At 43.5% G+C, this 49,538-nt stretch carries 40 protein-coding genes; 22 read left to right on the forward strand and 18 right to left on the reverse strand.

Going from position 1 to position 49,538, the window contains the following annotated elements; all coding sequences use genetic code 11:
• Nucleotides 1-70 precede the first annotated feature (70 nt).
• Nucleotides 71-3,046 (forward strand): TonB-dependent receptor, encoded by a 2,976-nt coding sequence (locus tag HUJ21_RS10285; RefSeq protein WP_291369447.1) that lies wholly within the window; start codon nt 71-73, stop codon nt 3,044-3,046.
• A 13-nt stretch (nt 3,047-3,059) separates the two neighbouring features.
• Complete coding sequence (locus tag HUJ21_RS10290) at nt 3,060-4,475, forward strand: RagB/SusD family nutrient uptake outer membrane protein (protein WP_291369449.1); 1,416 nt, start codon at nt 3,060-3,062, stop codon at nt 4,473-4,475.
• Between the two features lie 301 nt (nt 4,476-4,776).
• On the opposite strand, the gene HUJ21_RS10295 is transcribed toward HUJ21_RS10290, so the two are convergent.
• Nucleotides 4,777-5,268, reverse strand: coding sequence for a DUF6702 family protein (locus tag HUJ21_RS10295; protein WP_291369451.1), 492 nt, complete (start codon nt 5,266-5,268; stop codon nt 4,777-4,779).
• Nucleotides 5,269-5,357: 89 nt separating this feature from the next.
• Here HUJ21_RS10295 and HUJ21_RS10300 point away from each other — a divergent pair, with 89 nt between their 5' ends.
• Both HUJ21_RS10300 and HUJ21_RS10305 read left to right on the forward strand, forming a co-directional pair.
• The gene (locus HUJ21_RS10300) at nt 5,358-5,939 is read left to right on the forward strand and encodes a HupE/UreJ family protein (protein ID WP_291369453.1); all 582 of its coding nucleotides are present in this window, start codon (nt 5,358-5,360) and stop codon (nt 5,937-5,939) included.
• 112 nt (nt 5,940-6,051) lie between these two features.
• Complete coding sequence (locus HUJ21_RS10305; RefSeq protein ID WP_291369455.1) at nt 6,052-8,373, forward strand: M1 family metallopeptidase; 2,322 nt, start codon at nt 6,052-6,054, stop codon at nt 8,371-8,373.
• Between the two features lie 213 nt (nt 8,374-8,586).
• On the opposite strand, the gene amt is transcribed toward HUJ21_RS10305, so the two are convergent.
• Entirely contained in the window at nt 8,587-9,819 is a 1,233-nt protein-coding gene (gene amt / locus HUJ21_RS10310; protein ID WP_291369457.1) for an ammonium transporter, read from the reverse strand.
• A 46-nt stretch (nt 9,820-9,865) separates the two neighbouring features.
• Nucleotides 9,866-10,204, reverse strand: coding sequence for a P-II family nitrogen regulator (locus tag HUJ21_RS10315; protein ID WP_166148821.1), 339 nt, complete (start codon nt 10,202-10,204; stop codon nt 9,866-9,868).
• 370 nt (nt 10,205-10,574) lie between these two features.
• On the opposite strand from HUJ21_RS10315, the gene HUJ21_RS10320 reads away from it, so the two are divergent.
• Both HUJ21_RS10320 and HUJ21_RS10325 read left to right on the forward strand, forming a co-directional pair.
• Nucleotides 10,575-11,477: a nucleotidyltransferase gene (locus HUJ21_RS10320; RefSeq protein ID WP_291369460.1), complete on the forward strand. Its 903-nt coding sequence runs from the start codon at nt 10,575-10,577 to the stop codon at nt 11,475-11,477.
• Nucleotides 11,478-11,782: 305 nt separating this feature from the next.
• Nucleotides 11,783-12,199 carry a DoxX family protein gene (locus tag HUJ21_RS10325; protein WP_291369462.1) on the forward strand — a complete coding sequence of 139 codons (417 nt, stop codon included), beginning with the start codon at nt 11,783-11,785 and terminating at the stop codon, nt 12,197-12,199.
• On the opposite strand, the gene HUJ21_RS10330 is transcribed toward HUJ21_RS10325, so the two are convergent.
• Nucleotides 12,196-13,308, reverse strand: a complete 1,113-nt coding sequence (locus HUJ21_RS10330; protein WP_291369464.1) for a DNA replication/repair protein RecF — start codon at nt 13,306-13,308, stop codon at nt 12,196-12,198. The genes HUJ21_RS10325 and HUJ21_RS10330 overlap by 4 nt on opposite strands.
• A gap of 104 nt (nt 13,309-13,412) precedes the next feature.
• Here HUJ21_RS10330 and pdhA point away from each other — a divergent pair, with 104 nt between their 5' ends.
• Nucleotides 13,413-14,435, forward strand: coding sequence for a pyruvate dehydrogenase (acetyl-transferring) E1 component subunit alpha (gene pdhA / locus HUJ21_RS10335; RefSeq protein WP_291369466.1), 1,023 nt, complete (start codon nt 13,413-13,415; stop codon nt 14,433-14,435).
• A 49-nt stretch (nt 14,436-14,484) separates the two neighbouring features.
• Here pdhA and HUJ21_RS10340 read toward each other — a convergent pair whose 3' ends face one another.
• Nucleotides 14,485-15,108, reverse strand: coding sequence for a sterol desaturase family protein (locus tag HUJ21_RS10340; protein ID WP_291369468.1), 624 nt, complete (start codon nt 15,106-15,108; stop codon nt 14,485-14,487).
• A 290-nt stretch (nt 15,109-15,398) separates the two neighbouring features.
• Between HUJ21_RS10340 and HUJ21_RS10345 the strand changes: the two genes are divergently transcribed.
• From HUJ21_RS10345 to HUJ21_RS10360, 4 genes are all read left to right on the forward strand, one after another.
• Nucleotides 15,399-16,487 carry a hypothetical protein gene (locus tag HUJ21_RS10345; RefSeq protein WP_291369470.1) on the forward strand — a complete coding sequence of 363 codons (1,089 nt, stop codon included), beginning with the start codon at nt 15,399-15,401 and terminating at the stop codon, nt 16,485-16,487.
• A gap of 193 nt (nt 16,488-16,680) precedes the next feature.
• On the forward strand, nt 16,681-17,259 hold the full coding sequence (locus HUJ21_RS10350; RefSeq protein WP_291369472.1) for an RNA polymerase sigma-70 factor: 579 nt from the start codon (nt 16,681-16,683) through the stop codon (nt 17,257-17,259).
• Between the two features lie 3 nt (nt 17,260-17,262).
• Nucleotides 17,263-18,237, forward strand: a complete 975-nt coding sequence (locus HUJ21_RS10355) for a FecR domain-containing protein (protein ID WP_291369474.1) — start codon at nt 17,263-17,265, stop codon at nt 18,235-18,237.
• Nucleotides 18,238-18,298: 61 nt separating this feature from the next.
• Nucleotides 18,299-20,038: a hypothetical protein gene (locus HUJ21_RS10360; protein ID WP_291369476.1), complete on the forward strand. Its 1,740-nt coding sequence runs from the start codon at nt 18,299-18,301 to the stop codon at nt 20,036-20,038.
• Between the two features lie 345 nt (nt 20,039-20,383).
• Here the strand turns inward: HUJ21_RS10360 and HUJ21_RS10365 are convergent, their stop codons facing one another.
• Nucleotides 20,384-22,735 (reverse strand): alpha-L-fucosidase, encoded by a 2,352-nt coding sequence (locus tag HUJ21_RS10365; RefSeq protein ID WP_291369478.1) that lies wholly within the window; start codon nt 22,733-22,735, stop codon nt 20,384-20,386.
• A 422-nt stretch (nt 22,736-23,157) separates the two neighbouring features.
• On the opposite strand from HUJ21_RS10365, the gene HUJ21_RS10370 reads away from it, so the two are divergent.
• Nucleotides 23,158-24,915: a metallophosphoesterase gene (locus HUJ21_RS10370; protein WP_291369480.1), complete on the forward strand. Its 1,758-nt coding sequence runs from the start codon at nt 23,158-23,160 to the stop codon at nt 24,913-24,915.
• Nucleotides 24,916-24,986: 71 nt separating this feature from the next.
• Nucleotides 24,987-25,136 carry a hypothetical protein gene (locus HUJ21_RS10375; RefSeq protein ID WP_366483685.1) on the forward strand — a complete coding sequence of 50 codons (150 nt, stop codon included), beginning with the start codon at nt 24,987-24,989 and terminating at the stop codon, nt 25,134-25,136.
• A gap of 472 nt (nt 25,137-25,608) precedes the next feature.
• Here HUJ21_RS10375 and HUJ21_RS10380 read toward each other — a convergent pair whose 3' ends face one another.
• The 8 genes from HUJ21_RS10380 to HUJ21_RS10415 all read right to left on the reverse strand — a co-directional run bounded on the left by HUJ21_RS10380 (nt 25,609) and on the right by HUJ21_RS10415 (nt 34,912).
• Nucleotides 25,609-27,438 carry a metallophosphoesterase gene (locus HUJ21_RS10380; RefSeq protein ID WP_291369482.1) on the reverse strand — a complete coding sequence of 610 codons (1,830 nt, stop codon included), beginning with the start codon at nt 27,436-27,438 and terminating at the stop codon, nt 25,609-25,611.
• A gap of 447 nt (nt 27,439-27,885) precedes the next feature.
• The gene (locus HUJ21_RS10385) at nt 27,886-28,752 is read right to left on the reverse strand and encodes an SDR family oxidoreductase (RefSeq protein ID WP_291369484.1); all 867 of its coding nucleotides are present in this window, start codon (nt 28,750-28,752) and stop codon (nt 27,886-27,888) included.
• A 33-nt stretch (nt 28,753-28,785) separates the two neighbouring features.
• Nucleotides 28,786-29,940 carry a serine hydrolase domain-containing protein gene (locus HUJ21_RS10390; protein ID WP_291369486.1) on the reverse strand — a complete coding sequence of 385 codons (1,155 nt, stop codon included), beginning with the start codon at nt 29,938-29,940 and terminating at the stop codon, nt 28,786-28,788.
• A gap of 99 nt (nt 29,941-30,039) precedes the next feature.
• Complete coding sequence (locus tag HUJ21_RS10395) at nt 30,040-30,600, reverse strand: hypothetical protein (protein ID WP_291369487.1); 561 nt, start codon at nt 30,598-30,600, stop codon at nt 30,040-30,042.
• A gap of 141 nt (nt 30,601-30,741) precedes the next feature.
• Nucleotides 30,742-30,957 carry a hypothetical protein gene (locus HUJ21_RS10400; protein WP_291369489.1) on the reverse strand — a complete coding sequence of 72 codons (216 nt, stop codon included), beginning with the start codon at nt 30,955-30,957 and terminating at the stop codon, nt 30,742-30,744.
• A gap of 222 nt (nt 30,958-31,179) precedes the next feature.
• Nucleotides 31,180-31,800: a CatB-related O-acetyltransferase gene (locus HUJ21_RS10405; protein WP_291369491.1), complete on the reverse strand. Its 621-nt coding sequence runs from the start codon at nt 31,798-31,800 to the stop codon at nt 31,180-31,182.
• A 97-nt stretch (nt 31,801-31,897) separates the two neighbouring features.
• Nucleotides 31,898-33,124, reverse strand: coding sequence for an MFS transporter (locus tag HUJ21_RS10410; protein WP_291369493.1), 1,227 nt, complete (start codon nt 33,122-33,124; stop codon nt 31,898-31,900).
• A 12-nt stretch (nt 33,125-33,136) separates the two neighbouring features.
• Nucleotides 33,137-34,912 (reverse strand): tetratricopeptide repeat protein, encoded by a 1,776-nt coding sequence (locus HUJ21_RS10415; protein ID WP_291369495.1) that lies wholly within the window; start codon nt 34,910-34,912, stop codon nt 33,137-33,139.
• Between the two features lie 525 nt (nt 34,913-35,437).
• On the opposite strand from HUJ21_RS10415, the gene HUJ21_RS10420 reads away from it, so the two are divergent.
• Entirely contained in the window at nt 35,438-36,088 is a 651-nt protein-coding gene (locus HUJ21_RS10420) for a hypothetical protein (protein WP_291369497.1), read from the forward strand.
• 350 nt (nt 36,089-36,438) lie between these two features.
• Here HUJ21_RS10420 and HUJ21_RS10425 read toward each other — a convergent pair whose 3' ends face one another.
• From HUJ21_RS10425 to HUJ21_RS10435, 3 genes are read right to left on the reverse strand one after another with little or no spacing between them, the layout of a single operon-like run.
• Nucleotides 36,439-37,044: a hypothetical protein gene (locus HUJ21_RS10425; protein ID WP_291369499.1), complete on the reverse strand. Its 606-nt coding sequence runs from the start codon at nt 37,042-37,044 to the stop codon at nt 36,439-36,441.
• Entirely contained in the window at nt 37,013-38,497 is a 1,485-nt protein-coding gene (locus HUJ21_RS10430; RefSeq protein WP_291369501.1) for a RagB/SusD family nutrient uptake outer membrane protein, read from the reverse strand. The genes HUJ21_RS10425 and HUJ21_RS10430 overlap by 32 nt, the downstream gene beginning before the upstream one ends.
• A gap of 12 nt (nt 38,498-38,509) precedes the next feature.
• On the reverse strand, nt 38,510-41,890 hold the full coding sequence (locus tag HUJ21_RS10435) for a TonB-dependent receptor (protein ID WP_291369503.1): 3,381 nt from the start codon (nt 41,888-41,890) through the stop codon (nt 38,510-38,512).
• Between the two features lie 524 nt (nt 41,891-42,414).
• Between HUJ21_RS10435 and HUJ21_RS10440 the strand changes: the two genes are divergently transcribed.
• The 4 genes from HUJ21_RS10440 to HUJ21_RS10455 all read left to right on the forward strand — a co-directional run bounded on the left by HUJ21_RS10440 (nt 42,415) and on the right by HUJ21_RS10455 (nt 45,641).
• The gene (locus tag HUJ21_RS10440) at nt 42,415-43,710 is read left to right on the forward strand and encodes a nucleoside hydrolase-like domain-containing protein (protein ID WP_291369505.1); all 1,296 of its coding nucleotides are present in this window, start codon (nt 42,415-42,417) and stop codon (nt 43,708-43,710) included.
• 44 nt (nt 43,711-43,754) lie between these two features.
• Nucleotides 43,755-44,420 carry a hypothetical protein gene (locus tag HUJ21_RS10445; protein ID WP_291369506.1) on the forward strand — a complete coding sequence of 222 codons (666 nt, stop codon included), beginning with the start codon at nt 43,755-43,757 and terminating at the stop codon, nt 44,418-44,420.
• Nucleotides 44,421-44,732: 312 nt separating this feature from the next.
• Nucleotides 44,733-45,104, forward strand: coding sequence for a hypothetical protein (locus HUJ21_RS10450; protein ID WP_291369508.1), 372 nt, complete (start codon nt 44,733-44,735; stop codon nt 45,102-45,104).
• Nucleotides 45,105-45,236: 132 nt separating this feature from the next.
• Entirely contained in the window at nt 45,237-45,641 is a 405-nt protein-coding gene (locus HUJ21_RS10455; protein ID WP_291369510.1) for a nucleoside hydrolase-like domain-containing protein, read from the forward strand.
• A 62-nt stretch (nt 45,642-45,703) separates the two neighbouring features.
• Here the strand turns inward: HUJ21_RS10455 and HUJ21_RS10460 are convergent, their stop codons facing one another.
• Nucleotides 45,704-46,282 carry a Crp/Fnr family transcriptional regulator gene (locus HUJ21_RS10460; protein WP_291369513.1) on the reverse strand — a complete coding sequence of 193 codons (579 nt, stop codon included), beginning with the start codon at nt 46,280-46,282 and terminating at the stop codon, nt 45,704-45,706.
• 101 nt (nt 46,283-46,383) lie between these two features.
• Between HUJ21_RS10460 and HUJ21_RS10465 the strand changes: the two genes are divergently transcribed.
• From HUJ21_RS10465 to HUJ21_RS10480, 4 genes are read left to right on the forward strand one after another with little or no spacing between them, the layout of a single operon-like run.
• Nucleotides 46,384-47,367: a cyclase family protein gene (locus HUJ21_RS10465; protein ID WP_291369515.1), complete on the forward strand. Its 984-nt coding sequence runs from the start codon at nt 46,384-46,386 to the stop codon at nt 47,365-47,367.
• A gap of 7 nt (nt 47,368-47,374) precedes the next feature.
• On the forward strand, nt 47,375-47,821 hold the full coding sequence (locus HUJ21_RS10470; protein ID WP_291369517.1) for a DMT family transporter: 447 nt from the start codon (nt 47,375-47,377) through the stop codon (nt 47,819-47,821).
• Between the two features lie 7 nt (nt 47,822-47,828).
• On the forward strand, nt 47,829-48,539 hold the full coding sequence (locus tag HUJ21_RS10475) for a GNAT family N-acetyltransferase (RefSeq protein WP_291369519.1): 711 nt from the start codon (nt 47,829-47,831) through the stop codon (nt 48,537-48,539).
• Nucleotides 48,540-48,553: 14 nt separating this feature from the next.
• On the forward strand, nt 48,554-49,186 hold the full coding sequence (locus HUJ21_RS10480) for an NAD(P)H-dependent oxidoreductase (RefSeq protein ID WP_291369521.1): 633 nt from the start codon (nt 48,554-48,556) through the stop codon (nt 49,184-49,186).
• Nucleotides 49,187-49,538 lie beyond the last annotated feature (352 nt).

Consider the following 49,538-nt stretch of genomic DNA (forward strand, 5'->3'; position numbering starts at 1 on the left):
TTGTTTTATAAATAATTTGATTGAAGTTTGTATTATTAAAATTTTTAAAAACCTTAATCTATTTACTACAATGAAACGAGTTTTACTTGGCTTGGCATGCACCATGCTAGGGGTAATCTCCGTTTTCGCTCAAGGCAGGACGGTGACCGGAAGGGTTACCTCCGAAGAAGAGCCAGCGGGGATACCTGGTGTAAATGTAAGCGTAAAAGGAACCATGGTAGGAACCATTACCGAAATTGATGGTTCTTATTCCTTAACGGTTCCTGAAGGATCAGATGTGTTGGTGTATAGTTTTGTTGGGTTCAATACCCAGGAAATCAATATCGGCAACAGAAGCCAGATTAATGTATTGCTAATGCCAGATGTCACTACCCTGGGAGAAGTTGTGGTGGTTGGATATGGTACCCAGTCTTCCAGGTTGTCGGTGCAGAGTATCTCTTCTCTGGACAATTCCCAAATTGAAGGCATGCCTATTTTCACCGCCCAGGAAGCTCTGCAGGGTCAGGCAGCGGGTGTGCAACTGACCGGGACTTCTGGTGTAGGTGGTGCACAACAAAATATTCGGATTCGTGGAGTCGCTTCTCTTACAGCTGGAGGCTCCCCCCTGTTTGTTGTTGATGGAGTGCCGTTGAATGATGGCAGCAGTTCGGATTATTCCAATACTTCAGGTGCTATAGCCCTGAACCCTTTAATGGAATTGAACCCCAACGAGATTGAGTCCATTTCTGTTCTTAAGGATGCTTCGGCTGTTGCAATCTATGGTTCAAGGGGTGCCAATGGGGTAATCCTTATCGAAACCAAAAAAGGAAAGTCTGGGCAATCCAGGATCAATGTGGACTATTATCAGGGAGTACAAACCCCCACCACTGTAAGACCCTATATGTCGTTGCAGCAGTACAATCAGTACCGTTCCTTAAGATCGGATACTCCTGCCAGTGACTTCCCACAGCAGGGATTTGACTGGCCGGATGCTGTCATTCAGCAAGGGTCCATATCCAATTTGAACCTGAGTGCTTCCGGAGGAAGTGAAAGTACCACCTATTTTATTTCCGGTACCTATTTCAACCAGGATACCTATGCCCTGGGAAATGAACTGGACAGGTTTAACGGACGCCTGAACATGACCCATAAGTTTTCTGAGAAGGCAAGAATTGGAGCGAATATTGGTTTGGCAAAAACCGATAATGACCGGATTTATTCCGATAACAGTACCTATGCTCCGCTGACTTCTGCCTTCCTTCATCTGCCCTATACCAGGCCTTATGATGATAATGGAAATTATTCGCGTTTGGGTTTCATTCCCAATCTGTTGGCCATAGAAGACCTGGCCATCACGGATTATATTACCCGTAGGACTACTGCCAATACGTTTTTTGAATTGGACATTTTACCTGACCTGACTTTCAAAACAGACTGGGGAATTGACCAAATTCAGACAGAGGAAACATTCAGATTTCCTGATATTGTGGAGCCTACAGGTAGTGGTTACAAGAGAATTATTCAGGATTACAAATGGTTGTCTACAAATACGCTGAATTATGAAAAATATTTCGGCCCCCATTACGTGGCGGGTTTACTTGGTTATTCCTATGAACAGGCAGATTTTGCCAGCATGACAGTGGAAGGGTCCGGGTTTGTGAGCGACAGATTGCCCAATGTGGCCTCCGCAGCTACTCCTACAATTACCAGTTCTACAGGTACCAACTGGAGGCTGGCCTCCTATTTTGCCAGGTTCAATTACCGCTTTGATGATAAGTTCCTATTTGAAGGTAGTGCCAGAAGAGATGGTTCTTCCCGATTTGGTGCTGATAACCGCTATGGTAATTTTTGGGCACTTTCTGCTGGCTGGATTCTTTCAGAGGAAGCATTTTTACAGAACAACAGCTTTTTGGACTACCTGAAAATAAACACCAGTTATGGTACCTCAGGTAATGACAGGATCAGTAATTTTGAATCCCTGGGATTATACGAGGCAGGTACCCTCGGCGATTATGCGGGTAGTCCCGGGATTTTTCCAAGTCAACCTGCCAATCCGCTACTTGGATGGGAGGAATCGGCTCAATTTGATATAACTGTAAATGCGGCCTTGTTGGATAACCGCCTGGAGATAGAAACCTCTTTTTGGAACAAGGATACCAAGGGCTTGCTACTGGATGTTCCCATTCCTTACACTACAGGTTATGCCAGCTTGACCCAAAATGCTGGTACCATGCGGAACAGGGGGGTTGATTTGATGATCAGGTCAGTGAACCTGGAGACTCCTTCTTTTGAGTGGAGCACCACCCTGAATATGGGCTTCCTGAAGAATGAAGTACTGGAATTACCCGGTGCATCTGAAGACAATGAAGGCAGAAGATTCGTTGAGGGCTCTGCCAGCCAGCGGGCCATAGAAGGCCACCCGGTAAACACCTTTTACCTGGTACGGTATAATGGAATCAATCCGGAAACCGGCGAGGCGGAGTGGTTGACCAAAGATGGAGAGCCTACCACTACTTACAGTGCCAATGACCGGGTGATTGTGGGATCAGCTATTCCCAGGATTTCAGGTGGAATAACCAATACCTTTTCTTACAAAGGGCTGCGTCTTTCTGCCTTGATTACCTTTGTGGAAGGAAACCACATCATGTACGATGACCTGCGGTTCTTATACAATCCCAACAACCTGAACAGTTTTAACCTGGATCCTCAATTGCTGAATTACTGGACGGAAGACAATAGAAATAGCTTTGCTCCCAGGTTAAATGGTGATACTCAATCCAGTTTTGGTCAGCGCTCTACGCTTCATCTCCGAAAGGGTGATCATATCCGGTTGAGAAATCTTTCTCTTAGCTACAATATCCCATCCACGCTGTTGGAAAATACGAAAATCATCCGAAGTGCCAGGGTATATGGGATGTTGCAAAACTTCCTGACCATTTCCAATCTGGAAGATGGCCTGGAACCTGAGGTCAATGACGGAGGGGACAATAACCAGCGACAGGGAGAATCCTTCTTTACTCCGGCACAGGCCAAATCAGTCACCCTGGGTGTTTCTTTAGGATTCTAAAAATAACTTTGACATGAAAAATTTAACAAAAATACTATTCATGGGATTGCTTGGCTTAAGCCTGGCTTCTTGCGAGGATTTGCAGATCGATCCCCAACAATCCTTATCTACGGAATTGGCTTTTGCCGACAGGCAGGCAGTGGAAGGATCGTTATTGGGTGTATACTCTTTGTCTCAGGAATTTGAGGTATTTGGTTCATTGCCCCACGTGATCTCTGATTTTCAGGCAGACAATGTAGATTTTATTGGATCTTTCCCCACCTTACAGGATATCCGGTTATATGCTACTCAATCGGACAATACGACCATCAGGGATCTTTGGAGAAGACATTACAGGGCCATATTGGCGGCAAATGCCGTAATTGAATTTACTCCTGATTCCCCGGATGAATCGCTCACCGCTGAGGAAAGGGATCAGTTTGTAGCAGAAGCCAAATTTATGCGTGCATTGCTAATGTTTCAAATGGTAAACTTGTTTGCCCAGCCCATTCAGCAGGGAGAATCCTCACCGGGAATCCCTATCGTATCTGATGCTTTCACTGGTGAAATAATTGGATACCCCAGAAGCACGGTTGGAGAGGTGCATGCTTTTATTTTAGAGGACCTTACCACTGCAGTTCCGGATTTACCGGCATCTTACGGTTCGGCTTCTTTTACCAGAGGCAGGGCTACTCAGGGAGCGGCCAATGCTCTGCTATCCAGGGTTCACCTGTATCGCGGCGAGTGGCAACAGGCGGCTGACAGAGCTCAGCTTGTTTTGGATGATGAAACTTTGTATGGTTTGGCCACAAATTATGCGTTCTGGGGAGAAAATAACCAGGAATATGTTTTCTCTATTCAAAATTCAGAGATAGACAACGGACGAACAGGTTCTGGTGGCTGGGCATCTTATTATAACCCGGCCGAAGATGGTGCGAGAGGAGATGCTCCATTTTCTGAATACCTGTTGGATGCCTACGATGCTGACGACCGCAGGCTGACAGAAATTTCAAAAGAAGGGGACAATGAGCGTATCTATACCACCAAGTTCCCGGATGCTATCAATAATTCCGACAATTCTCCTATTATCCGGACTACAGAAGTGGTATTAAACAGGGCAGAAGCACTTGCGCAACTTGAGGGCGTAAATGCGGAATCCCTGGACCTGATCAACCAGCTGAGAGAGAGGGCTGGATTGGCTGAGGTTGCGGCCGGAGATTTTTCCGGAACGGAGGATTTTGTGGATTTTATTCTGGAAGAAAGAAGGAAAGAATTGGCTTTTGAAGGCCATAGGAGAATGGACCTTTTGAGGTATGGAAGGGCCCTCCGTCCTGAAGAAGATGATCATTTTGCTGCTTCGCAGGCCGGACAAGACAAGACCATATTGCCCATTCCGCAAAGAGAATTGGACATCAATCCTGAATTGGTTCAGAATGATGGATACAATTAAGATTTTATAAACCTGAGTTCGACTTAATTTCGTTAAAAAGCCGTCATTCCGAGGCTTAGAGAGGGTTTTGAGGGGTGAGAGCCGTGGGAATCTCTGGCCAAACGAGACTGCCAAACCCTTTCCCAGCGCCTATACCCACGACAAAGGGTTCGCAGTGACGATTCAATTGGTTTTTATTGACGATCTTAATTCGAACTCAGTTATAAGCATAAAAAACCATCCACTTTTCCCAGTGGATGGTTTTCTTTATTGACCCTTTTTGGGTATTTATCAGATGGCTAACCTGCTGTCTGTCTAATGCTTAATCCAGTTTCAAAACACCCGAAGTTTTCTCTTTTCTGGTGATCAGGCTTTTGGGTTTCCGGTCCTTATAAAAATTCACAATATTTTGTTGTTGGGGGAAATCATCGATCAGGATATTGTTGTAAATGGTCACCTGCTCCGGAGCGGGAATTTTCTCCGATTCCATATAAAACCAGGCAGCCTCTGCTTCTATTTCATGGCCCAAATAAGTGATGGTCAGCGTGTCCCCTTTGATAACTATAGTGTTGTGGGTCAATATGTATTTTTCTATTTGGGATTCCAATACATCGGGTCTATCTGGCGATAGGAAGTTGACCTGATTTCCGCTCATATTGGTTAAGGCAACCTCCAAATCATCCCAAAAAATCTTCTGGGCGATTTCAATGGTCTGGTTTGTGTCATTGTAAACCATGTCGGTGAGGCTGATATAGAATGGATGTGCCGCTGGCCAATAGGTAAGCAGTGCTATCAATAAATGTATTGCAAGCATTTAGGAAGTGGATTTTTGTTTTATCTGTAAAATATGCATTAATATTACAACAAAATTTTCAAACCAAAAGTAAAACATTTACCAATCCTATGAGTCAATTTCAGTTGTATTTTAATCTGGGAATCCAACATATTCTTGATCTGAAAGGTTTTGACCACATTCTTTTTGTCATTTCCCTTGCCGTGATTTACATGTTGCGGGATTGGGGAAAAATCGTCGTTTTGGTCACCGCATTTACTATCGGTCACTCACTGACCCTTGCACTGGCGACCCTGGAATTGGTAAGGATAAATTCCGACCTTGTCGAATTTTTAATCCCGGTAACCATTGCGATTACTGCATTTAGCAATATCCTCAAACCCAGGCCTTCGGGAGGCGGGGGGCTGCAGCTCAATTACTTGTTTGCTTTGTTTTTCGGACTGATCCACGGCTTGGGATTTTCCAATTATCTGCGCTCGCTTTTGGGGAGAGAGCAATCTATTTTTCAGCCATTGCTTGCTTTTAACATTGGCCTGGAAGTAGGTCAATTGGTCATTGTGGTGCTGTTTTTAATTGCCTCCTCATTGATAGTAGGCATTTTTGGTGTAAGTCGAAAAGAATGGGTGCTGGTTATCTCTTCTGTTATTTTAGGAATGGCCACCATGATGATTCTTGAAAACAAATATTGGTAGAAAATCCTAAATTTTGAAAACCAAAGCCATTATTTAAAGCTTTATTTATTAAATTTCATTCCATAATGAAAGAATTGGTTAATTTAAAGTCCTATTGGATAAACTAAAACCTATGAAAAACATACGCTACCTCTTTCTGTCCATTATCCTGTTGCCAGGGACAATTCTGGCTCAGGTCGATGAACAACGACATGGCAATCGCTTTGAACAACTGGGTCCAATGCTTAGGTCTCCCAATGTATACCGGACCGCTTCAGGCGCCCCTGGTCATCAATATTGGCAGCAAAAAGCAGATTATGAGATAGAGGTAGAGTTAAATGATGACAACCAATCCATTCGGGGCAAAGAGAAAGTCACCTATTACAACCAATCGCCTGACCCACTGGACTACCTTTGGTTACAATTGGATCAAAATCAGCGGGATAGTGATTCCGAGACCCCGAAAATATCCAGCAATCGCATTCAGCCAAAAATGAGCTTGGGGCAGTTGCAGGATATCATCTGGCACGACATGGACCTGGGCCTGAAGATTTATTCTGTTCTTGATGATCAGGGTAATGAAATTCCTTCCACTGTCAATCACACCATGATGCGATTGGATTTGGCACGGCCATTAATGCCCGGTGAGAGTTTCACTTTTCATATTGAGTGGAGTTTTAACATCCATGACAGGATGAGTTTTATAGGTGGAAGACCTGGGTATGAGTATTTCGAAGCGGATGGCAACTATCTTTACACCATGTCGGAATGGTTTCCACGCATGGCAGTGTATTCTGATTTTGAAGGTTGGCAAAACAAGCAGTTTGTAGGCAGGGGTGAGTTTGCGCTTGTATTTGGAGATTATGAAGTGGCCATAACCGTACCTGCAGACCATATGGTCGGGGCCACAGGGGTATTGCAAAATCCGGAAGAGGTGCTCAGCAGCAAGGAAATGGAAAGATGGAATCAGGCCAAATCCTCCTATGATGAACCGGTGGTCATCCGCACGCAGGGAGAAGCCGAAAAACTTGAAAAAGGCAAAGCAACAACAAAAAAAACATGGGTTTATCATGCCGACAATGTCCGGGATTTTGCCTGGACATCTTCCCGTAAGTTTATATGGGATGCCATGGCAGTAAAATTGGGTGGGAAAGATGTGATGGCCATGTCTTATTATGCCAAGGAGGCCAATCCACTATGGGAGCAGTATTCCACCCGGGTAGTAGCCCACACTTTGAAATCATATTCTTCACGAACTTTTGATTACCCTTATCCGGTAGCTATCTCGGTAGAGGCCACCAATGGCATGGAGTACCCCATGATTTGTTTCAATTATGGCAGGCCGGATAGCGATGGAACCTATACGGCAGCCATAAAATATGGCATGATATCGGTAATCATTCATGAGGTAGGGCACAACTTCTTTCCAATGATCGTGAATTCCGATGAAAGGCAATGGACCTGGATGGATGAAGGATTAAATACCTTTATGCAGTTTTTGGCGGAACAGGAGTGGGAGCGGAATTATCCTTCCAGAAGGGGGCCGGCTCACAAAATTGCTCCATATATGAGCAGTGAAAAACACCTGCTGGAACCGATCATGACCAATTCTGAAAATATCATCCAATTTGGACCCAATGCTTATGCCAAACCGGCTACCGCTTTGAATATTCTTCGGGAGACAGTAATGGGCAGGGAGTTGTTTGATCATGCATTTAAGACTTACGCACAAAGGTGGATGTTCAAGCATCCTACTCCGGATGATTTATTCAGGACGCTTGAAGATGCTTCTGCCGTAGACCTGGACTGGTTTTGGAGAGGTTGGTTTTATGGTACCGATCCGGTGGATATGGCCATTCAGGATGTAAAATGGTATAAAATTGACAGTAAAAAACCAGTAGAGGTAAAAGCGGACCAGCGGGAAGCCTATGAGCGGGAGGAGTCTTACATTTCAAAAACGCGGAATGCCACAGCCATTCCAGAGACTTTTGTGGAGAAAGATCCCAAAGCAGCAGATTTTTACAACAGCTATGACCGATTTGCTGTAGGACCTGAGGATGAAAAAGCATATAACGATTTTATCAATAGTCTCAGCAGTGATGAGAGAGCCATGTTGGAAAGCGGGTTGAATTTCTATGAAATCAGTTTTGAAAACGTTGGGGGCCTGGTCATGCCCATCATCCTTGAATTTCAATACGAAGATGGTAGTTCAGAAATTGAAAGAATTCCTGCACAAATTTGGCGCCTGGATGAATATGAGGTCAGTAAAGTATTTGCCAAAGAGAAAGTAGTCACTCAGATCATTTTGGACCCTTACCGGGAAACGGCCGATATAGACGAAGGCAACAACTACTGGCCGAGACAATTCCAGCCTTCCAGATTTGAAATGTTCAAACAGCAATTGCCAGCCAGAGGCACATCCACAGGCCCGAACCCTATGAAGAAGAAAAGATAAAGTAACGAATTCCTATTGAAGCGCTTGAGCATAGGATCATTTCCTTTACCTGAATTCAGCCTGATTGAATAATAAATCATCATTCCAAGGCTTAAAATTCAGTCTAAAATAATTCGGGAAATTCTACCTGGTTTCATAAAGCATTTCCTTAAAATAAAAAAGAGGCAGTCTTAACTGCCTCTTTTTTTATAAAACGGTAATTAATGCTGAAACCTATTCTTTGGTGGCGAAATCAGGATAAGCATGCATACCATGTTCATTGATGTCCAGTCCTTCGATTTCTTCCCGTTCATCCACCCGTATACCAATGGTTTTCTTGAGAACAAAAAATACCAGGAAGCTAAATAATACACAGAATGCGCCTATGGAAAATATCCCAACAAGCTGAGATAGAATCTGAGATCCGCCTGACAAATCTCCAAAAATTCCTACCGCAAGCGTACCCCAGATCCCACAAATCAGGTGTACAGAGATCGCACCGACAGGGTCGTCAATTTTGATTTTGTCAAAAAGAACCACGCCAAACACGACCAAAATACCTCCAATAAAGCCAATAATTACGGCATCCGTCGGAGACATAAGGTCGGCACCAGCGGTAATACTCACCAAACCAGCCAGTATCCCATTAAGTACCATGGTGATGTCGTAAGCCTTGAATTTCAAATAAGAGGCCAAAAGGGCACCAAACGCCCCTGCGGCTGCTGCCAATGCAGTGGTTACAAAAACAAGAGAGACGGCACCGGGGTCTGCTGATAATACAGAACCTCCATTGAAACCAAACCATCCAAACCAAAGCAAAAACACACCAAAGGTGGCCAAGGGGAGATTGTGACCTGGTATGGCATTGGTTTTCCCATCCTTGTATTTCCCTATTCTTGGCCCCAGCAAATAAGCGCCTATCAAAGCACCCCAGCCTCCCACGGAGTGAACAATGGTAGATCCTGCGAAGTCATAAAAAGGTGTTGCCAGGGTATCCAAAAATCCACCTCCCCATTTCCACATGCCTACTATGGGATAGCATATACCTACATATAAAAGGGAAAAGAAGATAAATGGACCCAGCTTGATCCTTTCTGCAACTGCTCCTGAAACAATGGTAGCTGCCGTAGCTGCAAACATTGCCTGGAAGATAAAATCTGTAAAAAAGGTATATCCTTCATTGTAAGCCGAGGTGTTCCCCCCTTCCGGAAGACTTATTCCCAGACCAGCAATTCCAAATACTCCTCCTGAAAAGGCTTCTCCAGGGTACATGAGGTTAAAGCCAATAAATGCATAGGTAATCAATCCCAGGGCCGGGATGATGGTGTTTTTAAATAAAATATTGACAGTATTTTTTGCCCTGGTCAGTCCTGCCTCCAAAGCTGCAAATCCCAGGTGCATGATGAAAACCAAAATGGTGGCCACCATGATCCATAGGTTATTAACGGTAAATAATTCCTGGTTCATTTGTATATAATTTTATAAGTTGGAATAAAATTTGGTTGATGATAGGCTATAGGGCACTTTCTCCAGTGTCGTCATTCCTAATCCTAAAAGCTTTGCCTACCTCATAGACAAATATTTTACCGTCTCCAATTTCGCCTGTTTTACCCTCTTTGAGTATACAATTGATGACATCTTCTTCCATTTCATCGGGCACCACTATTTCAAGTTTTGTTCTTGGAATAAAGGTGGGTTCATAGGCTACCCCTCTATAGGTTTGCATTTTGGCATGTTGAAGACCCATACCTTTTACTTCGAAAAATGTAAGAAATTTAACACCCAGGCTCGATAGGCATTTATGAATTTCCTCAAATTTCGAAGTTCTAATTAAAGCTTCAATTTTTTTCATTTTACTAACAGGGTTAATGTTTTATTAATGATTCTATGATTAAAAATTTATTTTTTTCAAAAATATAAAATCAAAACTGATTTATCAATACATTTTTGGCTAAATATTGGTGTTTGGGTGGTTAAACACCCTAAAATCATAAAAAAAATGTATAGATTATTTATAATAGGTGAAAAAAATACCTCTTTTACAAATATCAATGCTTATTGATTAGAGGTGTAATGTTTTTATTGGCTATAGATTGGACTGTATGTGAAGAAATAGTGCCAAAAAAAGGCAAGGGTAAATCCCGTTGGGAAAGGTAAAAAAATTAACTTTGCAGGAATTGTTAGCTTTAAATTTTAAACTTACCAACAATTCTTTTGAAGATATGACAAAGAAGCCTACACTTTTGATATTAGCTGCAGGAATGGGCAGCAGGTATGGAGGAGACAAACAAATCGATGGATTTGGACCCAATAAAGAGACCATTTTAGAATATTCTGTTTTTGATGCCATCCGATCCGGTTTTGGGAAAGTGGTATTCATTGTGAGGAGGGAGATATTGGAAGAAGCAAAGGCCATGTTTGTTCCTAAATTTGGGGGAAAGATCGAACTGGATTTTGTAGTGCAGGCCCTGGATAGCATGGTGCCGGAAGTTTACCAAAATCCCGAAAGGAATAAACCTTATGGTACAGCGCATGCCCTATTGTGTGCCAAAGATGTAATCCATGAACCTTTTGCCGTAATCAATGCCGATGATTTCTATGGTGAGGAAGCCTTCAGGATGCTTGCTTCATTTTTGACCCGGGAAGTAAAGGCTGACCTTCATTGTATGGTTGGTTATGCGATAAAAAATGTATTGTCTGATCATGGAACAGTGAGCAGGGGAGTTTGTGAAGCTTCAAAAGAGGGTTATCTATTAGGAATGATAGAACGTACACGTATATCCAGAAACACGGATGGTATTTTTCATGAAGATGGGGCTGAAAAGGTTGAAATTTTGCCGGAAAACCCCGTTTCTATGAATTGCTGGGGTTTTCATCCTGCGGTATTTGACCAAACGGAAAAGCTATGGTTTCCATTTTTAGAAGAGAATAAAGAGAATTTAAAATCTGAATTTTATATTCCCAAAGTGGTCAATTCCTTGATCCAGGAGGATATGGCCAAAGTTAAAATTCTGGAAGGTGGGAAAATTTGGTTTGGGGTAACTTATCCCGAAGACAGGGACCATGTAATGAATGCCTTGAAAAATTTACACCAGAAAGGGGCTTATCCGGAGAAGTTATGGTAAATGGCGAATTCTTTTGGGCCAGTTGAAATTGACTTTGTCGGATAACTTTTTATTCAACTGATGTGTCTTGCCCACTGGCTAAAACTTACTGTTAATCGAAGAATCAAACCTTATTGGGTTTATTACCATGGAAAAACAGGAGTTTTGGCTTACAAGGATTTCCGACACGGCTTGGTAAGGGAAATTAAAATGTCTTACCGTAGTTTAAGCCAAAAGGCCAATCAGAGGGATAAAATTTTGTAATTCGTATTTATTTTTAATTAACTTTAAGTCAATATAACATTTCACCCTTATATATTTTAAGCATGAAAAAATTAGTTTTTTCCCATTTTCCTGTTGCAGCAGATGTGGCCTTATTACTATTAAGAGTTGGAGCCGCTGTCATGCTGCTCACCCATGGCTGGTCAAAAATCACGAATTACAGTGAACGTTTAAATAATTTTTCCGATCCCATTGGTTTGGGCCCTTCTTTATCTTTGCAATTGGTCATTTTTGCAGAGGTCTTTTGTGCTATATTTTTGATTCTTGGTTTTATGAGCCGGCTCTTTTTGATTCCCCTGATTATCAATATGGCTGTGATTGCCTTTATTTCTCATGGAGACGATTCTTTTAACAGGCAGGAATTACCATTGTTATATCTATTGGTATTTGTTGTTCTGATGCTAATGGGCCCCGGTAAAATTTCTCTGGATGGTCAAATTCTAAAGCGCCGCCGGTATTAATCTGTGCCTCCCGGATAGATTTGATTGTCTTTGATTTCAAAAAACCGGGCATCAGCACTGATGGTTTTGAGGATTTCTTTGGATCTTTCCGGTCTGGCATCTGTGATGAATAACTGCCCGAATTCCTTTTTGGCCACCCTGTCCATTAAGTGAAAAATACGCTGATCATCGAGTTTGTCAAAAATGTCATCCAGCAGCAATAGTGGTTTGGTCCCTTTGATAGCTTTGAAAACAAAAAATTGGGCCAGTTTCAAGCTTATCAAAAAGGATTTCTTTTGCCCCTGAGAGCCGAATTTTTTAATGGGGTGCTGATTCAGCCGGAAAAGATAATCGTCTTTATGAATACCGTAGTGGGTTCTTTTCAGCATAAGGTCTTTCTCAAATGAGCTTTCGAAAGCCTGTGGGAAATCTTCCTTTTGGACCTGGCTTTGGTGGGCAATGCTAACCTCTTCCTTTTCTCCGGAAATAGCCCTGTAGTGGTCTGTGAAATAAGGGGTGAATTCGGCCAGAAAGTCAGTTCTTTTTTTGAATATGGCCTGAGAAAGGGGTATCAACTGCCTGTCATAGGGAAGTAATTGTTGTTTGTCGGCACGTTTTGCTTCTGCAAACCTTTTCAGCAAGGCGTTCCTTTGTTTTAAATAGTGCTGGTAGCGGATCAGTAATTGCAGGTAATTGTTGTCGGTCTGACTGATCATGCCGTCGAAAAATTTCCTTCTTTCCTCGCTTCCTCCATTGATCATCAGGGTGTCGTCCGGTGCAATCAGTACCAGTGGCAATAGGCCAATGTGTTCGCTGAGCCGGTGATACGCTTTGCCGTTCACTTCCATCCTTTTTTTTTTGTGGCTTTCAAACACACAATTCAGGCTCAGTATTTTATCGTTCAGGCCGAAATCTCCCTTGATGGTAAAAAAATCTTTGCCATGCATGATGTGATAACTGTCCAGGGGAAGCAGGGCACTTCTGGTAAGGCACAGGTAATGGATGGCATCCAGCAGATTGGTTTTGCCTGCCCCGTTTTCACCGAAAAAGCAATTTACCTCTGTGTTGAAATCCAATTGCACCCTTTGGTAATTTTTAAATTGAATTAGTTCCAGGTTTTTTAGGTGCATGGATATTTCAGCGGTTGTTGTCTACTATTTTTGAAAAAGGCGTCGAAATTGCTTTCATTTCATTATATTTGAACCCAAAGTTAGCATATTTTATAGAATACGGTATGGCAAAGAAGAGTACTAGTACAAGTAAATCTAAAGTAAAATATTCAAAGGAAACCTACACTTATTGGTTTGAGAGCATGTTGTTGATGAGGCGTTTTGAAGAAAAAGCAGGACAGCTTTACGGGCAACAAAAAATCAGGGGTTTCTGTCACCTGTATATAGGTCAGGAGGCCTGTGCTGCTGGTGCAATTACCGCTTTGGAAAAAGATGATAAATGGATTACTGCCTATAGGTGTCACGCCACTCCATTGGGTCTTGGAACAGATCCTGGTGCTGTAATGGCGGAACTTTTTGGTAAGGAAACAGGAACTACTAAAGGCAAAGGAGGCTCCATGCATATTTTTGATAAATCCAAGAATTTTGCGGGTGGACATGCCATTGTGGGAGCTCAGATTCCCATGGGACTTGGAATTGGTTTTGCCGAAAAATACAAGGGGACCAAAAACCTATGTATCTGTTACATGGGTGACGGTGCGGTAAGGCAAGGTGCTTTCCATGAAGCGCTCAACCTGGCCATGCTTTACAAGTCTCCTGTGATCTTTGTGATTGAAAACAATGGTTATGCCATGGGTACCTCGGTCAAACGATCCTCTAATGTGGATGAGTTGTATACCCTTGGTGAATCTTATGATATTCCTTCCTTTCCTGTAGACGCCATGAATGTGGAAGAAGTTCATGAGGCAGTAAAGGAAGCGGCTGACAGGGCCAGAAAAGGTGACGGGCCAACCCTTTTGGAATTCAGGACTTACAGGTATAAGGGTCATTCCATGTCTGATCCACAGAAGTACCGCACCAAAGAAGAAGTGGAAGAATACAAGCAAAGGGATCCTGTGGAGCAGGTTAAAGCTACCATCCTTGATAATAAAATCCTCAGCGAAGAGGAAATCAAGGAAATCGAAGCTAAGGTAAAGAAGCAGGTAGCCGATGCCGTAAAATTTGCAGAAGAATCTCCCTGGCCAAAAGGAGAGGATGCATTTAAAGATGTCTACGCAGAAGATGATTATCCCTTTGTAAGGGAATAATCGGCTAAAATAAAATTTTGAGACCATCCGGAAAAACTCCGGATGGTTTTTATTTTTTAGGGCTTGTGCCAAAAACATAATCCCAAAATGGAGTACTGACACCAAATGCCACATCCGGGTCTTTGTAATGATGGATGGCATGATTGATCCAAAGGACTTTCATGGGACCCTTTGGGGGTTGAAAGGCATGTATGATGTAGTGTATGCTTAGATATGCTGCATATCCAAGTAAAAACCCTGGCAAAAAGTAATAAACATAATCAGCTATCAAAAAATAAAATAAATAATATAGCAGTATGGCATATCCTGCTGATAGAATTGGCGGCATGGCCAACCTTTTTTTGTCTTTCGGGTAATCATGGTGTATGCCATGAACCGAATATTGTATTCTTCCCTTCCATGTGTTGTTGGGATTCATATGATAGAAGTACCGGTGCATCAGGTATTCCATCAGTGTAAATAATACGTAACCTCCCAGAAAATTGGCTATTCTGATCCCGATGGAGATCTTGCTGTGGCAATATGCCTGGTAAAGAAAAAAGGCGGAAAGCAGCAAGAATAGGGAAATGGGAATTATTGCATGTGTTTTGGTGATTTTTTCTAAAATGGGTTGCTTGAAAATTTCAGCAGTCCCATGATTGTCTGGTTTGTCTAATTTTCCAATCTTTTTCATTTCATGTGTCTATAATTTGGTTTTCAAATGCCGGAACTTGTTTTGCAGCAAGGATCGGATAGCCTGTTCCATATCGGGAGAATCTCACTATGATAATCACCGTTCTGTGTGCTGTCGCTCACTTCAAGTCTACCTGCCTCAGGAAGGCTCTATTTTATGGTAGTTATTTCTTTTAAGCTAAGACAACCGGATTTCAATTTACCCTATAGAAAAAAAATAATTTTTTGAGTAAGGGTAAATGATGAAATGGTTGTCACAGGACTATACCACAAATTGAAAAGAACAAAATCATGAAGAAAAGTTATTGCTTGATCGCTATTAGTTTCGGATTTACCCTACTGTTTGGCCTGTTTGAGGCTGCGGCTCAGGAAAATCGACCCGCCCACCTGGGCTTTTTATACCCCATCAGTACAAACGGTGTTAAGGCGGCAGACTATACCAATGATGTCAGTATCCATGCACTGGCCGGCCTTTCGGGCGGGGAAAGAGGCCTGGCCATTTACGGACTTGGAGGAGTAATTCAGGGAAATGCTACCGGATTTCAAACTGCAGGATTATGGCTCTCCGTCTCCGGCGAGCTGAAGGGGGCTCAGGTAGCCGGGCTTATCAATCAGGCACAACAGGCCAATAAGGGCATTCAGGTAGCAGGATTGGTGAATAGATCCAAGGAGGGGTCCGGCTCTCAGCTGGCAGGGATTACCAACTCCACAACATCTCTCCGTGGAGCCCAGGTGTCAGGGATCGCCAATTTTTCCCAGAAGGCGGAGGGTATTCAAATTTCTGGAATCCTTAATCAGGCAGAAGTGGTGAATGGCATTCAGATTTCAGGTTTGGTAAACAAAGCCAAAACTGTAAGAGGAGTTCAACTGTCAGGTTTGATCAACATTGCTGACAGCAGTGACTACCCCATAGGCATCATCAATCTGATTGCCAATGGAGAAAAAAGAATTGGCTTTTCCGTAGATGAAAATCTCACCCAGTTGATCAGCTTCAGGTCCGGGGGAAATCGCATGTATGGGATCATTGGTTTGGGATCTAATTTCTCCAATGATGATCTTCCTTACGCCATGGAGACAGGTATAGGTTTCAAACTTACAGATAGCAAAAGATTCAGGCTGGATCTGGAAGCCAGTAATTTATGGGGGACCAATTTCAGGAAGTGGGGTGGATATTCTAAAACTGGATTAAGGGTATTGCCGGTAGTAAAGCTTTCCAGAAGTTTGCAGCTGTACGCCGGTCCAAGCTTGAATTACATGCACACCCAATACCAAAATGGATCGGAACTGGCACAATTCAGGATTTGGGAAAGGAATCGTGCTAATTCCTATAAAGCCATCCATTGGGGTGTTAATGCGGGACTTCAGTTAGCCATCCATTGACGCTCAAAATGAATTAACCTCAATGAAAATGACTGATAATTAAAGGAGGTGAAGCCCATTTCGCTCAATGGGGAAATGGACATCATGTAAAAGCCAAACAGTTGGACTGAAATTGATCAATAGTTGTTTATCTTTCCCAACAAGTGCAAAATGAAGTGGAAAGAAAGGATTGCCAATATAACCTTTGGATGGAGTGAGAAAAATTTCCGGAGAAAATGATGATTTGCCAGAGCTCCTTGATGAAGCGGTTTTTGAAGCGCAGTTTAAAAATTATTTTAAACCACTTCATGCCTATGCGCAGGCTTTATTGAAAGACGGTGAAGCAGCCAATGAAATCGTACAGACGGTTTTTCTGAAGCTTTGGGAAAAGCGCAAGACCCTGGAAATTTCCATTTCCCTGAAAGCCTATTTGTACAAGTGTGTGTATTATGACAGTCTGAATTACCTCAAACATGAGAAAGTCAAAATGAAACATTTGGAAGAAAACCGGTATGAAATGGCAAATATCAGGAGCGCGGATGCGGCGTACTCAGTGGAAGATAAAGAGATACAGTCAAAATTGAACCATGCATTGCTCCGTTTACCAGAAAAGTGCAGGACGGTTTTTCTGCTCAGCAGAATGGAAGAGCTAAAATATCAGGAGATTGCTTCGCGCCTCGGTCTCTCTGTCAAAACGGTGGAAGCACATATGGGCAAAGCCCTGAGGACCCTTAGAGTGGAACTTGCGGAGTTCCTTCCCCTCATAATCATTACCTGGACGTTTTTATTTTGACTTATGGAAGATCAACTACTGATAAAATACCTGCTTGGTGAAACGGATAGTGTTGAGGCAGAGGAAGTTGAAAAGTGGATTGCAGCTGATGTCCAAAACAGTCGCTATTTTGAACAGCTCAGATGGATTTGGGAGAATTCAGCCCGCTTACTTGAAAAGTCAGAGATAGATGAAAATGAGGCCTGGAAGCAATTCAAAGATCGTAGGGTGATAATTGAAGCGAAAAACAAGACTGCCAGGCATACGGTAAATTTACCGGTTTGGCTACGGGTTGCCGCTGCAATTTTTCTGGTGCTGATTGGAGGTTGGGCTTTAATGAGCAATTTGCCCGGACCGGTAAGGGCACTTTATACCGGAGTAGTGTTTGAGACCCTTGAAGAACCCGTAAAGGAGGTTTTAATGGACGGTTCGGTTTTGACATTGAATAAAAATTCACGTTTGACTTATTCTCAGAAGCTTTTTGGAAAACAGCGGCTGGTAAGCTTGTCTGGAGGCGAAGTTTATTTTGAAGTAGTAAAAAATAAGGCAAAACCCTTTGTGGTTATCACAGGAGATATGAGGGTTACTGTTTTGGGGACCTCTTTTCATGTTCATCAATCACCGGAAAGCATTGAAGTCATCGTAGATGCCGGATTGGTGAGGGTGGAATTCCGCGATCAGTTGATTTTGCTGAAAAAGGATGAGAAAGCAGTGATTGATGTTTCCTCCGGTTCAATAGAAAAAGATATCAACGGCAGCCAGCTTTTCCGCTACTATGTGGATGGAAAGTTTGTGGCTGAATCTACCGCCCTGCCGCTTTTGGTGGAGGCACTCAATAAAGCCTATGGAAGCAAAATAAGAATAGCCTCAGAAAGGGCTCAAAATATGTTCATTACCACCACCCTGGAATACGGCTCCTTAGAAAAAAACCTGGAGGTGCTCAGGGAGACCCTGGATTTGAGCGTAATCCGCCAAGGTGATAACATTATTGTGGAATAATTCCTTAATTTCATGGTTGGAAGATGATTTGTAAATGCGTTTTAATCGTTTTTGTGTTTTATTGCTTTTAGCGATCGGGTCTACATTTCAGGGGCTGCTTTACGCTCAGGATTACCTTTTAAGAGAAATAGATTTTTCCGGCACTGCTGAGGGGAATGTGGGATCGGCTATGGAGGAAATTGCAGGCAGGCATGGGTTTTATTTTTCTTACCAAAGCTCTTTGGTTGATTTGGAATCAAAGCTCCCTTTCTCTTCTTATCAGGGTAAGTTAGCAGGATTCCTTCAGGGAGTTTTTGGTGATTCCCACGAATTCAGGGAGCATGATGCATATGTGATCATCCGTTATGCTCCGGGCAAATTAGATGCAGATCTGGAGATGGTGGCAGATGGCAAATCACTGGTGATACAAGGCCAGATACGGGACTATCACACAGCGGAGCCCGTTTCCACTGCCAGTATTTATGAAAAAAATGGTTTGGCCTATGCCATGTCTGATGGGCAGGGTAATTTTGAGTTGAGACTGAAATCTGCATCTCCCTCATCTGTATGGCTGACTTTACGCAAGGAAGAATACAGGGATACCTCTTTTGTACTGCTTCCCCCGGTACAGGTGGATCTGGATAAGCATGCCGGAAGTAGGTTCCGCTTTTTACCGGGAAATGGATCGGCAGACAATTTAGAAGAAAGTTTTTGGGGAGGAATGTTCATTGGGTTCAGGCAAAGGATGCAAAGGCTAAACCTTGCCGGTTTTTTTGCTGAAAGTCCCGTTCAAATGTCATTGATTCCGGGCTTGAGTACCCAGGGAGTATTTAGCAGCCAGATGATCAATAATTTTTCCCTTAATTTATTGGGGGGCTACACGGCGGGGGTAGAAGGCTTGGAGGTGGCTGGTCTTTTCAATATGAATCAAAGGATGGTAAGTGGCATGCAAACAGCAGGGCTTTTCAATATGGTTGGCGGGGGAGTTTCCGGTTTTCAGGCCGCAGGGATCTTTAACAATGTATATGATAGCCTGTCTGGATTTCAGGTGGCTGGAATACTTAATAAGGTGGGAAATGATCTGAATGGAGCCCAGGTGGCCGGATTGGTCAATCAGGTAGCTGGTAAAGCCCGGATTCAGATAGCCGGTTTGGCCAATCGCTCCTACAGTACCGATGGGTTCCAGCTGGCGGGCCTGATTAACCGCACAAAAGCAGGTGCAGGCAAAGTTCAGATTGCAGGAATACTTAATCAATCCGGGGCTAATGTGGATTACCAGGTAAGTGGCTTGTTCAATAAGGCAGATACCGTTGTAGGCCTGCAGCTGAGTTTGGTGAATGTAGCAGCCTCCAGCGATTACACGCTGGGCTTGGTCAATATCGTTGGGGATGGGGAAAAAAGTATTTCTGTTGGCCTGGATGAATCTTCCTTTGTCCAGCTCAGCCTGAGAAGTGGGGGGAGAAAACTTTATGGCTTGCTGGGGACAGGGCTGAGGCTGCATCCCATTACCCTATTCGGGCTGGACCTGGGTTTAGGTTGGCACGCCATCCGCAAAAGGTCTTATTTTATGGATGTGGAGCTGGTTAACAGGTTGTCCAGCGATTTTGCCGGGATTTCAAATCATTCCAATGTATTTAGAATGCTGCAGGGCTTTCAAAGTGGCCGCATGAAATATTATGCCGGGCCTACCATTGCCTTTAGTGTGTTGGACCAGTCATGGGCCTGGCCTGTTGGCGGATGGGTAATCGCCGAAAAGCGCAACAGCAGGGGCTTATTTGCCCTGCATGCCGGGTTGACAGGGGGTGTGCAATATGTTTTTTGATTGAATTGCTGATCAAGCCTACCTGATTCCACGCAAGGATTTTATCAGAAAAGGGTCTTAGCCGTAGCGTTTGCGGGTCTGGTACCATGTATTTCCGATTTGAAAAAGATAGGGTGGAGGAAATGTAGATTATTGGGAGGCAAGATTTGGATAAGAAATTCCAGGTGTAGCATGCGTGGGAACGGCTTCGAAGATGTTCACGCTTAACACTGTTATTATTGGGTTCTATCGATAATTTATTTCGGTGTTGACTCAATTCTCTCCCTCTTATTTTGTAGATCCAAAATGCGTTTTGCCCCCTAATTTTTCGGGAGTAGTTTCCAATACCCTCAGTTCTGCCATTACTCAAAATTCCGACCGGAACACGGCAAAATTGTCAAGTTCAAAAAGGGGTCCTGCCCCGGACAGCCGCAGTCGGAGTTGCTTCGTTTCGACCGGATCAAAGTATTGGATGCGTTTTCTGCCTACCGTCTCACCGGCTGCCACAGGCTGCCATTGGCCATCCTGCCAGGCTTCGAGTACGTACTGCCGGATGTGTTGCCCCTTGCGCAATACTTCCTCCAGGAGCAGCAGGTTCACACGCTGGCTTTGGGGGAAAGTTAGTGTTATTTCTGAGGAAGGGTGGTTTTTAGAAGAGGTGATTCCTACTGGATTAGCAAAGGTGGTTTCGATCGATTTACCAAAGTTGTTCAGTAAAGTAACTTCTGCCGGCGGGATAAGGCCGCTGGTATCCGGCGTCATGTTTACCAGTAAATTGGCTCCTCGCCCGATCGTTTCCAGATAAGCATTCTTCAAAAAGGAAACATCTTTCAGGGTTTTGTCCGATTCCGGTTTCCAAAACCAGGTGGAGCGGGTGTGCAGGTTGGCCTCTGCCGGTATCCAACCTGCATTTTGAGGACCAACCCATTTGGCAAGTCCTTCCCCTGGTTTTACGACGTTTTCCAAGGGGTATTCTGCCCAGCCCTGTTCACTGCCTGACCAGCGTACATCCGGCTTGGTACCTCCCATAATGATGGCCCCGGGTTGTAACAGCCGTACCATATTTGCGATGGCATCGCCATAAGCCGTGCCCAGTGGTTGCCTGGTTTTAGGATCCATCACATCCCATCCAAAAGGATCATAGGCGCCGTCAAACCAGAGATAGGAGATTTCTCCATAGTTTGTCAGTAATTCTCGGAGCTGTTCCAGAAAAACAGGGAAGTACCTGTGTATATCACCCACAATTTTGCGCTCCCCTTGCGGGTCAGGCGTACTGGTACATCCAAAATGCTTATCCCCACCGGAAAGGTAAAGACCAATTTCCAGATCGTATTTTCTGCAGGCATCTACAAACTCCCGGACGATATCTCCTTTCCCCTTTTTCCAGGAAGCGTTTTTTACCGAATATTCCGTGGTTTCCGTTGGCCAGAGACAGAAGCCATTGTGATGTTTGGCTGTAAGTACGATGTGTTTGGCAGCAAAAGATTTCGCTGTTTTAGCCCACTGATCGGCATCCAGTCTTTTGGGATTAAAAAGTTCCGCAGCAGGTACACTCATCATGTCAGAATCAACAAAAGTGGCGGGACCAAAGTGAATAAATGCCCCGAGTTGCCGCTCCTGGTAGGCCAACTGAGCTTCTGTGGGCCTGGTTCGAAATGGCTTTGAAGGATTGATGTAGATTTCCTGATTGCTATCGGCTGCCTCAAGCACAGGCAACCAATCTCCCTGATGTGCGGGGGCAACGATTGATTGCTCCAGGTTGTCTTCAAAGAAGTGAGCGAATAACTCCTCAGGCCTTCCATCAAAAGTTGCCCATTGCAGGTCCCCGGCGGTAGTTTGATCGCTTCCTGTGAAATAGAGAATTGTCTTCCCCTCGAAATAACAGAGCTCCACATCGGAGGCATTGCTTTCGGATATAGCGGGATCAATTAAGGGGATGTTTTTATGGTCCGGATTAAAGGTGACAAACGGGCTGTCATCGGGTGCATCTTCCCAGTCGATCAGGTTCCTGGAGCGGGTAATGCGTGTTTCGTACCCCGGTTGAAGCGATTCCAGGTAGAGTGTGTAGTACCAGCCCCCTTCATAATACAGGGCTGGCCCACCTACGTATTTGTCTTTGCCATAGCTGGCTTCCGGAATTTCCTGCCAGTTTTTCAGGTCTGTGGACCTGACATAGCGAAAGGTAAAGGGAGTCCATTGGGGATCGCTGGTTTCGTAGAGGAGGATGAAGTCTTCCTTTCCCCGACAGACGGCCGTGTTGAAAAAATATTCGTCCGGATTGGCCTGAAGTATGGTTTCAGGTTTGGTCCATTCTTTTAGGTCCGCAGAGCTGGTGACAACGATTTCCGTGATTTTGCGCCAGGGTTTGTTCTTTCCGTAGTAGCCGGCAAACACATACACCCGGTCTTTCCAGGTCAGGACGGTTCCGAAGGCATGGTTTTTCAGCGGCACGGAAACGATTTGGTTGGTGGCAAGGTCCCGGATGCGCACTTCGTCTTCCTGGAAATGGTCTCCGGGTTTGGCCCCGGGGATGTCCCAAAAACGTTGGTTGTTTTCCAGCAGGTACAACTTGTCCTTAAACACGAAAGGGGAGGTTTCCACCAGTGGGGAGCCCAGCCGCCCCTGCTTTTGGATGGGGTTTTGCCAGTTGGTTTGTGCCATCAGTTGGTGGCAAAAAAGGATAAAGACGATATAGGCAATGCTTCGGAACGAGGACATGGTATGGATAATGAAATTTTAGATTAATGGTGACTGTTCACCAATATACAAAATTTGATGTTTTTAGGAATTGACGGAAGGCCAATCTCATCCTATACGCTATTTGGTTTCGATAGGTGTTTTTCGGGAATAGTCGTCGATACGCAGTCAAAAATGAATCTTGGGCTTGTACCCTGTTGTTTTTTCCTGCCTGCTCCTCCGAATTGGAAACGCGCCCTGCTTAGAGAATTTAAAATTTCTGGGCTTGACCACCCTGCCCAGGCTTTGGGCGCTCTTTGAGATGCCTCAATTACAAAAAGACAAAACCCGCGTCACAATAACATTACATGACCTAAGTATCTTGTAAGATGTCACAATTCATTCATTTTTTCTTTACCTTCAGGAAACCCGAAAAGGCGTAGCTGGTAAAAGAAATTAAGCCGATGAAAAATCTTATTTATTTAGTGTTCGTTTTGCTCATTTGTCCGAATGCTACTGCTCAGGAAAGCAAATGGGAGAGCTGGTTTTGGCCAAACAAAGGGCTACCTAGAAATGCCAATAGCCCCCTATTTCAAGATTCGCTCAGTTTAAGGCCTTTTCGGCTGTTCCAGGGACCGGAGATTTTTCCGCTGGTGAACCAGCCGGCAAGTGCCATATATAAAATTGATTTAGACGATCTGCTGGATACGGAGGAGCCTTGGATTATCGAGTTTTGGTTGATAAATCATGTCAATCAGCCCATAGGCTTCGAAGTATTTCTTGAGCAGCGACCACTCCTCTCCAACTGGAACAAAAAATGGCTTTTGCCCGGACGCGAGGAGACCCAAAGGTTTTGGGATAAGTATTTTACTCACCTCGTTCTTTCCAATGAAGAAAATGGTCTACGGATCTACGAAAATGGCGACCTACTTTTCCAAGGAGAAAAGGCCATGGGTCAGGTCTTTCTCCTGCGTTCCTACCTTCAGGAAGAGCCTTTTATGAAGTTAGACCACTGGGTGAAACACCTGTCATTTTTTTCAGGACCGATGGCTGAAAATTGGGTAAACGAGAGATTTCGACAGCATCAGCGCTGGAAAAAAGAAGGAATTCGAATTCCCGGCAAATTTCATTTCCTGGCAGAACCCTATCTCTACGTCCCTGGTTCCAATCAGATGCAAATCACCTTTGAATTGGATCGTAAAGCAGAGGTAAAATTGCTCTTTGGTGAAGATATCCGTTCATTTGAGGCCTTAGAGCTATCTCCACAACATGAAAATCGCTACCACGTACGATTGAACGATCTGAAATCCAATAGTCCGTATTTTTACGAGATTGAGGCAACGGATGAAAAGGGAAACATCCTAAAAAGCGGACCATTAACGTTTCGTACGGCTCCGGAGAAGAATTCCCCGATTCTGGTCGGTCTGGTGTCCGATACCGAATCCCGCCCCCAAATCAACGAGCAAATCGGAATGCAGCTTTGGAATGAACGGGTAGATCTGGTTTTGCACCTTGGAGACATTACAGATGGAGGAAATGAATCCGAAAAATGGCAATGGACACAGGAATTTTTTCCGGGCTCTTCAGCGCTCTATTCAAGGATACCGAATATACCTGTAGCAGGAAATGGAGAAGGTGACCTTTTCTGGTACAAAGCCTATCATCCGCAAGCCGATTCACTGGGTTGCTATAGTACCAATTATGGGCCGGCGACATTTTTTGTGCTCAACTCCAATCAACCCGGTGAACTCCAAAAAGGAGGTGCCCAATACGAATGGCTCAAAAATGAACTTTCTCAATCAAAAAGCCCCTGGAAATTTGTGATGATGCACCATGCTCCCTACTCCATGGATGAGGATGACTATGGGGATACCTGGCAAGGAAAAGGAAGCTATGGAGACAGGCGGTTTCAGCCGCTATTGAGGTTGTTGGAAGATTTTGATGTAGACATGATGTTTTTTGGGCATTTGCACACATACATGCGGAGCTTTCCATTGAACCAGGATCAAATCGATTTTGACAGAGGGATCACCTATGTGCAGGTAGGTGGAATGGGGGGCAATCTGGAAGATTTTGCACCTAACCGGGTCCCGTTTTCCGCCAAAACTTTCCGTGGGTTTCATTATGGTACGATCTCCATTACCCTCGGCAGACTCGAACTTCGGGTATATACAGGAGATGGAAAATTGATTGATATTTTTGAAGTCCGGAAGAAAAACTAGAGTGCGGCATAGATCTGGATATTCTTTTCCGGGAATCAGGCTTTGAACTGTACTGGGAAGGCCTTCGGAGGGTGTATCAAATCAGGTATGGAAGATACGAGGACAGTTGGACAGGAAAAACGGACAGCGATCCCAATAAAAGACTGTTTCCCATTCCCCAACGCGCCATAGACGGGGCATCCAATGAGGAGGGATTCCTGGTACAAAACCCAGGGTATTGATTGCATTTCGGTTTGATGCATTGTAAAAGCCGGTGGGCATTTCCTTACCGGCTTTTTTGGTAAATGTTTGCTTGTACATATTTTTACTTCCCTGGATCAAAAGATGATCATTGGCGTATTGTTGGAGTGGGCACCGGTAGTGTCACCGCATATATGCGAGATAATACGTATGGTTGATTAAATAAATTGAAGTAATTATTCTTGCGGTAAAAAATAGGAGGCAAAACAAGTAGTTTATACAATTTCTTCCAGCACCAGGATCTCGCTACTCAATAGGAAGTGTTTTATTGGTTTATCCTTTATACTATACTTTCATCTGAATTTTGGTTGTTTTGCTGGTCATTTTTGGTACAGTCCCTTAGCGTTTATTTTTGGAGCCGAATGCTTGCCTATCTTCTTTCACTTCCGTTTACATTTAGTTTAAGCCAATCCATTCCTAGGAAAACACAGCTAAAAGTTTTTAAACTCCTATTTACTCGAATCGTCTGATTTCCTCACGTTTCAGATCGATTAAAAAATGGTCTGAAGGCAGTGAATGATAAAGTTTTTCGAAAATACGGAAAAACCGGACCAGTTGGGCATCCAGTGCCTGCCCTTCCAACAATGGCTTTTGGTGCAATTTTGAGAGAAGACCTTCATAAAAACGTTGTCTATCCGAGGGAATAAGGTTTTTCCCCAGCTCATCCCCATTTTTAAGTAAATAAAAGTCCTCAATAAGCTCTCCCGGAAGACCATCAGTTCGCTTTATATCCTTTGATTCTTTTAGCTTTTCCATCAAAAATACTTCGCCTTCCTCTGAACCCATGCCTGACCAGCGTTCCAATTCCTTGCGGCTGAGAATTTGCAAGGTATAAGCAAGATTTTCCGGCCAATCGGAAGGGATAAACCGCGACCTGGTAAGTTCCGAAAGGTGCATTCGGGTGTAATCCCGGTAATTTCTTGTTTGCAAAATGGTGCTATCCCAACGTTGGGGATCCTGATGGTCAAGGAGCCATTGCTGCTCTATCCGATACATGTCAAAAAATTCATCCATCCGATTTACGATATCGAGTTGAATCGTCGAAATTTCTATGGTTTCCGGCTCCGGAAAGGTAAGGATTTTGTAGGCAGGGGGAAAGGCGGCCAGGGAAGGTACCTGGATATTGTAGAGCGTTTTACCCGTTGAAGCCTCTTTAAATATCCCGGTATCGTTGATGTGCATGTGTCCGGCAAAATGAATACCAATTCCTGCTTTGGTATATTCACTGCTAGTCTTTTGCGAAGGAACTCTTGCCAATTGAAATTTATTTTCTCCAAATAGTAATTTCATCTCATCCGAGGCGTAATCGTGAAAATCCACCAAAGGATAGTGACTAAAGGAAATCAGTGTTTTTCCCCGTTTTTCAGCCTCCCTGACGACTTTACTAATCCAGCCCAGCTGGTGTTGCTTCTCTTTCACTGCCTGATTAAATCCCACCGAGGAGCCGCTCCACTCTTCTCCGGTATGAGTGTATACATTGCCATCCAGCGCTAAAAGCCAAATACCTGCTACCGGTTCTACTACATAGCTGGCATCCGGCAAGAGACTTCCCTCGCTTCCGGAAGCATACACCCGCCGGTCCAGTGAGGAATTATCTACTGCCTGGCGAAAGTTATAACCATCCACATCCAACTCCTGGAAGGGGTGCGCCCAAAATAAATCTTGTTCGGATGGGAAAAAGCCAAAATCGGAAAGGGCATGGGTTATTTCTTCATATCCCCAATAGTCGATCTGACTAGAAATCGTCACTTCTTTTGATGGGAAAAAATCCGCATCACCTGCAATGGCTTGTTCGGAGCCATCCGCTGCCAGAAAATCTTTTTTGCCGCCGATTCCGCCGAAAGGTTTCACCGGATCGTGGTTTCCGGTAGTTAAGAAAAACCGCATTCCGCATTCTTCTGCGTATCGGTCCAAAATCCCTTGTAAAGCCAGCACATTCATCGGCTGTCCGTCATCGGTAAAGTCACCCGGAAGTACCACCAGTTGTATGCCTTTGCTTTTTAAATCCTCCATGGCCTGGATAAAGGCAAAATAGTTTTCATTGAAAAGCCGCGTGGAATTCAATTGGCTTTTCATGCTGCGGATGGTCGCGTACTTGCCCGTTTTGGGATTGAATACTCCCTTGAAATCCGGTGAATGTAGCGCAGCATAGACATCCTGCAAATGGATGTCGGAAAGAAAAGCTAATTTAATTTCCTTGGATTGGGCAAGCGAGGCTGAGTGGATTCCTGCTAGCTGCCATAGGATACTCAAAAAGAGTAGGGGGAAATATGTCTTTTTCAATTTAGCTGTAATTTATGAATTTTAGACAGGTATGCGTGCTGGCTTTAGAAAATCCCATACTTGCAACTGACAGGATAACTTGACCGGAGGTAGTATGGTTGCCGACAGTAATCCGTAGGTAGCTCCTATACAACTAGCGCCTTCAAATCGGGTATAATTTCCTGCTTCCGCTTCTCGGATATCCCAATTCACACTGGCCCTAATCGACTCCTTTTTTCGGATCAATCCCTGAATGTACGTATTTTTCTGATCGGGGCCTTGATCCTTCGAAAACAGTCAGTGGAAATTGCTTGCTTTTTGTTCACAAATAATACGCCTAATAGTCCTCAATTCCGGCATATCGAAAAACAAAAGAAAACGCTAATACAGGAAGAGATAGCTCAAAGCCAGATGGACCGGGCACCCGGTTAATTCGACGGCTCTTGATTCCAGTAGTAAACAGCAGATTTACGATTCATGGGTTTTGTCACTTTCCTTCCGAAAGAAGGCTTCCAAGCGCTGTACCCCATGACGGGGAGCCACATTGTCTTGCGCCATCATGCTGAGAAAGAACTCGTACGGTCCATAAGTCTGCGAACTTGTAAAGGTGCGCATGATTCCTAAGGCAGTTCGTCGCATCCAATCAGGAAGGTGAACGATTTTGACCTCCTTGCCCATCGCTTCAAGGGCCAATTTGCCGACTTCATTTTGCGTGAGGATATCCGGACCACCTACTTCAATTTCCTGCTGAGGGGAAACGATGCTTTCAATGACCACCCTTGCAAGGTCACTTCCGTGAATGGGGTTGAGCTTGTATTCGCCATCACCGAAAAGGTAAACCTTGCCGGACCTGGCCATGGCCAGGAAGTCCTTCATGTCAGAGAAAAAGCCATTGGGTCTGATGATACTGTATTCCAATCCGGACGCTTTAAGCGCATCTACAAAGCGTTCCTTGGCGGCAGTGATTTTTAAGTGCCGCATTTGCTCACCATTCAGCACAGACACGTAAACAAACTTTCTGGCTCGCTGCCGCATGGCAAATTCCAGCAAGTTGACATTGGCTTGATAATCTACGTCCATATAATTCAGACCATCCTTTTGGCGGGTAATTCCTACTGTGGAAATAACCGTATCGATGGGATCCTGAAATGCTGGAAAAGAGGCCGGCTTTGTGACATCAACGATCTGAATTTGATCTGATCGCAACCCCATGTTCCTGAGTTTCTCCTCGTTTCGCCCTAATGCAAAAAAATCAACGGCTTGGCTCGTGAGTTCTTTGGCAATATAGCCTCCCAAATAACCGGTGGCGCCGGCCAGAATTATTTTTCCCTGCATTGTATTAAAGATTGAATAGTTGGAATTCGAGAATCATTTTTTGGTGTTTTTCAGTTCCATCAAAACCTTGATCAAAAATTCCACGGATCCTTTTTGGAATTCAGATTGATTGAAAGTGCCACAAAGATAAGCATCCAACCCGGGACAATAGTACATGAAGGAGCCTGTAAATCCGTGATGGCCAATCAGGGTGAAATCGGATAAAAGGGGAAATAATTCTTTGAGTTTCCATTGCATCAACCCATAGCCATAGTAAGTTCCTTTGCTGGCTGGCGTCCAATCTTGCATGGCCTTCAAACTTTCTTTTTGGATCAATTTTCCATCAAATAGCGCTTTCAGGAAGGTAGAAATATCTTTGGCGGTGCTCTGTAGACCAGCACCTGCCCAATCACTCGAAAGGCTTTTCATCTTCGAAACTTCCTGCTCACCAAAGTAGATCTTAGTGAGGGGAGTGGCTGGTTTTTCCAGCGGCTCAGACCGTAGATGCATGGAAGTATGAGTCATTTCCAATGGGCTGAATATTCTTTCCCGGAAAACCTCCTGTAGCGGCTTTTGCTCCAATGCTTCAATGATCAGACCGGGTAGCAGGTATTCGGTATCCGTGTAGTGGTAGCCAGTTCCCGGTGCAAACAGGGCCCGAAAACCGTTTTTGTAGAAATCCAGCAGTTCCTGTGGAGTCCAGAATTGATCTGGATTCTCGAGGGCAACCGTCAGCATGTTTTCTCCTATTCCGGGCTGGTCCTCGAAGTAGTCGGAGAGTCCGGAGCGGTGCTGCAGAAGGTGGGCGACGGTGATTTCCTGAGTCCAATCATTTCCCTCCCAGATGTGAAGTCCCCGGGTCAATGCTTCTGGGAGGTATTGATGCATGGGATCCTCAAAGGCCAGTTTGCCCTCTTCTACCAGTTGGGTAATAGTGACAGCAGTAAAGGATTTGCCTAAACTCGCTGTATGGAATGGGCTTTCGGTTTTTACTTTTTCTCCGTTTTTGAATTCTCCGTAGGCCCAGCTTTTCTGAAAACCCAGGGCATGAAAATCCAGCCGAAAAACCCCCTGATGCAACTGTTCCTTTTTCATGACTTTTTGGAAAAGCCTGTCTAGCTTTCGTTCCAGTTTTGGGAGGCTTTGCGTGAATAGAAATTGAAGTAAAAACATAGCTGGAATAAGAAAATAAAGGGTTCGGCGTTTCATAATTGATGGCTTGTTGGGAAAAAGAATCCGGCAGGGAAAGCCGATGAAACTCACAACTCTTCCCTGCTTTTTTCTTTGAAATTTAGATACCTTTTCTAATTAGAAGAGGCTGATGCCTACTCCCAGGGAGAAGTTGGTTGCGTCTAGGTTTCCACCTTCTTTTTGGGTCACCCGAGCCATATATAACCGGCTTTGGATATCCAGGGCCCATTTTTGACGTTGTAGCACTTCATATCCTGTGGAGAGCAATACGCCTTTTCCCCACTCGCTCTTCTTGGAATCCGCCTCGGACTCGTAGAGTGCTCTCATATCCAGAGAAGCACCATATCCTGCGCTGACCCACCATTTATTGGTCGCCCAGTATTGAATAGATGGGATGATCCCCTCAAAGCTTCTGTCTACTCCGTCGGACTCATAGATTTGTCCTACGGTATTCACATAGATGGCTGTTCGGGGAGATACAAACCAACCCATTTTGAGATTGGGAAGGGAGATTCCGCCACGCGTAGTTTTTTCGCTCATCCCATCGGTGAAGTGCAATACGCCTACACCTAAGGAAGCTCCGGCTGTGAACCCTTTTCGATTGGGTTTTTCCGTTTGAGCCTGAATGTTTAACGTGGTAATCAGGCCAATAAGGATGATGAAGATTTGCTTTTTCATTGTTTGTGTTGTTTAAGTATGATTTGTGTTTGTTTTAAATTGATAGTACAAATTTGGGCTTTCGGACCCGGCCAGTCGTCTTGAATTACGATTCGGGACGTTTTGATGAAATCCAGGACTTTTTGCCCATGGCATGTGCCATTATGCTTCTTTCGAGGATTTGAGCATGAAGTTGACCAGACTGACTCCTCCGCCTACGGCCATTCCTGTACTTATCCAGAAGGTGATTTGATTGTCAAAGTTCACCCCTAATAAACCCAGGGCAATAATTCCAATGGCTGTGCCGATGGCTACTCCCAGCATTGTCCCGATGGCGACACCGATACCTGTTCCCAGTGTAATTGCTTTGTTTTTCATTCTTGTTTGATTTAAGTTTTTGACTAATGATTGGGACAAAGTTGGGGTGAAAAAAGGCGTCAGTCGTCTTGAATTATGATTCGGGACGTCTTGGTGAAATCCCGGACTTCGGAATCGAAAAGAATTAAAAAGCGGACGGTTTAAGCGCTTTAAAAAAAAGATGCCAAAAAGAGGGTGGAATTCCTTTTGGCATTTTGGTAAGGGAAATCATGGTTGCTTTATTCAACGTAGGTTCTCCAGGTGTTCCCCGGTTAGATACGGTACGTTCTGACTGATTCGCTCTATAGGCCAGTCCCACCATTTAAGGTGTAACAGCTTCCCAATTTTTTCATCCGAAAAGCGCTTTTTGATTTCCCGGGCGGGATTGCCTCCCACAATCGTGTAGGGGGCCACATTTTTGGTAACCACCGACTTGCTGGCTATAATGGCTCCATCCCCAATTTGAACTCCCGGCATAAGTGTAGCTCCATAGCCGATCCAGACGTCATTCCCGATGACGGTATCGCCTTTTTGAGGGTAGCTTTTTCCTTCCATGGCTTTTTCCCAACCATTTCCAAAAATGGCAAAAGGATAGGAGGAGAGGGATTTTGATAGGTGATTGGCTCCGTTCATGATGAAGGTCACCTCCGAAGCGATCATGCAAAACTTCCCAATGATCAATCGGTCCCCGACGAAATCGAAGTGGTATTTGACATTCTTTTCAAAATTGCGAACATCCTCGAAGTCATCATAATAGGTGTAATCACCAACTTGGATTTGAGGGCTTTTGATCACATTTTTCAGAAAGCAAAGTCGGTCATAACTTGCCAAAGGAAAGGCTTGGTTTTTGTCTGGTCCTGTCATGATTTGATTTTTTTGGTTGATTCAAAGGTGGAGGAAAAAGTATAGCCAATCGTCCGGGTTTATGATTTAGGACTTATTACTGTCTAACTTTTCCAGATTAATTTGATTCTGATTCGGGATTGGCTTTCACCTGATTGCTGACCAAAAAGACCAAACCTGCCGATAATAGCATCAAGATAGCCATCAGCCAGCCGATCTGAGGATAGTTTAGCAGAATGCCGTCCACCCCCTGAAAAATAACCCATCCGGCAATCGCCGCAGCTATGCCTCCCGCCAACTGCTGAATAGAAGTATCAATGGCTAGGAAGGCACCTCGATCAGACTTTTTTGGAACTGCGGTAGCTAAGGCTGTTGCCGAAACCATTCGTGCATTTACCCCAAAAAACAAGCCCACATGTACAAAAATAATCCATTCGAAGCGCTGAATCGCTCCAGCCGTGTACACCACTACGGTAGCTATGGAAAGCAGGGTCCCAATAGCAAATACAGTCCATTTACCGAACCGATCGGCCAACTTTCCAAAAACTGGGGCAGCTACAAGGCTAGTGACTCCAACAGCCCCGTACACAAAGGGGAGTTGGCTGTCCGTTAGCCCTAGATTATTGGTGAGAAAGGCGGCGTTGAAGGTCATGAAAATTACGTCTCCACTCACAATCAGGATATTGGCACCATAAACTGTCCAATAAGATGATCTTTTCAAGTTGGAAATAATATGATTCCAAGGAGCGGAAAATTGGGAAGCAGGATTTTCCAATGGTCGAATAAGAAAAACCACAAATAAAAGCGCTAAAACTCCAAAACTGAAAATCATCCCATAAGCCATTTTCCAAGAAAAAGAACTGGCAATATAAAGGGATAAAGGAAGACCCATTACCAAACTAGCGGCAAAAGCCATTTGAATCCATCCCATCACTCGGCCCCTTTGTGACAGCGAAAATACATCCGCCACCATAGCGAAGCAAATCGAAGCAATCACTCCTCCGAAAGCTCCTGTGATAATTCGGGATGTTAAGAGCATGGGGAATGACGGAGAAAACGCACAAAGTAAAATTCCTATCAAAAAACCAGTGTAAAATACCAGTAGGAAGGATTTTCTTTCAAACCGATCCGCATAGCCTGAAGCCAGCAGCGCGGAAATTCCAGCACTCAGTGCATAGGCAGAGGCAATCAGTCCAAATTCTTCAGTACTAAGCTGGAGTTGTTTCAAAAGTGTACCGCTCAACGCAGGAAGCAGCATGTAATCCAATACGACAGTAAAAAGAAGACCCGCAAGTCCCAGAATGACCAGTTTTTGGTAAGAAGTGAATCCTTCCTTTTCAGTCATGAAAAATCAGTTTTAATGGGCTTTGACCCAAGCTTTTGGGGTGAGGCCAGTTGATTTTTTAAAAAAGTCATTAAATACCGATTTGGATGTAAATCCACTATCGTATGCCATCCCCAATAAGGTGATGTGTGCATTGGCCTTGTCAGTCACCTTTCGTTGGAAAATCGCCAGGCGATGGGAATTGACATAGTCGTTGAAATTTTGACCCAACTTCATATTGATAAGCCATGAAAGCTTATTTGGGTGTATCTCGATCTGTTCGGCCAAAGATCGTAAAGTCAGATCGGTGTTGGTCACTACTTCTTCTAAGGCCATTTTTGCGCGTAGGCTTTGAAGAAAATGTTCGCATTCCTCCTCGGACATCTGACTGTTTTGGGCAATGACCAATTGTTGGTTGGAGGGATGTTGGCGATGCGCTTTATGGTCTTGAAAATTCATCTGACGATAGATTTCCTGAAATCGCCTGTCTTGCCGGATATTATCCCAAACCCACCAGTATTTCAGGCTGACCATCATGCTTGATTTTTCTTCCAGACCTTTCTGAAGGAAATGAATAGCCTCATCAGGTCGGTTCATCAGGCTGTACAAGGCGGCCGGATCACATGGATCGATGTAGTGACTGTTTTTCAGTTCCTCAAGCACCCCTTCGGTTTCGCCGCTGAGCACTTTTACAGTCATCTGGTCCAGCTTGACCAGGCCCTCGCCGTTCGTCAACTCGCTCGCCCGGTCAAGGGCCTGAAGGGCTTCTTCAAATTTCCCCAAATAGCCCAACACCAACCCTTTCCAGCGAAGGGCCTCACTAAAGTTGGGGTCAATACGTAGACTCTCTTCAAAAGCAGGAAGGGCATCTTCAAAACGACCTGAGAGATAATAGCATAGACCCAGCCACCAAAAGCTGATGATGTGGAGGGGGTCCCGTGACAGATTTTCCTTTGCGATGGCAATGGCCAGGTCGTAATCCTTTTGGATAAAAATGTAATAGTTGGTGATGAAATCGATCTCGTTGTTCAGTCCTGCGGCTACTGCTTGATTATAGGATTGGATAGCTGCTTCCCAATTCCAATCATGAAACAGGTGGACGTAAGCCATCACTTTGTGCGCACGCATATCTTTTGAATTGATAGCCAATGCTTTTAGCGCATATTCTCTGGATTTCTGAAATCCTTCTTTAGCTGAAATCAGATTGAAGCCTGCATGGTGAAGATAGGTTTCACCGATATAGGCATAAGCTTCAGTAAATTCGGGATCTAGCTTGGTAGCTTTCGTAAACAAAACCAAGGCTTCTTTGACATCGGCCAGGTCTTTCCGCTTGAAGTGATGGCTTGCTTTCAGGAAAAGATCGTATGCTTCCGGATTTGTCGTTTTTGCGGAAACAAGGCTGTCCTCGATTTCCAGGTGTCCAAAATTTTCCCGAATCCGGTCAGCTACCAAAAGGCTGATTTCGTCCTGCAAATCAAAAATATCCTCTAAAGTCCGATCAAAGGTCTCTGACCAAATGTAAAACCCGTTGTCTGTTCGGATTAACTGCACAGCAATCCGCACCCGGCTTCCGGCTTTTCGGATGCTCCCTTCAATGATTGAGGATACTCCCAGTTTATTTCCGATGATCCGGACGTCTGGTTTTTGATTCTTAAATACAAAGGAAGAAGTGCGTGCGATCACTTTCAGCCCCTGGATTTTACTCAGTGCATTGATAATTTCCTCAGCCATGCCATCAGAAAAATACTCGTTTTCCGGGTCTGAGCTTAGGTTGTCAAAAGGAAGTACCGCGATTGAGCGAATATTCATTTAACGATTAAAGGTACCAAAGACTGGTGTTTTTTAAATTACAATATTCCTAAAGTTAAAACCTCCTGAAATTTTTGCCAAAAGAAATTGCTTAAAAAAAGGAGAAATGTATTTTTTATATTTCTTGCTGCCTCGAGTCTGGTTTTTCAACCGAATCCGATTTGGGTTATCGGTAAAGCTAATTTGAGCATCATTTTCTCTTTTAATTTTCATGTGGTAGTAGTGGGGGCTGCAACTGCCCCCGTACTTAAAGTTTATCCGGTTTGCGATTCACCGATAGAAGGGTTTCCCACCTGAAGCTTTGCGTTCATTTACAGAATGTGGGCTGCCATCCGGTGTTACATACCATAAATGCAATCGGAAGCAGGAAAAGATGATATTTCTTTTTTGTCATCTTTTTTCCAAAAGTCCCGAATCTCACCAAAACGTCCGCCATTACATTTTGGGACGACTGACCCTCCCGGAAAGCCCACATTTGTCCCATCAATTTGAAACAAACACATGTCCTATTTAAACACGCTAAAAATGAAAACCGTATTAACATTCTTTCTGACAATTGTGACACTAAGTGCATTTTCACAAAGCAACCTTCAAACAGGTGAAAATACCGGAGTAGACTATAAATACAGAATTAGTTTGCCCGGGATAACCGTTCCCCAGTTGTTTACCAAATCTTGGGATGACCGGACAAATACGCAGCATATCGAAATCCATGTTAAGCGTATCATGGATAATAAGAATATCGTTGGTTTAAAGTTTGCTAGCTGGCGTTTATTCCAACCTATGGGAATTCTTTGGTGGGATGGGCTTCTGGACAAAGTAGAGTCCGGAACGGAATTTTATCCCGGCCACATGCGGGAAACCGGGATTGGAATAAGCTATCAACGCATGTTGTGGAAAGGATTATTTGCTACTGTTGAAGTGTTGCCACAGTATAAAACCTATTTGGATGAGGATAACAACAAATTAGGAAATGGCTTTAAACTATACAATTCTCTCCATTTGGGTTACCATTTGGCCTTTGGGAAGAAAAAACGATTTTTCGTTGAGCCACAGGTTCATTCTCAGGTTTGGCTTTTTGATACCAACACGCCGGATGAATTTAAGGCCTTGGATAATAAATGGAAGAACTACTTCCTTTTTGAACCCAATTTCTATTTCGGCGTGAACTTCTAAATGATGTGGCTACTGAAATGGCTGAAATGGCCCTACCTAATTATTTATAAAGGAAAATAAAAAAACTAATGCAAAACAGCCTATCCATCCGACAATCCCGGTAAACAATTGCACTAGGCTGCGATTAAGACTCAGATTTATTGAAGTCCCCTGCAATCGGCATAGGAGGCACGCTTGGGAAACATTTCTAGATAGGGGGCTATGGTTATTAAACCCCTTCATTTGAAATTCAGGGTATCCACTTTCAGGCTGGATATAACGCCAAAATATACGTTTTCTTTTAAAGTAATAAGCACCTAACCCCATTTAGAATTCGGGAGTTAGATGCTTATTATAGTTTAACGATATGCTCATGGGGCTACAACGGTAACCTTTCCTACATCATAGACGATTTGCTTATAATCAAAGCCCTGATAACCGTGATTGGTAGCTAACACGGTGACATCAAATTCCCCGGCCGTTTTGTACGTGTAGGCTGCATACCATCCCGTTTCACCAAGGGCAGTAGTAAGACCACGTGCTTTAACTAAGCCGTAATCCTGATAGCGGTCACTTACAATCAACACTGGGTTTCCAAACATGTCAATGGAATCCGTTTCGCTATTTTTCATTTTCATAATTCTTCTTTCTCCTCCTGGCCATACCGACGCAATATCGGCCTCTGTATCTACAACAAACTTCATCGGCATGTTGACTGTTGGTTGAGTAATAAGGGAATCATTTCCGTCTATGTCCGACATATACATCTTCACATCGTTCACTTTAGGGTAGGGAACAATATCCTCCTCCAAACAGGAAAAGAAGGTGATGGAGGTAACCAAACCTATAAGCACAGAATATTTTATTTTTTTCATATCTTTTTTTTCTAAGGGCAGATCCATTAAGGCCTGCCAATTGATTTTTGATTTCTTATCCCATATCAGATCAATACCCCGGATTTTGGACCAGGGAAGCATCTTTTTCTATCTCATTAACAGGAATTGGCAGAAGCAGTTGATACTCTTCTATCGGCTCCGTCGTATAAATCTGAGTATCATAGACAATTGGAGTCATTAAAGCGTAAGAAATCTTTTCAATGGCCTTACCTGTTCTGACCAAATCGAAAAAGCGGTGGCCTTCAAATGCCAATTCCAATCTTCGTTCATGAAGGATTCGCTCCAGATCCAACTGGTCGGCAGTGATGCCATTAAGGCCCGCTCTTTCTCGCACCATATTGATATAGGTAATCGCCTCATTCGGTTGGTTCATTCCATGCAGGGCTTCAGCATACATTAACAGGGCATCAGCATACCGGGTGATCATGTAATTATTGTCGGTGCCGGTGATATCGTACTGAGACAAGGTACTTTTCTCAGGAACAAATTTTTTAGGCCAGGGTTGTAGTTCCGGGCTTCCCCCCAACAAAATTCCTGAATCCAATGTAGTGGTGTAACGGCTCCAATCCGGATCACTGATCCAATCGTCGTCTGCTACAAATTCCTGAAGAAAATTGAACATGATTATCGGACCCCCACCTGATGCAATACCGTATCGGTATCCGTTTTCGTTTGTCATCCATTTGAAAAGGAAATTCGGTTGGCCGGCAGTAGCATTATAATTTACTTCGAAAATAGATTCGTCATTGAATTTATTCTCAAAAGTGTGAATCTGGGAAAAATCAGATAATAGGGTATAATTACCTGCCTCCTTATCAACAATTAACCGTTTTAGGGCTTCCGCTGCTTCTGAGTGATTTCCCTGAAACAAATGTGCCTTTCCCAGCATGGTCAGAGCTGCTCCTTTAGAGGCCCTTGCCTCCTCGCCTTGAAGATCTGCATCGCCCTTCGAAAAACAATTGGCGACGGCCGTTTCGAAATCAGGAATGATAACTGTATTGTATATTTCACTTACAGATGTACGTCCTATGCCAATAGCAGATGAAGGATCATTCAGCCTTTCCACCACTTTCGGCACATCTCCATAAAGCCTTACCAGGTTAAAATAGGCAAGTCCGCGAAGGAAACTGGCCTCACCGCGGTACGCATTTAGCAATGCAGTCTCTGCGGTGCTGGCGGGTACATAATTGTTGATAATATCAATGATGTTATTGGCATTGACGATTATCTTGTAATGATCCCGCCACAAGCTAAACCTGGAGTTACCACTGTTTTTCTTGAACAGGTAATCGTTGCTTTGGGAATTGACAACTCTTCCGTCATCTGCAATGATTTCAACGTATTGGGGAAGTTCGTTCCGGGAATAAATGGACTGCAAGGGTTCATAACATGCAATTAAACCTGCCTTGATCTCACTGGGATTGTTGAAAAAAGCCCCCGTCGACAGGGTATCTTCCGGCTGCGTGTTCAAGAAGTCCTCCGAACAGGAAATCAGAGTAGCAGCTAATATGAGCAGTGAAAATAATTTCTTCATAAGATAGTATTTTTATAAAGATAAATTGATTCCAAAAGAAATAGTCCTTGCCAGGGGATAGGCACCACGGTCGATTCCCTGAGAAAGTGCAGAATTCCCCTGAAAGTTTACCTCTGGGTTATAGCCTGGATATTGAGTAAAGAAAAACGCATTTTGTACGCTCAGGTACATACGTAGATTGGCGATCTTGGCTCTGCTGGCAATTTTATTGGGCAAAGTATAACCCAAAATCACGTTCTGAATGTTTACGTAAGTACCTTTGAAAACCAAACTTCCCGAAGCGCTGGCCCCATCGGAACTTTTTCTGATTGGAGTAGCATATATCGCATCAGTTTGGTTAGGCCTCCAATAATTTTCAAAATATTCAACGGTCATACTTCTTCTTCCTCCCCCTCTTCCCAGCATGCTTTCAAATTCCACCATAGAGAGGTCACCACCTTGTACTCCATTTACCTGAACCGAAAGATCGAAATTTTTATAGCCGAAATCATTGGTCATACCCCACACAAAATCGGGATTATTCTGGCCAATAACGGTCTGATCGGCCGCAGAAAGGATACCGTCTCCATTCACATCTGCCGCCTTGGGTGTTCCCGGATTGGACCTGTTAGCCCATATAGACTGCTGAGGATTGAAAATAGGGGAAGTTTTTACATCTTCCCAATCATCGAATGCGCCGAGATTGTAATAGCCCCAGATACCTGCCAATGGTCTGCCTTCGCTTGTATAGCCATTGTTGGTGATGATGGGACGTTTGTCTTTTCCGAGATCCAAGACCCTGTTGCGGTAATAGGATAAATTGGCACTGGTTCTCCAGTTAAACAGCCCGGTAACATTTCGGGTGGTAATGGAATATTCAAATCCCCTGTTTCGCATAGAGCCCACATTGGCCATGTAAGAACCAAAACCGGTAACGATCGGCAACGGCATATTAAATAACATGTTGTCGGTCTGCCGGTAGAAGTAATCCACACTGAACATCACCCTGCTGTCTAATATTTCCAGGTCGGTCCCAATACCATAATCAGTGGTTTCTTCCCACCCCAGAGAGGGGTTGGCTACCTTACCATCTACATAAGAAGGGGAAATAGTAGAACCCGAACCCAATACATAAGCACCTGAATTCAAAGTACTTAGCGCAAGGTAATTGCTGATTCCGGCATTACCAATCACACCCCAGCCACCACGGATTTTCAGATCGCTAATATATCGTCTCAAGGGATCAAAGAAACCTTCATCTGAAGCACGCCAGGCGACGGAAAAGGAAGGGAATACTCCCCACTTATTATCTTCACCAAACTTGGAAGAGCCATCACGACGGATACTGCCTGTAAAATAGTATTTGCTATCATAATTATACATTACCCTGGCAAAACTACCAATCATGGTTTCACGGGACTGATTTGTCCTCGCATCATTTTGTCCGTCTACGACGGTAACACCCTGATTAAGGGTAGGGACTAAATCTGTGGGATAATCATATTTGTTCATATAGGAACTCCTATAAATTGCTTCATCTACAGAGTATCCCATCATGGCATTCAGGGAATGGTTGCTGAATTTCTTGGCATAAGTCAGGAAGTTTTGGGAATTCCACATGAAGTGATTGTTCATTTGATGGATACCCCTCGACCTGGAGAAAGGTTGTTGGGTAGTGGGCATTGAGTTGGGAAGAAAATAATCCCTTTCCCAGAACCTGATCTGCGTATGAAACTCTGACCGGAATGTCAGGTCTTCTAAAAGCCTGAATTCACCATATAGCGTTGCCAGGTTTTTGATGGTTTTTCTAGTATCCTTGATCTTGAAGGTGGACAATGGGTTAACAGCAAAATCCAAATTCCAAAACCAAGGGTTTTCGTACGTCGATTCAGTACCATAATAATGTGGGACACCGTTTTCATCCGTAGGCGCCCAAATGGGAGGTAAAGCCAGTGCATTGTAAAAAGGATTGTTGCTGGCACCACCTTCCGTATTGGACAAAACATCAGTCGTTTCAATGGACGGAGCAAGCATAAGGCCTAACTTTAACCATTCGTTTACCTTCATGTCTATATTGGCTCTCATGGAGAAACGTTCATACCCTGAAGCCTTGATAATCCCTTCCTGGCCGAAATAGCCACCGGATATCCTATAGTTTACATTGTCAGTACCGCCTGCCGCAGAAAGTTGGATATCATCCACCCGTCCCATTCGACTGATCACATCCTGCCAGTCGGTATCATGAGGGCTGTTTTTGGTGGTGTCGGTAACGGTGATCCATCTATAGAACATTTCGTAGGGATCCTGCATGCCTTCTTTGTTTCTGGAAAAGTTTCTCCAGTTGGAAATCCTGGTTTCGTCAGAATCCGTCCATTGCCATAGAGGGGCTTCAGGATTATTGGTGCCAAAATTGGGATCCTCAATGATGTACGCCGCTGCCCTGGATTCATCCATCATTTGCAAAAATTGATCTCTATTCAACACATCCACCTTGTTAAGCATCGATTGAATGCCTGAACTGGCATTCACTGAAATGGTGGGTTTTCCGGATTTTCCCTTTTTTGTAGTTACCAAAATCACACCATTTGCAGCCTGTGTACCATAAATGGCACTGGAAGAAGCATCTTTCAATACCTCAATGGATTCAATATCTGAAGGGTTAATGGAGTTTAATGGGTTTTCTGTTTTATTATAACCCTCTTTTATGGGGAACCCGTCAATAACGATCAATGGACTATTACTGGCATTGATGGAGCTTACACCCCTGATCACGATATTTGAACCACCACCAGGAGCGGTATTGTTGTTTGAAACCCTAACACCGGCCATCCTGCCCTGAATGGATTGGGCAAAGTTTGAGTTTGGCCTGTCTTTGAGATCTTCTGAAGAAACCGATGAAATGGCCGTGGAAATATCCCTTCTTTCTTGGGTTCCATAACCAATGACCACTACTTCATCTAAGGCAGACAATTCTTCATTCAAGGTTACATCGATGGTGCTTTTATTCCCCACGACCACCGATTGGCTTTCAAAACCTATAAAAGAGAAAACAAGGGTAGAACCTTCCGGAACCGTAATGGAATAATTTCCGTCCAGGTCGGTAACAGTTCCATAGGTAGTGCCAGGAACGGTCACCGTCACTCCGGGAAGGGATAGGCCTTCATTGTCCACGACCGTTCCCTGGATTACCACATCAGCCACCTTATTTGACCTGGTAATTGACATAGCTGTTGATGTTAATGCTGGATTACTTGTTGTAAAATCCATTCCAAAAACGGAAGCATTTTTAGGAATGGGAGGTGTAGCGAAAGCCATTTCCTGGGCGCTAGCATTGGTCGCAAAAAGCAAGACCATTGCCATGCCAAATGAGGCTTTCCCTATCCTCGCTGAGAGGATTGGGATTCTTTTTTTCATAAATATTGGGTTGTTGTTAATCAAATAATGAAATGATGCCCTCTATTTCGGACATTTGAAAAACTTTTAAATTTCGTTAAGAGTGCCGGTATTACTTTTTATGCTTTTTTTGTAACCATAATTGAACATTTCTCTTTTAATTAAAAATACTAAAACCTCCCGGATAACACACCCTTGCTCCATCCGGATGGAAACTGGATATGTGCTAATCTGTCTTTTCAGAAATTCAATAGGACGGAAACGTATAAAATACAAACATGAAAAATATTGCCGTTCTATTTTAGTGTTGGCAATATTAGTTAAAATATTTTTAAAAAAAAGAAAAAAAACTATTTTGTTAAATGGTGATCTCATGTAATATTATGGCTACTTAGATGGCTACTTCCCAAATTAATACATGAATTTGAGCCTGCCTTCCGGACGGGCAGGTATCTCACCTTTTAAAACAAATAATAAACACATGAAATCGAGCCCGCTTACCGGACAGGCAGGCATCTGACAGCTAAAAATCAAATTATAAACAGATGAAATTCAATAAGACTATACTATCAGCTTTGGCCGGATTATTCTTTTTTGCCGGACTTATAAGCTGCAATGAACAACTAAAGGAATCTGCCATACCCAGGGTATTAATCAGTTCGGACATTGGTGGAACTGATCCTGATGACTTTCAGTCCATGATTCACTTGTTGATGCACGCAGATCGATTTCAGTTGGAAGGCTTGGTTTCATCACCTTATGGAGAAGGTTCTACAACGGATTTTCAGGACATGATTGATTTATATGAAAGGGATTACAGCCAACTCCATTCCCATGCCCCGTCACTTCCGACTCCAAAATCTCTGAGAGAAATAACCAAGCAAGGGCAAAAAGACGCGGCACCTTTCAAAGGATTCACTACTCCAACCGAAGGATCAGAATGGATTATTAACTGTGCCAAGAAGGAAATAGATCAACCTCTTTGGGTTTTGGTTTGGGGAGGGATTGAGGACCTGGCGCAAGCACTCCATGATGCTCCTGAAATCAAAGAAAATATCAAGGTTTATTGGATCGGAGGTCCAAACAAGAAATGGAGTATCAATGCCTATTCTTATATCGCAGAACATCACCCGGACCTCTGGATGATCGAGGCAAATTCAACGTACAGAGGATGGTTTATGGATAATGATTCTCCTGATGATTTGGGAGGAGATGCTTATTATGAAAATTACATTCAAGGACGGGGAGCATTGGGGAAGGATTTCATCAAATATTATGAAGGTAACCTAAAAATGGGCGATACTCCATCCCTGGTTTACCTTATGAATGGAGAACCTAATGACCCTGCAGGAGAAAGCTGGGGAGGAAGTTTTGAAAAGATCGATCGTAGTTCCAGAAATGTTTTCATGGGTGGAAGTACAGTGGAAGATACCGTGGCGGCATATTCCACTATTGAGTGGAGATTTGAAGGGCCAGAAATAACTATTCCTGAGGATTCTGTAGTGTTCGAAATAGAAATTCAAAATCAAACATGGCCAGGATATTATCTTGGAAAAGGAACTTATGGAGTTAAATACTCCTCTAAAAAACCTGAAACCGGAACTTATAAAACTAGTAGTGACATCGCTGAATTGGATGGACTGGAAGGAGCATATGTCAGTATAGTGCCCTGGCCGGGTAAAGCTACTTCAGATGATTATCAACTAGGTTCTAATTGGTACAGTGACCGGCAAAATCCAGGACTTTATATCGAGGATCAGCAAGGAGCAAAAACCATCTCAAAATACAGACGGGAGTTTTTAACGGACTGGGCAGCGCGGTGGAAATGGCTCGAAAAGTAATTGCAGCTATTTCAAAATCAAACCATTAATCCTACACCTTAATTATGAAAAGCATCAGTTTAATGGTCGTGTTAAATATAATTGTCTTTAGCCCTGCCTTCTCTCAGCAACTTGCCTTTACCACTGCTGAAGGATACCGAAAGTATTCCAAAGTCGGTCGGGGAGGGACTGTGTATGAAATCACCAATCTGGATGATAGTGGAGAGGGAAGCTTAAGGGATGCAGTTGAGACTACCGAGCCTCGGACTATAGTCTTTAGAGTTTCTGGAACGATCGCTTTGGAAAGTCCTCTGCGCATCAAAAAACCCTATATTACCATTGCTAGCCAAACAGCTCCCGGAGATGGGATTTCTATTAAAAAGCACCCCCTCATGATCGATACTGATCATGTGATCATCCGGTATTTGAGGGTAAGGCTGGGGAATGAATCAGGTGATGATACCGATGCTATTTCCAGCAGATATACCAAGCATATTATTTTAGACCATAATTCTGCAAGCTGGAGTGTAGATGAAACCATGTCAATTTACCATTGTGATAGTATTACGGTCCAGAGGAGCATTATTTCGGAAAGCATGTACAACTCTAATCATATAAAAGGAGCTCATGGGTTCGGAGGAATATGGGGTTCTAATTATAGTAGTTATCACCATAATCTTCTTACCCATCATGGTAGCCGAAATCCAAGAATGGCTTCAGGTTCAGGATAAACGGATTATCGAAATAATGTAGTCTAAAACTGGGGGTATGACAGCACTTACGGAGGAGAAAACCAGCAGGTCAATAATCCAAAATTTGCATTTTCTACCATCATTATGGTTGCTAACTATTACAAACCAGGGCCAGCTACCGAGCCAGGTGAGCTTCGTCATAGACTAGCCAACCCAACAATGTGAAATTCAACTAGTGACTTTGGCCAATGGTATATAGCTGATAATGTGATGTAAGGAAACGCAAAAGTCACTTCCAACAATTGGGACGGTGGAGTTCAGCCTCAAGGTGGAGATGAAAACTTGAAATTCGTGAAACTTGAAAAACCATGGAATGCTATGCCTATCCATCAACAAATCGCAGAAGAGGCATTTAACTTAGTTCTTGAGAATGCTGGTGCTGCATTGCCCAAAACAGATAAAGTGAATACCCGGATAGTCAATGAGACGAAAGGTGGATTTGCAACATACGAAGGCGCTACCTATAGACAAAAACAAACCTTATCTGACCCTACTAAAAAGTCAGGAATTATAGATACTCAAAATGATGTTGGCGGTTGGCCTGAATTGATCAGTTTGCCAGCACCAAAAAACTCCGACCAAGATGGAATACCCGATGAATGGGAAAAAGCAATTAATCTAGATCCCCAGGATCCGGAAGACCGAATTCTGCTTCAAGAATGATATAATATGCTGGAAATGTATTTGAATTCAATCAAATAGTAACCGATCAGGAATATTTAAACGCCCGATTAAACCCAAATCAGATTTTAATTATAGCTGTGGATACTCAACTCCACTGAGGGGCTTCAAATCATGAAAAAAGTAAATCTTTCTCTATTTCTTATACTATTCCTCTCCAATAATCTTTTTGCTCAGGAAGGTATAAAGAAAGCTCCTTCAAAGCCGAGAATAGTGGTTTTGACTGACGTTTCCACTTGGGAAACCGATGACAATGAATCACTTGTTCGTTTGATGGCACATGCTGATCTCTTAAAGATTGAAGCCTTGATTTTTACTACCGGATGGAGTTTGGATAAAACCCGGGAGAATTTTATGGGTCTTATTCATACAGCAATCGATGCATACGAGGATACTATGATGGTAGCATTTATGACATCCCTGTGTTTTCGGTCATATCCGGAAAAGATGCTTTGGCTGTCAGCAAAAGGTATGTATCCCAAACCAATCCAGATCCTCAAGAAGATGATGGAGAATTGACTGTTTTTGAGTTTAAGGATGGAAAAATTTTCAGAATAACGGAGTATTGGTAGGTATGGGTTTCACCAATCCATTTTCTTTTTCATCCGGCTAAAAAACTCTGGTGTAACTCCAAGGTAGGAGGCAACCAGTTTTTGGGGAATTCGGGTTTCGTATTTCCTGAACTTTTCATGAAAAGCGCGATATCGCTCCTCACCAGACTGGCTGATGGTCTCTAAAATCCGCTCTTGAAAAGACACAAAAGCACGTTGGGTGATGATTCGAAAGAATCGCTCCAGTTGAGGAATTTGTGCATACAGCTCCTCCAAATCTTCATAGGAAAGCTCCAAAACGGTACTTTCTTCCAAAGCCTGAACATTGAAAATGGCTTCCCCTTGCGTAATGAAACTTTTCAAATCACTGATCCACCAGCCCTCAAATGCAAATTGGATAATATGGTCTGTTCCTTTGGCATCGGTAAAGTAGGCCATGACCGATCCATCCAGTACGAAATTGGTCACTTTGCTTTTTCCCCCGGCAAATACCAAAAATTGACCCCTTTTGAATTTGCGGGTGCTGAGTTTTGAAAGAATTAACGATTTCTCTGAATCAGATAGTACAATATGCTTTTCCAGACTTTGCCAAAGGAGTTCAGGTTCCATCTTGATCTAGGTTAAGTGAAAGTCTTAATCAAGGTCATTCGACAGGGATTGTAATTGGCGGACCTTTGAAAGGTAATTATAAACCAAAAAATGCATATAACATGAAAAAGTGGATGATCATTTCCTATTTTCTTACCTGTCAGGTGGGAATAGGGCTAGCTCAGGATATTTCTTCTGAAAGGGTTGGGAAAAGTCCCTGGGGACCTGAAGATGAAATCGGGACGCTCAACTTAATGACCGAGCAAAGTCGCTTGGAGGTATTAAGTCGAATTAGTTCTGGTAAGATCTATGATTTAAGTGTGGAGTACTTTGTGGGCATGCCGAGCTTTCATGCCTTAGGAGATCCCGCCTACCAGTTCTGGATGACCCATACTCCTAAAGGTACCCTGACTGATAATCCCAATGGGTTAGGGGAGGCCATGAATTCCAAAGTGAGCTATACGGGGGATGCCATTTCCATGTATACCCATATGGGTACCCATATCGATGCGCTCAACCATTTTGGGCTGAATGGAAAAGTATGGAATGGCTTTTCTGCTGACGATTTTTTAGGGGATAAAGGCTGGAAAAAAACCGGTGCTGAGACTATCCCTCCTGTTATTGGTAGGGGAGTCCTAATTGATATTCTGGTTTTGAAACAAGTAGATCAACTTCCTGATAATTACAGAATTGACTCCTCTGATCTGAAAGAGGCTTTGGCAAAACAAGGTGTGAGCTTACAGAGAGGTGATATTGTCCTAATCCGAACTGGGCAAGCTCGGCACTATGAGCAGGCAACCAAATATCTCGATCAGTATCCCGGGATCAATTTGGATGCTGTAAAATGGCTCGTAGAAGATCAGGGAATAATGCTACTTGGCGCAGATAATTTAAGTTTTGAGGCGTTTCCTCCTGAGCGTGAGGATAATTGGGTACCTGTCCATACCTATTTGTTGGCTGAGAAGGGGGTGATGTTTATTGAGCAAATGAATCTGGAAAGTCTCGCTGAAGATGGAGTCTATGAATTTGCCTTCATCGGAACTTCTTTAAAGTTAAGAGGTGCTTCAGCTGCTCCCATGCGACCAATTGCAATCCCAATAAAATAGCCTGGTTATGGAAAATCTTCAGTTGATAGGATTGGCATTTGGCGTTGGGATTCTCATTGTCATGCAGGGAAGTTTAAATGCCCAGCTCGGTGTTAGGCTTGATAATGCGCTTTTGGCATCCTCGATCAATCTCCTTGTAAGCGGGGGTTTAGCGGTTCTGGTCTTGCTTTTTGCTTCCCAAAATCTTCCTGCTTTGAGTAAGCTACAAGCGGTCCCCATGTATTTGTTGTTCGCCGGTGGTATTCTCAGTTTTCTTGCAATTACTTCATTCTACTATGTGATTCCCAAAATCGGCATCGCTACTACCGTGGCCTATGGATTGAGCGGCCAATTGATTTTTGCAGGAGTCGCCAGTCATTTTGGATGGTGGGGTTTGCCTGTTGAACCCATTACCCTAAAGAGATTAATGGGAATTGCACTGATGATATTTTCTGTTTCCTTGACCAAATCTTAGTCAAAAGATGCAACATCAAAATATTTTCAATCTCACCGAGCTCTGGAAACTGGGAGGGCTTAGTTCTGGAAAATTGGTTTCAGAAAAGGGCGTCTTCTCAGGTATAGCAAGCATCGGTGATTGGCCCAATAAACTATGGGTAGAGGGGGTATTGACTCCAGAAAAGCTTGAGATTCTTAACTCAATTGGAAAGGGAAAAGCGTTAAGCTTTGCCCTTTGGGAAGAAGGAATACAAGAAGAATTATTGACTGAAATTGGCTTTCAACCCACAATGGAATTAATTGGAATGTCTGGTGATTTAAAAAATTTTTCTCATTCAGATCAACTGGATGTCATTCTGAAAAAGATCAATACAGCTGAAGAAGCTATTACTTGGTCTAGGGTTTTCTTCGATGCCTTTGGATATGAAATTCTTTCCCCTACTGTTCTTGCCTTGAAAGAAAAGGTTCATTTCTACACGGCTTGGTTTAAAGGAAAGCCCATTGGGACCAGTATGGTTTTCATAGACTCAGCAGGAATTGCGGGGATTTATTCCATAGGCATTGCTCCTGCTTTTCGGGGGCAGGGTTTGGCAAGTCAGCTATTTAAAGCTACCCTTTCAGAAATCAAAAAAACAGAATCAATTAGGGCTATCCTTCAAGCTTCCGCCATGGGCTTGGGCTTGTATATGAAATATGGCTTTCATTCTGATTTTAAAATCAGGTTTTACAAACGATAAAAAAAGAAAAAGAAATGAATTTGATAGAAACATTGAATTGGCGATATGCCACAAAGAAATTTGACCCGCAAAAGAAAATTGATTCGGACAGTTTAGAACTGCTTCAGGAGGCCATTAGGCTGTCAGTTTCCTCCTATGGTCTTCAACTGTACAAAGTTTTGATTATTGAAGACCCGAAAGTCAAGAAACTGCTTCGGGAAGCTTCCTGGGATCAGTCTCAAATCATGGATGCTTCTCATCTATTTGTTTTTTGCAGTTACAACCAACACTTCACCGAAGGTATCGATTCTTTCATCAACCTTTTGCAAGACGGAATAGATGAATCCAAAAAAACCGGAATTTTAGCTTATGGAGAAACTATCAAAGAAAGTGTTAACCAAATGGAAGAGTCAAAGAGACAGGCTTGGTCGGAAAAACAGGTCTATTTGGCCATGAATAACCTGTTGATTGCAGCCGCAGAACTTAAACTGGATGCCTGTCCTATGGAAGGTTTTGAAGCTGATAAATATGATCAGATTTTAGGATTACGAGAACAGGGTTTGCATGCAGTTTTAGTGGCGCCTGTAGGGTTTCGTGCAGCTAATGATTCGGCACAGTTTCGGAAGAAAGTCAGGAGAAGCAAAGAGGAGCTATTTGAGATAATTTGATAAAAAAAGGAAACCGATGGAAATATAGAAGCTGGTTTTTCAAAGTGGAAACCTGGAAGAAACGCTATGGTTTTATCATGAGAAACTGGGGTTTGAGCTTCTTTTCAGAAATGAAAACGAGTTTGGTTTCCGTGTGGGGTTTTCGGAATTGGTTTTTGAAACAGCCCCTGTTGGGTCTTCTTCACACTATCATTTTGTCTTCCTAATCCCAAGTAATTTTATTGAACAAGCTTATCAATGGTTAATGGAACGGAGGCTGTCCGAAAAGGGCAGCCTTTTTTATGCGGCTATTTTTCCGGAATATTCGGAAAAGTTTGAATCTCCAATATTTCGTAGCACTGATAAACAATAA

It is taken from the genome of Cyclobacterium sp. (assembly GCF_014762705.1).
Taxonomy (GTDB): domain Bacteria; phylum Bacteroidota; class Bacteroidia; order Cytophagales; family Cyclobacteriaceae; genus Cyclobacterium.

Excerpts from the sequence above, each read along its gene's own strand:
- HUJ21_RS10285 (WP_291369447.1), top strand. The coding sequence starts at position 71 with ATGAAACGAGTTTTACTTGGCTTGGCATGCACCATGCTAGGGGTAATC.
- HUJ21_RS10290 (WP_291369449.1), top strand. The coding sequence starts at position 3,060 with ATGAAAAATTTAACAAAAATACTATTCATGGGATTGCTTGGCTTAAGC.
- HUJ21_RS10295 (WP_291369451.1), bottom strand. The coding sequence starts at position 5,268 with ATGCTTGCAATACATTTATTGATAGCACTGCTTACCTATTGGCCAGCG.
- HUJ21_RS10300 (WP_291369453.1), top strand. The coding sequence starts at position 5,358 with ATGAGTCAATTTCAGTTGTATTTTAATCTGGGAATCCAACATATTCTT.
- HUJ21_RS10305 (WP_291369455.1), top strand. The coding sequence starts at position 6,052 with ATGAAAAACATACGCTACCTCTTTCTGTCCATTATCCTGTTGCCAGGG.
- amt (WP_291369457.1), bottom strand. The coding sequence starts at position 9,819 with ATGAACCAGGAATTATTTACCGTTAATAACCTATGGATCATGGTGGCC.
- HUJ21_RS10315 (WP_166148821.1), bottom strand. The coding sequence starts at position 10,204 with ATGAAAAAAATTGAAGCTTTAATTAGAACTTCGAAATTTGAGGAAATT.
- HUJ21_RS10320 (WP_291369460.1), top strand. The coding sequence starts at position 10,575 with ATGACAAAGAAGCCTACACTTTTGATATTAGCTGCAGGAATGGGCAGC.
- HUJ21_RS10325 (WP_291369462.1), top strand. The coding sequence starts at position 11,783 with ATGAAAAAATTAGTTTTTTCCCATTTTCCTGTTGCAGCAGATGTGGCC.
- HUJ21_RS10330 (WP_291369464.1), bottom strand. The coding sequence starts at position 13,308 with ATGCACCTAAAAAACCTGGAACTAATTCAATTTAAAAATTACCAAAGG.
- pdhA (WP_291369466.1), top strand. The coding sequence starts at position 13,413 with ATGGCAAAGAAGAGTACTAGTACAAGTAAATCTAAAGTAAAATATTCA.
- HUJ21_RS10340 (WP_291369468.1), bottom strand. The coding sequence starts at position 15,108 with ATGAAAAAGATTGGAAAATTAGACAAACCAGACAATCATGGGACTGCT.
- HUJ21_RS10345 (WP_291369470.1), top strand. The coding sequence starts at position 15,399 with ATGAAGAAAAGTTATTGCTTGATCGCTATTAGTTTCGGATTTACCCTA.
- HUJ21_RS10355 (WP_291369474.1), top strand. The coding sequence starts at position 17,263 with ATGGAAGATCAACTACTGATAAAATACCTGCTTGGTGAAACGGATAGT.
- HUJ21_RS10365 (WP_291369478.1), bottom strand. The coding sequence starts at position 22,735 with ATGTCCTCGTTCCGAAGCATTGCCTATATCGTCTTTATCCTTTTTTGC.
- HUJ21_RS10370 (WP_291369480.1), top strand. The coding sequence starts at position 23,158 with ATGAAAAATCTTATTTATTTAGTGTTCGTTTTGCTCATTTGTCCGAAT.
- HUJ21_RS10385 (WP_291369484.1), bottom strand. The coding sequence starts at position 28,752 with ATGCAGGGAAAAATAATTCTGGCCGGCGCCACCGGTTATTTGGGAGGC.
- HUJ21_RS10390 (WP_291369486.1), bottom strand. The coding sequence starts at position 29,940 with ATGAAACGCCGAACCCTTTATTTTCTTATTCCAGCTATGTTTTTACTT.
- HUJ21_RS10395 (WP_291369487.1), bottom strand. The coding sequence starts at position 30,600 with ATGAAAAAGCAAATCTTCATCATCCTTATTGGCCTGATTACCACGTTA.
- HUJ21_RS10400 (WP_291369489.1), bottom strand. The coding sequence starts at position 30,957 with ATGAAAAACAAAGCAATTACACTGGGAACAGGTATCGGTGTCGCCATC.
- HUJ21_RS10405 (WP_291369491.1), bottom strand. The coding sequence starts at position 31,800 with ATGACAGGACCAGACAAAAACCAAGCCTTTCCTTTGGCAAGTTATGAC.
- HUJ21_RS10410 (WP_291369493.1), bottom strand. The coding sequence starts at position 33,124 with ATGACTGAAAAGGAAGGATTCACTTCTTACCAAAAACTGGTCATTCTG.
- HUJ21_RS10415 (WP_291369495.1), bottom strand. The coding sequence starts at position 34,912 with ATGAATATTCGCTCAATCGCGGTACTTCCTTTTGACAACCTAAGCTCA.
- HUJ21_RS10420 (WP_291369497.1), top strand. The coding sequence starts at position 35,438 with ATGAAAACCGTATTAACATTCTTTCTGACAATTGTGACACTAAGTGCA.
- HUJ21_RS10425 (WP_291369499.1), bottom strand. The coding sequence starts at position 37,044 with ATGCTTCCCTGGTCCAAAATCCGGGGTATTGATCTGATATGGGATAAG.
- HUJ21_RS10430 (WP_291369501.1), bottom strand. The coding sequence starts at position 38,497 with ATGAAGAAATTATTTTCACTGCTCATATTAGCTGCTACTCTGATTTCC.
- HUJ21_RS10435 (WP_291369503.1), bottom strand. The coding sequence starts at position 41,890 with ATGAAAAAAAGAATCCCAATCCTCTCAGCGAGGATAGGGAAAGCCTCA.
- HUJ21_RS10440 (WP_291369505.1), top strand. The coding sequence starts at position 42,415 with ATGAAATTCAATAAGACTATACTATCAGCTTTGGCCGGATTATTCTTT.
- HUJ21_RS10445 (WP_291369506.1), top strand. The coding sequence starts at position 43,755 with ATGAAAAGCATCAGTTTAATGGTCGTGTTAAATATAATTGTCTTTAGC.
- HUJ21_RS10455 (WP_291369510.1), top strand. The coding sequence starts at position 45,237 with ATGAAAAAAGTAAATCTTTCTCTATTTCTTATACTATTCCTCTCCAAT.
- HUJ21_RS10460 (WP_291369513.1), bottom strand. The coding sequence starts at position 46,282 with ATGGAACCTGAACTCCTTTGGCAAAGTCTGGAAAAGCATATTGTACTA.
- HUJ21_RS10465 (WP_291369515.1), top strand. The coding sequence starts at position 46,384 with ATGAAAAAGTGGATGATCATTTCCTATTTTCTTACCTGTCAGGTGGGA.
- HUJ21_RS10470 (WP_291369517.1), top strand. The coding sequence starts at position 47,375 with ATGGAAAATCTTCAGTTGATAGGATTGGCATTTGGCGTTGGGATTCTC.
- HUJ21_RS10475 (WP_291369519.1), top strand. The coding sequence starts at position 47,829 with ATGCAACATCAAAATATTTTCAATCTCACCGAGCTCTGGAAACTGGGA.
- HUJ21_RS10480 (WP_291369521.1), top strand. The coding sequence starts at position 48,554 with ATGAATTTGATAGAAACATTGAATTGGCGATATGCCACAAAGAAATTT.